Genomic DNA, 57,671 nt, shown 5'->3' on the forward strand with positions numbered 1-57,671 from the left:
CTTTTATGAAGAATTCTTCATAAAAGCCACATGCCCGGTTCGGTGATCCAGGGCCGGTGAACGCGGGTATGGCCCAGCCGCCACGCGGCCTTGACCTGGGCGATCGCGCGGCGGGTGGAGCGTTCGGAACCCGTGTAGCCCAGGGCGAGGAGCTTTTCGTGCGCCTTATCAGCGCGGATCCGGCCCTTGGAGGTTTCGATCCATTCCTCGATCTTGGGCAGGAACGCGTCGGTGACTCGGCCCCGGGCGGCGGGTGCCCCGATCGGTCGGCCGGCGTCGCGGGCCTGGACGTGTTTGGCAACGGTGTGGTGCGAGCAGCCCGTGAGCTCCGCGGTGGCGCGCAACGATCCGGTCAGATCGTAGGCAGCAAGAATTTCCATGATTTCTCCGTCAGACTTCATACAGGGCCTCTTCCTGGTTTGCTTGGTGCGCTTAGACACCGTCATCAAACCCCAGGGAGAGGCCCCCACCGCTTAAAGGCGCGGTCGGTTTAGTAAGGAAGTGGGCAGATCTCGTGGCCACCGGCGGGCAGTTCTACTGGCCGCCAGCGGGCAATTTCGTGGCCGCCTATGGGCAGTTTTTCATGGCCGCTAACAGCCGCTATCGCCGAGCTGAAAAGCAGGCCGGCAACCGGACGAGCGCCACCCTCATGAAAACCCCGGGCTAGTAACGCCGTAGTAACGGTCCGCGGACTACCTTACTCGAAACAAATCAGGTGACTCCGACGGCCGATGATCCTGACAATTTCCGAAGCATGCCCGCCTCTAACTGCAGTAGGAATTGTTATGACCCAATATCTTCCCATCATCTATGTGAGAGGATTTGCTGGCGGCGCTACAGGGATCGACCGAGCCGTTGACGATCCCTTTTATGGCTTCAACGAGGGCTCAACGCACATCCGGCTGGGTGCACACGGAGACCCCCGTTTTCACCAGTTCGAATCGCCGCTGCTGCGTCTCATGCTCGACCATAAGTACGAACTTAGGGTAGACGGCAACCAGGGATCCGTGCTCCGCAACGCCGTTAAAAATGAGCTCTCGCCCAAGACGATTTGGGTGTATCGCTTTTACGACCGTAGTGCCTCCACCTTCGACCCCACAGCAGCCACACCCGAACGCAGTGCCGCCGTACACGAGGAATCGCCCGGGCCTTTCAAGATCGAGTCTGCCGCCGAGGGGCTGATCAAATACATAGACGCGGTGCTGGACAAGACGAAAGATGCCGACCAAGTCTATCTCGTGGCCCATTCTATGGGAGGGCTGGTCTGCAGGTCAGCTATTCAGCGGTTCATGTATGACCCGCACCGAACTCCAACGCTGGAACAAATTGAGGAAGGCGAGGGCGCTGCACCCGACCCCTCAGACAGAGGTGGGTTCTGGCGGAATCTTTTGCCTTGGCGTTCACGAACAAAACCACGGCAGAGTGGCGAAGAGGGAACTCGTGGACAGAAACTTGCTTCTAGACCTGATCGCCGAAAGGAAGTGCCATCCGGTAAGGTGCCACCACCGTTTCCGGTTTCGAAAGTTGTTACCTATGGAACCCCTCACGGCGGGATCGACATCGACCTCGGAGGACCAATAGGGGACTGGATTATCGAGACGTTTGGTCCGAATGGGTCGGACATCTTCAAAGAGCGCCGCATGCGTGAATACCTCTGCCCCAAGGGGCAAGAGAACTTTGAGCCAAAGAAAGGATGGGACTCGCGTGTACCCTATTTCAGCGCTCTACCCGCCGAAAGGTTCCTGTCCCTGGTAGGCACAAATCCTGGCGACTACGAAGCAGCATTAGGTTGGTCGTCTCGTGCCGTGGGCGTCAAGAGCGACGGGCTCGTCCAGATCCGCAATGCGTACGTAAAAGGTTCGAACCGGGCCTACATCCACCGCTCCCATTCAGGGCGTTACGGCTTGGTCAACTCGGAGGAGGGCTACCAAAACCTTCAACGCTTCCTTTTCGGCAACCTCAAGGTCGCTCTTAACCTTTCAGATCTCGACCTAGATACAAGAGATGACACTATCTGGCAGGCAGACGTCGCACTCGCCATCCGTGAAGTTCCTGTACTTATGCACTACCAATCCACTCGGACTCACTGCCCGGTCATCTTGAACGAGGAAAACCGTGATGCGCCCCTACGCCCAGTGCCGTTAGTGACCGCTTTTTTGATGCCCAAAGAGGCTTTTGAAGGGCCTAGAAGATACACGCTGGACCTGCGCGTTTATGCTCTCCGGGAAAGCAAGGGATTCATCATTTTTGGTTCACACCTCGAGCAGGTCGCCGACTGGCAGGACACGCTGGTAATGGATGTTTACGCGAATGAGGACGGCAGCATCGGCAAGGCGCTATATCAATGGAACTCGGAGCTTCCCGGAGCGATAGCCAGAAAAGAAGTTCTAGACAAACAATTGTCTTGGCAGCCAGCCCGAGACGATATACCGGAGGCGCCCAGTTGGGTTGCTCGCATCGAATTGCCCCAGATGGCTCGGGCAGTTCTAGGACCCGAAGCGAACATCGGAGTTGGCATCGCACAGTGGCGCTAGAGGAACATCCCTATCTTAGGCTAGCCGCCTTTCGCGGGGGACTAGTGCTGACCTAATTAGGTCCCAAGCTGAGCTGTTCGCCCTCTGCAAAGGAACGCGCAGCGGAGGCCCTGTCTTCCTGCGGCCTTGGCGGCCCGCCGCGAGACGCTTCGAATCAGGAGAGACAAGTTGGAGAGCTGCTTCACGAGAAATTAGCGGAAAAGTAGGTGCAGGATGACTTCAGAGACGCGACAAGACCCAACTTGGTGCCCGGACGGCTGGGAGCGGCACACCTACGCTCACGGGAACCACTTCCACGCGTTCTACGTGATTGCCCCCGAACGACAGAGAGTGGCTTCGCCCAGCGTGATGTTACTGCACGAATTCCCCGGAATCTTGATGGATCTCACTCAGTTGGCCAACACGCTAGCTCAGGACTTTCGAGTCGTCGTTCCATCGATCTTCGGACGCGACGGTGATGCAAAACCCGTCGATTCCATCAAACAAATATGCGTGCGCCGCGAGGTGCACCTACTGGCCCTGCACAAGGTCAGTGCATCAGTACGTTGGCTGCGAGATTTCGCCGACGAGCACGTAGCGCGTGGGCGCAAGGAATCCTACGGCGTGATTGGCATGTGCTTCACCGGCAACTTCGCGCTCGCACTTGCCGTTGATCCCCGGGTGACAGCGGCGGTTGTAGCTCAACCGAGCATCCCCCTGTGGCCTAGCTCCCTGGGTCTTTCTCCACAAGACCGCCACGCCCTGCAGACGCGCACTGACCTACTTGTACGGGGCTACAGGTTCCGTCGTGATTGCTTGTCGCCTGCCGCAAAGCTGAAGGCCGCAGAGGGGCTACTGGGCCCGGAAAGGATGCAGGTGTTTCCCCTGGGCGGACGAAATGAGCGAAAGCACTCAACGCTAACCAGGAACCGCGACGAGAACGCGGTTGAGGGCGTGAGGTTATTCCTAACGGAGCGCCTCTTCGGTCAGGAACCTTCGGCGTAAAGGCCCTTGCGAGCTGAGATGTCATTTTCATACGTGGGCTGTAGGCGTCGGACACTCCAGTGGCCGCCCTGATTCCTCGTAGATTGATGTCGCATATTCATCTGCACACTCGCGCCCAGAAGCAATGTCTGGTGGGGGGGGGCGAAAAAGCATTTTACTGAGGCGTGTAGAACTTTTGTTACTGCCGTGCGCGCTGCTTGTCAGGTAGCAGCATCGGACAGTTGGCGCTGCGAACTCATAGCCATTACCAGGGATCGGCTTCCTTCACAGCAAGCAAGTATGCCCCAGTGCTTATTGAGTCACCTCGAGCCACCTAGGAGGAAGTGTTCACGCCCGCCTCAACCCCAGCTTGCCTGGCCGTTCCCAAGCCGTTGCCCATTTGAAAGAGAGACTCGAAGGCAATGAATCCAATGAGCGACGCGAAGCAATCGCTAGGTGCCTGAGGGGCCATGCGATACCCGAGGATGACCTTGCGAGCTGGTGGTGGAGCCAATTTGACATGAGCCCGGAATGGTTCGAGTCAGCTTCGATCCTTGGAGTCTTCGGCGCACTTGGTGACGAGCAGGTTAGCCAACTGCGCTCCCTGATCAGCAAAGTTGACCAGGATGTTGAGTGGTTCACAGACCTTCTTGCCCGAGGACGATACGACGGCGGAGATTTGGAGATACTCAAGGCGGCAAGGAGGGAACTCAACGACGGGACCGCAGGCAGCACCAGATCTGACCCGGGCAGAACTGACTTAGCGATCCTGATCGAATGCGCCGAAATTGCGGCAGCTGGGACAGTCCTCCGTACGTCTCAAGCTGACGACATGCTTTCTCGAGGGCGTGCGGCTCGACTCGACATTGACTCTTCCAGCTCGCGCATTCTGAGAGCTACGTTGACATTCCCTGACAACTTCGATTCGTCGTCGCCCGCCGACTGGCAAGAGCGGCTTCTTAAGTTGGCCGAGGTTTGGGGTGACGGCTATGTCTTACGTCGCGCCGTGTCGGCAATCCCGGAGAGCATTGACAGCGCGGCGATTGTATCCATGGGACGCAACACGAACAGAGACCTGTCCGAAGCGGTTGCAACAGAGGCCGCATACCGGGCAAACCGTGGGAACTCTGAATGGTGGCGGACCCATTTGGAGTCGATCAAAGAACCTTGCGATCGCATGATTGCGATCTTGGCCCTTTTCGAGCGTTCGCACGCCAAGGTGTTCATTGAGCTCTCGGACATCATCGACGGAGTGGTCGGCACACTGCGCCGAAACGCTACAGAAGTGTTGAACACACCCTTCGCACGGACGCGCTTACTCGCAGGGTGCGCCCACTCGCCCTCCAGGATTGCTCTGCGAACAAGGCAAATAGACTTTTCCGGGAGGGCACTCTGGCTCGTGAGAATCGTCGGCTCCGACGCAACCAAGAAGCGAGTCGGGCCGGAACTCGAAATGAAACTCGGTGACTTGCTTCGGTCAGGGGTCACCGACGGCCGTGAGGCCGTTGGCGCCACGTATACCAAGAGAAAGCTGAAACTGGCTGCGTTCAAGCACGCCCGTCGAGCCCTCCCGCCAGGCAGCTGGGCCAGCGATGCCATCCTCGCAAACATGACCGTCCCGCTTGCAAAAGAGATACTTTTCGAGCCTGAGAACTGGCCGATCGACATCGTGCAGATTGCATCAGAACGGATGCTCGCCGAACGAACCAGGCAACTGAAAACGCTGGACGAAGTCTCTTCGACATATCGCTGGTTCGACGAGGAGAAGTAGGCTCTAGTCGCCGAAGTTGGCGTTGTTCGGCGACCCCCTCCGTCGACTTCGACCCTTTCAGGCACACCTCCACCGCTTGTGTGAGTTGCACCCATTACTTCGCGGCGACAGTAGTGACAATCTTCAAGCCAAGCGTGCCGATCTAACTCACCATCTAATTCCAGCCAGGCTCGGGGCACGCTGGACATCCACGATTGTTTAACTGAGCTAAGGGTTGGGGGCGATCTTTGCCGCTGTCACTGGTCGTGCCTATTCATCGCGGAGCGAGAGGGGTTCACGATCGAGGACAACCCAGTAACCCGGTTGCGGCCATTCCGCATATCCATCTAGGGAGTCGCGCTTGCCGCCTCCGATCGGCCAGATTCAGCGCGACATTGCGGAGCCAGCGACTCCATCGCAGTGCCGGAGATCGCCAACACATGAGCATGTGGTGGCGAGGGCGATATCGGCGTGCTGGCACGGATCTGAAGCTCGCTTTTCGCTCGTTTACGAGCACATCTCATATGGCGATCGGCTTAACCGTCACGGATCCGACACAAACCGCCAAGCAATTGAGGCGTGAACTAGTTTGAGGTCATTGGATTGAACCCTTAACAGATGTGAAGAGGATGCGATAGGTGGAATTCGACGTACAGAACACTGAAGGGATACCAGCGCGGCACGAGGATCCTGGTGATCTATCCGACGTTGTCACCAACCTGGCGCGAGTCACGGCCAAAGGCCGGCAGAAATTGGCCAACGATCCATTGACCAAGGCATTCCTGGCTTCTGCCCTGAAACTAACTGAAGAACTCTTCTTGGGAACCCCCAACGACGCTGAAGAGGTCCGCCCCACGATGTCGTACCTGTCGCGTCCCAAGGTTCTGGCGCAGACTCTCGTAGACTCCCCAGACCTGATACCGACCCCTGGTAAATTCCGGGACCGATGGACGGCGCATCAGCATTTTCTTGCCGACTTCATCTCCTACGCGCTGACCGCCCGCCATTGGAGCCTCCATATCGCCCTGTCCCGGAGCGCCGAGGAGATGTTGAGCTCAGCAGAAGAATTCTCAGGTTCTGTGCATCGAATTGCATACGAAGACCTGAAACTCGTTCTTGAGCTCCCTGCCTACAGATTCCAACTTCTTGCCGTCGCCTCCGCCGGCGCAGACTCGGTTGCATCTGAAGCGTTGTCGAGAATGTATGCGACGCTTTCCGAGGCTTGGACGGCTCTCTACACGCAGATCTTCAAGGTACACGGTGTGAAATTCCGGCCCGGCGTTACCATGGAAACCTTCAACATCATCCTGCAATCCACCGCCGAAGGTCTCGGCATGCGCCTGCTCGCCGGCGTCGATGAACCCATCCTCGACCACGAAACAAAATCGACGATTCTGGGGACAGCAGCCCTGGGCCTCTACCTAGGTTTCGTTGATCCCGGAGACGGGCTGACTGTGGAGGAAGCAGCACAAAAACGCATTCTCGAATAGGCGCTTACAATCACCTCCCAAACAGGAGGACTGCATGCGGCACTCCCAACAAAGTGCCCATGAACAGGCCACTAGATCGGAGCTCGGCACCCTGATCAAATAGCAGTACTCGCACTCATTGGTCAGAAGGAGCCATTCGTGAAACACAAGTTATCCTCTACAGCTTCGGCAGTCGCCGTCGCCATAACACTAGCTTTCGCCGGTGTTGTGTCCGCTGGACCGGCGAATGCAGCGGGAGCAACTGTATCCGTGAGATTTGGAGACTGGCGATGCGCTGCCACAGGCGGAGGCTCTGTAGTAGCAGTCCAAATGGGGTCGCAGTATGGCTATGCCCCTTATACCCGAGGACGCACAATCAACATCGGCGCAAGGGTTAACGCCGGGAACCATTTGACGGGAGTAATTTGGTGCAAGCGTCCGTGGTGGAGGCTTGGCGTTGTAACTCCCGTTTACAACATCTCTCAAGGTGTTTGGGTCTCCTACCGTGGTCAACATTTCAACGTCTGAAAAGCACCAGATCGGGTCGCCTAAGCGGTTGTGAGGGGTGCAGGATTCCTTGGAATCCGGCACCCCTCACTGCTGAGTGAGTTGTAACGCAGCCCTCCATTCCCAGAACTGCACTGTTTGACCCAGGCTCTGGATGGCGACCACGATGCGGGCATAGATTATTTGATGCACCGACCAGGCACGTCTTATCAAATCTGGTAGTTGCCCGGAACGTCCCCGCCCCCGCCCACCGTGGCCTGCCCTGGCCCCTTCCCTACGTCTGTCAGCCGGCACGGAAGCACAGGGCCGAGATGATGCGCTGGCCGCTGTCACCCAGCGGAATTGTCTCATGCGGAAGCAGCCCGCCGAGCAGGACAATGCTTTGGCCGGCCCGCGCCTTGACTAGCGCCGTGCCGTGTTGGGGGGACCGCCGCACTTGGTGCAGCGTCCCGCCGAAAGCGCCCAGGTGCACGAGCAGCCCGCCGGCGGGATCGTCGGGACTCGTGTCGTCACGCAGCACCGTAATCAGGGTCACGTCGCAGCTGTCGATGTCCAGATGCAGGCCCAGGTAGTCGCCGGGTGCCACGTAGAAGCTGTAGCTGCCCCGGGTCCCCGTGGGGGTGACTGGCACGCCGCATTGCTGGGAGAGGAAGGCGTGCAGCCAGTCCGATGCGTAGAGGGCGTCCTGTTCCGGGCTTCCTCCGGCGGTGTTCAGCGCCCTGGGCGGGGAGCCGCCCCGTCCGGGTGCGTTGTCGCCGGTGAGCACGATCTGTCGGGATGAGCTGCCGTAGGCCTTCAGTGCCTCGCGGAGCAGTTGTGTGCAGATGGCGTTGTCGGGCAGGCCCTCAAAGACGGCGACCCCGCCGGCCCGTCCAAGAGGGCCGGCGGCCAGCCGCCGGGTCCCCGCGGTCCGCATGGTGGCGGTGGCAGGCAGGTACATGGTCAACCGCCGTCGGCCAGGAGTTCCGCGGGCGGCTCGAAGGTCACTGCGGCGATGAGGCCCTGCAGCTGCCGGGGCAGCCGCGCCGTCGGCAGTTCCAGCCCGGTAGATCCGCTGCCGCTTCTGGCGACCCAGCCGCCGCGGTCCGTGCGCATAATCTCTGTTCCGAAGAATTCGTTGAACAGGCGGGGGCTGCCCTCGATCGACATGCTGATGCCGATGACCGGGCCCACTCTGAAGCCTGCGGTCTGCAGGATCTCGGTCACGATGGCGGCTTCGGCGGGGTCGGGTGCATATTCCGGTAAGGTCTGCGCCGTCAGCGGCGTATCTCCGGTGACTTTCCGTCCTGACCGTGCAGTGAGCAGGACCAAGGCGACGGTGGTTTCGCCACGCGTTCCCATATCTCAAATTTCCGGCGGTTCGGGACAGCTGATGATAATCCGTTCGACCTCTTCAATGTCGTCAGCGCTCATCGGCGCCCCCGCGGGGTACTGTTCGGTCCCTTCCTGCGCGCCGGTGATGGGTCCGGCCGGGGGCCGGAACGGGAGTACCGGGATGACCGGCGGGCGGAACGGCAGTACCGGGATGACTGGCGGGCGGAATGGCAGTACTGGGATGACCGGACGGAACGGGACTATAGGCGGGATCGGCAGCACCGGCGGGACCGGCACCACCGTGCAGCGGAGCTTGGCTATGAGCACCGCTTTGTGCGCGTCCACCAGCCCGTTGCCGGTGGCCAAGTCGGGGCCGACGGTGGCGGGGTTCCCGAAGTTGGGGTGGTTGGTGCCGGTTGTCACGTCGCGGGCCGTCTGCATGAGAATGCTGCGGATCTCCGCTGACGTCAGCCGGGGACAGGCCTGTTTCATCAGGGCACAGACACCGGCAATCTGCGGTGCCGCGGCAGATGTTCCGCTGAAGGTCGCCCAGCCGTCGTCCCGGGCGGTCTCGTCCCCGTTCGGATGGGTACCCCCGGACAAGTTGGTGTCGAGGACGCAGCCTGCAGGTACGGGCAGCATGATCAGCTTTGCTCCCGGCCGCATGCCGACCAGTCCAGAAGCATCCGGAACCCGCCGACCCGGATAAACATTGGACATGAACCCGCTTGTGTAGTCCGACGCGCGCAGGGCACCGTCCTGGGCAATGTCGACGCCTCCTACGGAGATGACGTCCGGATGCTGCCCCGGGAATCCCCAGCCGCCGTTGCCAGCTGAAAACACCACGGTGATGCCGGCGGTGACGGCGGCGGCAACAGCGGCTGCCAATGCCTGATTGGCGGCGCTGAGCGGGCCGGACTGGACACTGGAACCCCAGCTGTTCGTGATGATGTCCGGGCCTAGGGCCGCGGCTGCATTGAAGGCTGCTGTGACGTTCACCAGGGCCCCGGACGCTGTGGCGGTCTTGACGGGTTTGAGCAGGATATCCGGGGCCGTGGAGAAGATATTGGCCGATTCCCCGGTGCCGTGTCCGTTCTCGTCGACGGCAGGGTCTGCGGTGCCCGGTCCCAGGACCACGGGATCGACGCGGTATCCGCGGTCGGTGAAGAAGGGATGGGACTGCCATCCGGTGTCGACCATGGCCACGGTGACCCTGCGGCCGGTGATGCCCGCCCGGTGCGCGCGTTCCGCGTTCAGGCCCAGCGACACATCGGCCGGCACATCCAGGTGCCAGTACGCCTTGGTGGGCGGGTAGGCGGTCGCGGCGTGCGGATAGACCGGTTCCTCGATCGCGATGCCTTCGAGCAGGCCGGCAAAACGTGAGCCGTCGGCGGTGATCAAGCCCGGGATATCGGTGTCTGTTGAGTCGATGTAGGTCGCTTCCTCCTCGACTCCGCCCGGCTTGACGGTTAGCTTCTCTTGGGTGATCAGATGGGTGGCGAATATTTCTTCGTAGAGCTCCCTGGGCCCGGCGATGTTGATGGTCAGTTGTGAGGCCTGCAGGACGTCGAAGCCGGCATCGGCCAGGAGGTTGACGCATCGCTCGACGAGATCCACCGGCGACAGAAAGTTCTCCAGATTATCAGGCGTCGGGATCAGCCCCGGGGTGAACAGTGAGATGCCGCCCTGCGAGAGCGGCGAAGCGTTGGCAAAGATGCGCTCGGGAAAGGCAGCGGAGCCGTCCGCCGCCGGCGCGGGGGACTGCCCGGACGTGCGCCCGCCCTTGGGGGTATCTTTTTTGCTGGGCTGGTCCTTGGCCATGATGTCTCCTTAAGCAGGGTACTTTTTGCCGCAATTAAGAACCGTTAAGCCAGGCAGCAATGCGCTCCTGGTTTCCGGCGTAGTAGTGACAGAGCGTCCAGTCCGGCAGGAACCGCTTGGACGCGGCGAACTCGCCGTTCTGTGCAACGTCGTGCGGGTGGAAATCTCTGGTCCGCAGCCCCGGAATTGCACCGAGTGCCAGCCAGAGGGCTACCTCTTCCAGAATCCACGGGTTGGTAGAGGGAAACGGCAGGGCGCCAGCCAGATCGGCGGCCGAGGCAAGATGCACGGCGGACTCGCTTCCTTCAAGCTGCCCGTATCCGCCGGCACCGGCAGGGGCCGGACGCAGCGAGACCGAGAGCAGAAGACGCCAGGCAAAGTCCATGAACACCCGCTCAAGGGGCACGAAGTCCGCCCAGACATTGTTGTTCAGCAGCACCACCCCGGAATTGAACGGGGGGACGAAGGCAACATTCGTCATATCGGCCAGGCCCCGCAGCAGCGGCTCGTCGAGGAATTCTCGGTTCTCTCCGTAGGGGCTGCGGGTGGAATGCACTTCCTCGCGGGCCACGAGGTCGGCATCGGCATAGGTATCAAACAGTGCGGATACGTCCTTGAAGAACACGGTGTCACAGTCGCAGTACAGCAGCTGCCGGGCGCCGGTGCCGCTAAAGGCGCTGAAATTGAGGAATTTGTGCAGGACGGGGTACTTAGCCAGGACCGGCCACCCCCGCGGGCACAGTTCAGCCAGCCGCTGCTCGTAGGAGCCCTGCGGCTGCACCATAACGTCATGGCTGTGACATATCCATGCCAGTTCCGGGGACATCTCGCCATACAGGAAGAGGACGACAGCAACGTCCGGGTTCTTCCAGCGCAGGGTGCCAAGGCTGCGCCGCAGCTGGGTAAGCAGCGGCTGCCGCTCCGCCCCGGCCGGGAGCGACACCGAGTAGTGAATAAATCTTCCGTCATCGATCATGAAGCAGATCCCGTCTTTCCGCGGGCCGTTTCGTGCACCGTCCGGACTTGTGCCCGCAAAACCGGTAGATGACTAGTACGGTAGGGTCCCGGCGTTACAGGAGCGTTACCACCATGGGCGAGCTAACAGTTTCCCGAACGGTTTGACGCCGCTTCCTTTGCGGGAAGGACGGCCTTTGGCACGGGCAAAGGGCCGTTGGGCACGCGCCACTCCCGTCGGCCTTCTACGCTGTTGCCGCCCATGAAATCCTCAGTCCAAACCGGGGACGCGGCAGGGGCGGCGACGTCCTCGGTCCAGCTTTCAGCGGCTCGCCTCAGCGATGGGGTGCCGGGCAACACCGTCGGGGTCTCTTCGGTTATTGGTTTGCTTGGTCGCTACCAATTCAAAGAGGCCCTGGCCTCTTTCCTGCCGCACCACGCCGCACTGCAAACGGACGCAACTGCGGCGCCAGCCTCAGACCGCCCTAACCACGCTCATCTGCGAAGGGCCGCTATATCCTCCTTTACGACCCCCCACGGTTCGGCGGTGTGGGAGGGCGAGTCCCGCATCGTCACCTACATCCGGGCCCAAAAGGATGCGGGGATGGGAAACGACTCCATGCTGGGTTCTGTTGCCTGGACGTGGCTCGTGGATGCCCTGGAAAACCATGCAGCGCGGTACCGCGCTGCCGGCGGCACGGCAACCAGAATTCTCTCACAGAGGCATCTTCTGCCTATGTTTCTAGAAACCAAGGGCTCCGGCGGGGAGTCGGGACTTCTATGGACCGGCCACCGGCCGTGGCTTACAGAATTAGTGGAGAAGGCGGGCAGAGGACTCAACCCGCACGTATAGACAGGTGCGGTCCTGACACGGCCTGTTTCACTCGTCTCTGCCTCCCAAAACTCGACCCTTAGCGCGCAGTAAAACCTTCTCCTCGGCAGGAAGCCCGGGCTCCGCCCGGGAACCTTCAACGTGACAGGCTCTAAGCAAGAATCTCTCATCTAACGAGAGAAAACGCCTCGGAATACGGATACGCCATCGCCACGCGCAGCAACTGTCCATCGGAGGTGTAGCCGTCTGCGCACAGGGCCAGGATGGACACGACCCAGAAGAACAGGGCCGACGGCGTCCGCATAGGGCTATCGTCCATGACTACCCGAGCATGTTCCGCCATGATGCTGCTCCTGAGTTCGGTTCCTACTTGACCCTCATCACGCTAATCCGCGAGTCTGGGAACCCCGTGAGAAGCAGCCGTGCATCCAGGACATGTTCGGAACATCGGCTCGGGGGAGGGAGCTACCGGCCTCCAGGAAATCCTTCACAAGGGTCGGCGAGGTACCTAACCGCCAGGTACCCGCGTCAAGAAGGCGCCAGTCAACCCCTTCGAAGCTGATCGTGAAACGCCGATAACCCGATATCACTTCAAGCTCTGTCGTCGAGATGAAACCGACCCACCGTGGCCCCTAGGAGCGGCTCCGCCTGGGTTAAAGGTTTTTCTAGTGTCTTTGTCCCAAGCTGGGGGCATTCGGCAGTCACTGACGGCCGCTTCCCGGAGGGAGTGCTGAACAAACGCTGTTTGACCACTGATCCTCGCATGAGGTGAGTGGGTTCAACCTAACGTCAACGGATGGTTCCGGCTGAAAAATTCGCACAAGGAGCCGGCACGCGGGGGTGTACTTCCCAATGGGCGAAAGCAGTCAGGGCAGTGGGTGACGCCGCGATGAACACGTTCCATGGCACGCACCCCGCCGGGACCCGGCACCGGAGGCTGAGCTGGCACGCTACGCGCACGGCGCGCTTCCTTGCCGCTCTCACCGTCGTGGTCATCGCCACAACCAGCAACTCTGCAGCAGCGCCCGCACCGTCCCCCGCCGCCTCACAATCGGCACCACCAGCGACAGCGCCATCAGCCATCAGCAGCCCCACAATACAGTTATCTGCTCCGGCCCCGGCAGCAACGTCCCCCAGCAAAAAAACATCATCGAGCGCTGCACCGACGAAAAAGGCAGCCCCCACCGCCCCGGCCGCCCCGAATCGAACAGTTTCGCCATCGGCCCCGTCGGCGACGAAAAAGGCAGCCTGGCCCACCCCGCCGCCTGCGCCCAGGATTCCTGCGCAAGCGGCTCCCATCCTGCCGGCCCACGAGACAGACATCGACGTCGAACTGGAGGGGCAGATCAACGGCATCATCGGGGCAAACAGCCAGTACCAGCTGGGGGTGGCCCTGATCTACACCGCAGACGGCGCCGTCCACCAGTACGGGGTCCGAGAAAAATTCGTGGCAGCCAGCACAGGAAAGATACTGGCCGCGGTCGCGTACTACCACTTTGCCGAAACTGGCCAGCTATCCCTGACAGCCCCACTTGGCCGCTGGACCGCTGCGTTCCAGATCCAGCAAATGATCCAGCAAAGCAACAACGATTCCTGGGCACTGATTGTTCGAGCCATCGGATACCAGCGGATCCATGATTACGCAGCATCGATCGGGATTGCCTACAACAGAACTTATAACACCCTTTCCCCGGCAGAAACGGCCAGGACACTGGCCCTCCTCTACAACGGAAAGCTGATCAACGGCGCTCATACCGCCCAATTGCTCTCCTACATGCAGCACACCAACTACGAGACGCTGATTCCCACCGCTGTCCCGCCCGGCATTACTGTGTTCCATAAGTACGGGCTGCTCAACGGGAACCTGCACGACGCGAGCATCCTGGTCCAGGGCGGTCACGCGTACGTTTTCGTGGTGTACACCCTAGGCGCGGGCCTGGTCGACATACCCGCACGCACTGTGATCATCCATCAACTTACCCGCGCGGTTGTGTCCGGCCTCTTCTGAACTAGCTTGTGACGACGCACTTTGCGACGCCATGCTGGAGTTGCGCTGAGGTGCCCGCTAATCCGGCCTGCCGGGCTTACTACGACCGGAAACGCAGCGAAGGCAGACGTCATAACCGAGCCTTGGTAGCCCTCGCCCGAAGACGCTGCGACACCCTCTTAGCGATGCCCAGAGACGGAACCGTTTACAGCACGAAAACACGCCGCGGCTGACGAGAAAAAGAGCCTCACACCGCAAATGCTTCTTCTAACACCCCCCAATTGGGCTGGCAGCAGGACTGATGCCGATGGACCATTAGACGACAGTCTGTTCTGAACGTCTCGGGGACACACTGTCCACGATGTCTTGAGACAGAAGTGTCAATTAAGTCATGAGACTCCACAGCCACCTCCCACTAAACGCTCCCTCAGGTATGAGGAAGCAAACGCACGAATTCGCAAGCCCACAGAACTGCGGCAGACTCTGGCCACTGCGGAACTGTTGCCCTTCCAGTCGCCGATGCCACCCTCCATCCACTCTCCCGCTTGAAGGGTTCTCCGTCGACTCACTCTTTCTCGAACGCGCTCAAGCCGTGATCGTCTGGAACGGCCACCTGGGAGAGTGCACCATACAAGGAGCTATTGGGGTGATTTCAATGCTCCGTGAGGATCTCCACCAGCGTTTCCAGGTCCGCCCGACTAGTCCGGGAATAGGCCTTCTGAACGAGCGGATCGGCAACCTTTCCGAAAATACCGCCTAGGCCTGAGTCCGCTTCTACCCGGGCGGTAAAGCGGGTTCCATCCCCTTCCGGTTCTCATTTAGGTCGATGGTCGCTGCTGCGGCCTGTTCAGCAATCCTGCTTACGGGCTGTGGGGGCCCGCCGCCGCAGCCACCGGCGACGGTTGAAACATCTGCGCCAGCCAAGGATCGGAAGACCATTCCGGACGTCGCGGATAAACCGTTCAGCGAGGCTCGTGACCTGGTGGCGGCGTCAGGAATCGACTATGAGGCGGTGGGCAGTGACGGCGTGAAGTTCACCGATAGACCGCCTGCCACGGCTGCGGAAGGCTCAGCGGCAGGTGAAAGCCGCTAATTCGCTTGGAGCCCAGTTATTCCACGTGCGCCTGTCATAAAATGTTGGCTCTGATTCGCAATCCTGCTGTTTGGGGCGAATCCTTTTGACAAAGTTTATGACAAGCTTGTTCTAATGCCTGTAGGATTCGTGATAGCCCGGTCATGCGCATTCTGTGGATTTGGGCCTGTCTCGTATTGGGCTCAGCCAGTACGAATAGCCACAGAGGAATGGCCGATGTCTCGGGATGAGTTTTCTGTTTCACCGGATGCCGGCGCAGAACATACGGGCGCTGGGGCCCCGGACACGTCGGCAGGGGATGAGCACCACACGGCTCTGCGCCAGCAAGTGGTGGAGATAATCGACGCTGTCCTGGCCGATACGGATCCCGGCGGCGAATGGGCCAGGACGCAGCTCCGGGATCTTATCCAGGCCCGGCCCGATGATCCGGAGGGCGCCCTGCTGGAGCACCTGATCGCAACCAGGAACCGTTGGGCATCAGCTCCTGACAGCGTGCTCCCCCCGGGTCTGGGCGCCCTGCACCCGGGATCCCCGGTCAAGCCCCGGCCCGTGCCGGTGCCTTTTAGCGTGGGCGTCAGGAAACGCATCACGGCCGTTTTGCGGGACAAGCTGCTGCTGACAGCTTTCCAGCCCATCAATAAGCTTCCGGACGGGAACGTGATCGGTGTCGAGGCGCTGACAAGGTTTGTCTATCATGACGGTGCCAGCGCAGATGTCTGGTTCCGTGAAGCCGCGGCAGCGGGCCTGGGAACGGACCTGGAAATCGCTGCCTTGCGCTGCGCCCTGACGGCGGCACGGGAAGTTCCCCGGAACCGGTTCGTCGCCTTTAACCTCACTCCGGCAACATGCCGTGACCCCCGCGTACGGGAAACGCTGGGCGGGGCGCAGCTGGACCCTGACAGGATCGTCGTTGAAATCACGGGCGACCCCGGGACGGCGGAAGGTCTGTCCTGGGCGGATGCGCTGGCACCGTTGCGGGGGCGCGGTTTGCGGCTGGCTTTCAGCGCTTCTGGAGCAGGCTTCGTTTCCATGGACCAGATCACACGGCTGCGCCCGGACATCCTCAAACTGGATCGACATCTGATCGAAGGCATTCAGGACTCCAAGGGACAACAGACCCGCGCGGCGTCCATCGTTGAGCTCGCCCGCCAGATCGGCGCCGACGTGATTGCCGAAGGAATCGAAACACGCGCCGAACTTACTGCAATCAACGCACTGGGCGTGACCGCAGGGCAGGGGTACCTGCTCGGCCGTCCCTCGGTCCAGCCTCTGGACTGGTCAGCCTGGACCATCCAGGAGCAGATGGAATCTCCAACTGCAGACGAACACAGCCCCCTTCGGTAGGGTCCTCAGCCGCGGGATGGGCAGCGCCGCCAGGCATCCTGATATATTTCGAGTCAGTGCCGGGCCGCAACGCATCGCCGACAAGACCGCTCGCCTGCCGCAGGCAGTCGGCGCTGGAGGCTATCCGCGTCGAGTGCTCTCCGATCAGGTCGGGCATAGCCTGAGGGAGAGATTTCAATCGCTATCTGGACTGTGGCCAGGGGCTCACCCAAACATCAATCCCGTTTCGCCGAATCGGATAGGCAAAGAACCCTGGAGCGGTGATGACACGGATGGTTCCTTCCGCCATCGCCGGTCGCACGCGGCCATTTGTGCGGGGTTCCTTAGTGCTCGCCGGCACGGCGGCGGCCCGCTCGTTTCCCGGAAAGCGGACGGGTCACCTGCCGAAGCCATAGATCATTGAGGGTCGTAACGACGACGGTAGAAGGGATAATACGCCAGCAGAATCAAGGGACAGGAAACGCCACCAAGAGAGTTAGATGCCGGCGTGGTTAGTCGATTTTGAGCACCCAGTCTTTGTGCTCGGCGGGAGAGGCCCCGATAAACGCAACCGCGGCCCGGTCCTGTTCTGTGGCGGCCCGATTGAACCCGGGCACTGCGGTTCCGCGAGGTTCTCTGTAGCAGAGCCACATTTCCTTGAGGTCGGCTGAAGTTAGTCCAAGGGCCCATACAAATTCCGAAAAACCCGCTGCAAACTTCGAGTTATCAATGTGCGTTCCGCTGCCCGGGGACGTCGCCGGGCTCTAAGAGATCTGCGGCGTCGACGGGCCGGCGTCTTGGGTCAGGTCTGGTCATCGAAATGGGGCGCCTGTGCCTGGACTTGGCGGGCCCGGTTCATGCACCGTCGGGAGAGCTGGCAGGGCGGTCCCGGCCGGCGGTCCGGTACAGGTCTCAGGCCCATTCGAATTCGGCTGCCGCATCGCGGTAGCGGGCCTCATCGAACAGGCGCCTGCCGATCTGGTGGCGGACGAGCGCTTCGGTGGTCGGCGTACGGGCAAGACGCAGGGGCTTCTTCATGCAACCTGGCCGCATGGTGCCATCGGTAGCGGCGCTGATAGGTCTGGGCAAGAACGAGCAGTGGCCTGAGCCGGTCCCGGGACGCTGCCAGCAGTGCCAATCCTTCGGTGAGGGATTCTTCCTCCCTGCCCAGCAGGGAAAGGATCCACACCCATTCCAGTGCCGTGCAGTCCCCGAGCCGTGCCTCCATGGCATCCCGGTCCAGGACGACATCACGCAGGGTTGCCGGAATCCATCATCCAGATATCCCTGGTCCCTGCCCCAGACAACTTATCGTCTTTCCTCGCTCTGACATTGGGGGCTCCGGGACCGCAGAGACCGCGCCCTCTTTTCCGATAAGACGGGCCAGGAGCGGGCTGGACAAGTACCAGCATAGGCCCGTCCCCTGCAACGGCACCGCAGGTGAGATGCCGACTCAGGCGGTGCCTATTGCAAAAACGAAGCCGGAAAGTGGGGCCTTCCCAAGGGGCATCCAGCCTCAATGTGTATGCTCAAGAGGCCGGTGCTTCTGGGCGAAGGGATGAGATGACGCGGGTTGCTCTGGACGGGATCAAAAGCACTGTTGAGCTGTGCGAGGACGTCGTGATTCTGCGGTGGACTCCGGGCGTGACCATCGAGGGGCGGGATGCCGCGGCCGCTGTCACAGCCGTAAGGACACTCTCCAGTGGAAGCCGCTATCCGCTGCTGGTCGATATGGCGGGGACGGCATGGGTGACCGCGAAAGCCCGAAGGCTTTTTGCGGCCGCAAACGTAGCGCCCAGGATAGCCCTGCTTGGAGAGTCCCCGGTTGACCGGGTAATGGCGACCTTTTTCCTCGGGCGTGTCCGTTCGCCTTGCCCCGCCCGTTTCTTCACCTCCACTGAGGAGGCCATGCGCTGGCTCAATAGTCCCGAGCAGGCTGCTCCAGCGGCGGGAACAACGGCTTCTGGCGATGACAGGGCAGGGTGACGGTGGTACCGCCAGCGTTTGAAGACCAGCCACCTGACGTGGTGGACGCCAACAACATCCTCTCCTCGCTGCTCGACAGGCTTGAGCCTGTGCTGGCGGGTGGGCGTTCAGGCTGAGGTGCCAAGCCGCTTTCTGTGGTGGAAGCGGACCTCACCATGGAACCGAGGCGCGATACCGGGGGCCGGTTTCAGGGCAGTCGGTACCGCCGCTGGGCAGCCGGCATATCAAGCTAGCGGCCTGCCCGCCAGTCTGCAGGGCATGGGCTGCCCGTCCCCAAGGCTGCTCTTAGTGCGTTACCTGATATTTTTCCAGGATGTCTGCGCGGATCTTGCCGCGGGCATTGACCGGCAATCCCTGCTCTTCGGCCCAGGCACGGACCTGCGCCGTGGATGGCGTTTTCCTTGCGCGAGTGGAACGTTCTTTGATCCGCGACGAGGAAACTTTCCGCCCGGCCTCAATGTAGGGGCTGAACGCTGACCGCAAATCACTCGCATGTTTGTCAGTCAGGTCAATCTCGTAAACCGTGCCGTCCAGGGCGAACCTGACTGTTTCGTCGGCAGCCGAGCCATCAAGGTCGTCTTCCAAAATTGTAATTCTTCTAATTGCCATTCCAAAAGGCTAACAGCGTCCATTGGCGGAATTGTCCCGTTACAAAGGTTCCGCTGCAGCGCCAGTCGAAGCTTCATTCCCGAGGATTCTCCCGCTCCTGCCGCGACCGCTCGGCCAGATTAATCGCTGGCATATCAACCGAAAGGTAACCTTCCCAGCCTGCGACTTCTTCGCTGCATTTATCGCACTGCCATTGCACTATCCGGTCATTCGTCATAACTATTTCCCCAGTGGATGCTTTGAATCACACATTACCTCCGGAGTCGGAAGAACGTAATGAACAGCGTGCCTTGCCTGCAGAGGATTACTGCTGTGCCCTTGACCCTCCACCTGACGAGACGGCTCATGCCAGATTGCGAGGTTGATGTCGTCGGACAGCGAGGCCGAGACTCGGGCGCTGCCGTGAATCCCCACAGGCGTGCGCTGTACCTTGGTTCTGAATCTCCTCCAATAGGAAACCGCAGCAATTGTCTGGGCGGGCGATGGCTCAGGGACCACTCCCCCCGGCCCCTGCACCATCGCCGTCGTCCTGCACCCCAATTTGATAGGGCGGCGTGCCGGGCAACCCCCCAACGCATTGATGCCCGGCGCCTAGATCCAGTAAAATAGCCGCAGGTTTACCAGAACATGCGTAGCGAGTACTCGTTTTTTATAGCTTCTGACACTTAGTGCCAGCCGAGCGGATGGCTTCAAGCGCCTAAAGGTGGGCGCTGGGAATCCGCGTATGGCGGGAAATCTGTGCGGTGGGACAGTTTCCGCCTATTGAATGCCCTCATCGTAGGAAGCGCCAGTGGCAGGATGGGACTGTGGCCACTGCAAGACCTGATGCTGTTCCGAATCCGGAGTGGGTGCAGATGTACCGGGCTGGTCTTTCCTACGGACGGATCGCCGAGCTGGCCGGCACCCACCTTCCACGGTGGGTTACCACGTCAGGGTGGCCAAAACTGTCGATCCAGGGCTCCGCTCTGCACATGAAACGACACCGCCACCAAAAACGACCCGGGTGACGTACCAAGGTTTGGACCGAATGAAACAACTGATCACGGCCGTGCAGGAGACGGGCCGGTAACCTTCGCAGTCGGCCAGTGACTTATCCGAGCAGACCTTGGCGGCCTGACTCAAGCGGCGCCGAAGTGAAGCTCATGCAGGGACCCTCGGCCCTGCCTACCGGGAGGGACTCAGCGTCCTTCCAGGCTGGGAAGGAACCCCCGGACCGTCATCTTCCAAGCCAAATGGCAGGACAGGCTGAGAGCCCTGGTCGCCTACCGGGCCGCAGGTAATGACTGGCCGCTGCACGAGGGAACAACCGGCGAAGAACATGGACTCGGCGTTTGGCTGCATCGCCAGCGATTTGAGCTGCGTCGTGGCGAGCTCAATCCACGGAAGTCTGCGGCGCTGGATGCTGCCGTGCCGGGGTGGCTGACGGGCAGGAAGCGCGGATCGCTGGCGAACGAGGCCCGATGGCAGGGCCGTCTGGCAGCCCTCGCCTCAAACCTGGGAGCCCGACGGGACTGGCCGCGGTACAAGGCCGAAGCCGGCAGCGAAGAGCATCAGCTCGGCGTCTGGCTCCAGGTTCAGCGGAACACGCAACGCCAGGGAAAGCTCACTCCTACGAGGGCGGAGGCGCTCAACGCCGCGGTACCCGGATGGCAAACCGGCAGGCGGCAAGGGCAGAAAGCAAACGTTCACTAGCATTCATCAGAGAAATTGCAACGGATCAATGTCCAACCGCAGGTCACTACCTTGCCCCCAGTGGGCACAACCCGTTCTAGGGTTTGGGCTTCCTGCCGCGTGTTCTTCCGGTCCTCCATACGGGGGCAGCGGCATCCAGGGCGTCTGCTTTGGCGGGGTCGAGTTCGCCCCGGCGCTGCCTGAACCGCTGGGTGTGCAGCCAGACGCCGAGCTCATGCTCCTGGCCTGTGATGCTGGCCTTGTGGCGCGGCCAGTCCTGTCCCGAGGCCCGGTAGGCGGCCAGCGCGGCGAGCAGTTCCTGCCATCGTGCCTCATCTGTCACGGCCCGGGGTGTGCCCTGCCAGTCCGGCAACGCCGCCAGGGCCTGACGGTAGGCCGGTGCGAGCGTTCCGTCAGCGGTTTCGCGGCGGCGCCGCTGAAGCCACTCAGCAAGGGTTCGCTCTGCTGCGTCGACTGAGCGTCTGGCTGGGTACCCGCCGGTCTCCTGCACAAACGCCATGAGCTGCTGCAGACGTTCCCGCCCCCGCCCCGTGACCTCGGGTTTCCGTGCCGCTGTCTGATGCTCGCTTTGCAGGCCTGGGTCCTGTGTGCGCGCGAGTCCGAGGTGGTAGCCCACGGTCGCCGGCGCGGCGCCGGTGAGGTCTGCGATCTGCCCCCGGGTCAGGCCCTTCCGGTACATGAGCACCCACTCCGGGTAAGGGGCGCTGCGCCCTGGAGTACCTGTCACGGGTCCATCCTGCCAAAGGCCCCGCCGGATCCGGAATCTTCGAGTGTCCGCTGCACTCAGGTACGCCTGGCCGCTATGTCGTCCGCCGGCTGTCCGTGTCCGGGAATTCACGGAGTGTGGCCGCTACGGCTCTGACCGCCGCGGGGTCTTCCGTCCAAGGCCGGCCTGTCCGCGTACAGGCTTGGAAGCTGGACACTTTCGAATGCTTGGCTGCCTCAATAAGTTCGTCCCAAGCACACCGCAGATCCTCCAGGAGTTCCGGTGACAAAGGCTCATCCTGGGCTACCGCAGCCACAGGAGTAGTCACCGAAGGAACCGCGCCCGCAGCTTTTCGCTGAAGGAGATTTCTGAGACCCATTTCTGTTGTCCCTTCTGACGACGGGGAGCGCATGGCCACGCTTCATGAGCTGACCAACCGCCTGGAACATCTGGAAAAAGCGCACTTTCAGCTTGGTCCACGAGTCCAGCACACGGGTGGTCGCCGTCGGCCAGAGGACATCGGCGACTTTCAGTAGTATGAACCCCGGCTTGCTTCGCGGCGCCTGCATGACCTCAGGGGTCTGCTTCTTGTGATGTCTGGTTATGAGTATCGTTCCTTTCCAGTGTGATACAGGAAGCCACGCCAGAAAAGTAAGTGGAGCTATCAGATGGCGCATCCAGCGTCTCCGCCTGAACTTTCGACGCCGGCGGCGACTGCCGGGAGGAAGTTGCTCTCCCGGGTGTGGAGCCAGGACCGGATTCGCCAACGAGTGAGTATGTGATGCTCGCAGCAGTTTGCCGTGATCATGCGGGATTCGCAGGTGCATTTGCGAGGCCTTCATCACGCTTTTACATATGCCTCGGGGGTATGCCTTTAACCATGTATATGAGATGGGGCCAGCAGGCTAAGCCATCTCACCGGGGTCGCTGGCGAAACTTCTCAGGTGGGTACTGCAATGCTGAACATGTGTGCTGATCGCAAAAACCCCGGTCTGATGCGGTTCTTTGCTACCCGCCTCTGTGAAAAAAACTTGGCAGCCATTTGTGCAGCCGGATACGCCCGCGGCGCCCCCGCGCCCGGTTCAGTTCCCGGCAGCGAAGAACCCGTTGCCAACCAGTCTCAGCGTCGTCACTAGGAGAGCCATCAGCATGAAAGCAACGCCGAACCAGCGAAGCCAGCGGGGGTTCGCGAAAGGGGTGGTTGAGTAGTCGAGGCCCCACATCCTGAGCTTCTCCATCATGGCCGCATAGACGACGGCCGATCCCCGGAAGTTCGTCGCCAGAATAAGACCGAACAGGGCGGCAACGAGACCTATTCCTGTCGAGGCCCACGACATCACAACTTCTTGTTCAGATTCCGTGAAGACGATCGTGCCGGCGAGCATGGCGATGCCGAAGATGGCGGCCGCGGCCAGATAGACCACCATGATGGCTTTCTGGGGCTGGGGCAGAGCCTTGACGAGCTTCCAAGCGTCCATGTCTCCCCCTGGCCATTCAGAGCCAGAGGCTCGCTGGAGCCAAACGTAGTCCGCTTGCGTCCGAGCCACAACGGTGACGAGCGTAATCTGTCCAGTAGTACCCCCCTTGCCTGGAAACCGTATTCTTCGACTGGATCGAGGACTACGAGAGGTTCCTGTCCGATCCCGGAATCCCTGCGATCGCCCGTGAGCTCGACCTCCGAGAGCCGCCGTTGAAGGCTGACCCCGTGGCACTGTATGACTCCTGACGCTGTCGCAGCCCAGCGGGATTCATGCTGCATGTCAAGGTGGTTTCCCGGTCAGGAGCTGACCCTTGCCTGGGCGGGAAAGTCTGGTTGGGCCCGAAACCCGGCACCAAAGGCAGCATCCGGCTGGCCAGGATGCCATGGCTTCATCAAGATGCCCGCCAAGGCGGGCATCTTGACATGATCCCCGGGCGGGTCTTGAGCGATTCCGCGGACGCTGGGATGGAGCATTGATCGGCTGGAGAGCGGATTCATCGTGCGTCTTCTCGGCGGAGCGCTGTTGTTCGTAGGCGGGATGCCCTATGCGTTCAGGGAGCTCGAGAGTATGGTTTCGATATGGCAGGCCAAAGTTATTCTCCAACCGCCGTTGAGATTCTGGTCGCGGGGGCCCACGCTGAGGTGTTTCGGGACTTGGCACCGGCCGCGTCGACCGAACTGGCGGTGAGCCCATCACGTGAGGTTCGGGGTGCGTCCGACCTATTCTTCGATCCTCAGCAAATTGTGGATGTCGTCCAAGGTGTGACCGCGGTAATCACGGGTATTGGAGGCGCGGCTCAAGTTGTAGAATGGGCTCTCGCCAAGCTTGGCGAGGGCCAAGGCGACGTGGTTATTAAGTCCGGCACGACGAGCGTGACTATAAGATCCGGAGATGACCCAGGGACTGTCCGCCAGTTGTTGGAGTCGGCTCTACGCATGCTCTGAAATTATGTTCCTCTTTAGTTCAGATGCCGTCGGACGGTTGGACATCACACATTTGGGAATGTGGCTCAACTTTGATTCAGCGCGCCGCGCCGAGGAGCCTGCACTGACTCACCTCTTTGCAGCGACAGCAAATTATAGTGTCGGCGACGAACATCGCGACTATCTTGATGCGCTTACGGACCCAGAAGATCGTGTATCCGCCATAGCCCTCTTTACCGCTGTGGCTCACGAAAGTAGACACTTTCATGATTTGCTGCTGACACCCTATGGCGCCATTTTGATGGGCCATCATGTTCGGGCTGCTATGGCGATCCTCTCGTCCGTGGGTAGTTTGACATCCAAACCCGCGATAATTGTCCCGCTGACCGAGTGGCGCTCGCTGCAGCCCGTGCTGCGGCTGTTGGCGCCGGACCTCGGATTGCCCACTCCGAAGATCGAGGTACTCACTGAAGTCTTGGACGAAGTAGGCCGGGACATGAAGGCCCTCGACGGTGGCATCCTTCATCCTGAAGTCCCGGTTACAGCGACTCAAATCTTGGAGTCCAGCGCGATCTGGGTCCAGATCGGCCATGCCGGTCGGCTGATCAATGGGGGACATCAAGAGCTAGTTGACGTTTTAAAGCGCGGACCTGCATACGACCGGTATTTTGGAGCCATAGAGTACATAGATCAACGATTAGGTTCGTTACCTAGTGCTGCTTCTCAATACATATTCTTGGCAGCGCTGTGCGGGGATGTTTTCAGCACGAACCCGAAGGCGTTGCGCTCACCCGTCGATGTCCTCTTCGTCCTCGTGCAGTGGATCGCTGACCATGAAAATTTCCCCAGGCCTAGACCGACTTCGAACACCGACGTTTCCGCCGAATTCGACCTCATCTATAATCTGGTCAATGAATTCTTCGAAAGAACGCTGGGTCAAGACGTGGCTGAGCGGATGGCTGCTGCCATGGACCAGAACGCCTTCAACATCGAAAACTGGGAAGGACGCATTGCAAATGTTGGACATGAAGGATGGGCCGAGCAACGTATTCATCAAACCCTTGACCTGTACCGAAACTTTTCTTGGGTTGCGGGCGGCATGGTCGCAAATTTCACGATGGATCCTAGTTGGTACTTCGCAGACCGTTATCTAGACGTGCTGGCGCACCTTCCGCGCCCCGCTACTTATCTTTGGTCTAACTACGGCTTTTCTGCCACGCATGAGATGTATACGGATTATCACATCCAGCAAGAGCTCATCGTTCCACACCAGCAGGGCCTGAGAGAGAACCCTAAGCTCAAGCAGACGATGTCGGAGCTTGCAGCAGGGTCACTAAATGACGGCAATGCGTTGCGTCTTCCGATTGTCATATCCCCGAAAATCTCCGGACGATTACCGGAGGAAGAGATAGGGGGTTTTGCCTTTGCGATAGAGGATATGGACACGGCTCTATGGCTAGCTTACTTCGACAACGTCGTGCCTTTAATGAGACTGCTTATCGACGGCAACGATTCGCTACCGGCTCAGGTGGCATCGCAAGCTGTCCAACTACTGGGTCTCCATGGCGTTAGGGTCTACTCTCACGGGGGCTTGCTTATGACCGGCCTGCCACCCCGTTTCAGCGCGTCCTGGTAGACCATGGCACCGTCTCACGGGACGTGAAAGCCGGCTGAAGCGCGAAAACAAGCCGCTCAATCCCGCCGCGATCCAGCGACAGGTTCAGGCCCTCTGCGCAGAGCTGCTAGCCCTGACAACCGCCAAACATGCTCCAAGAATCCAGCCGGCCATCCGGGCAAAATCAAATGATTCCACGAAACAATCCAGGCGGGCACCTTGACATGATTCCTCGGGCCCCGCCGCCCCGGCTCGTGTCATTTGGAGATGTGTTCCCGGCGTAGGCCCCCGTAGCCGCCGTTGTTGTCTCAATGGGCAGCCGACCAAGACTCCGCCCTAAGCATGAACGGACTGCACTCGCTTCTGCGGTCATGATGGTCTCCTCTCCCCAGGACCCTCGCGGGCCCTGCCGCAAGTGTGCTCTGCCGCGGTTGCATAGGGGTTTCAGCAAAGTGAAGTCTTCATGCCTTCAGACCCGGGTCCGCAGCCTTTGCCGCGCGAGGTGGTAGCGCACCGTCGACGGCGGGGCGCCAGTCAGTTCAGTGATCTTCTTGCTGGACAGGCCTCCCCGGTACAGGAGAACCCTATTGGGGTGAGGAGCAGCGCCGGACCGCCTCCTAGCCACGGGGCTATCCTGCCACCGGGACTATTTCGAAATCGACGATCCTGGCCCCAGCGTTTCTCACGCTGCCGCCGGCTCCGGATCAGGCAGATCAGGGACCGCCGAAACGGGGCACTTCAGCACAAGCAGCATCTCCAAATCCAGGAGCTGACGGGTTCCCGTTCTGGTATCGAGGATCCAGAAGAGCTCCAACGCCGGAACGACGGCCAGCACCCGCCCACGGTGCAAGACCCGCCCACCACGGCGTGCCTCAATCTGGTCTCCGACCGCCAAGTCGGAACACACTCGCACTTCTGCCACTGCGGCCATGACCTGCTCCCTCCAAACCGCTACCTGCTTTTGGTTACTGGTCCGTTTGGGCGATAGATCTCGGGTCCTGCTGTCACCGACCTCCCCAAGCAGCGATGGCTCGTTCGACGTAAGCGAGACGTTGGCGCGTATGTCGGTTTCCGGGTTGAGGAGACATTGCAGACCGATGCCTTCCATCATCGCGGTGAACAGCCGTACTTCGATTTCGATCTGTGTTGGGGGAGGGGAGCGACGTCTCTGGCGTCGACGGCTCACAACCCGTTCTAGGGTTTGGGCTTCCTGCCGCGTGTTCTTCCGGTCCGCCACCCCGGGGCGGCAGCGTCCAGAGCCTTTGCCGGCCCTAGGGGTGCCAGCATGGGCGTTGTAGGCACGCTGCCGGAAGGCGCCGTCATTGCCGCGGAGGTAAATGTTGAAACGCTCTTATGCGGGAGATCGCGGCGGGGCTCCACTGAAGCCGCCACTTGGGACCGCCAAATTAGACCGATCGGCATGTGTTGTAGCTCGGCGGAGGCGTCCTTATTTGGACGAGAAGCCCGCGATGCACTCGTATTTGAGAAGAACTATGGTTGGGGGTCCATTGGACCTTATGGAACTAGCGTCCATGTACCAGTTGCCCCCGTTCTCGTGACCATCTTCGCATTGGATGGCGATGTCACCCGCCATGGCCTGTCCTCGGGGAGTCTTACTTCAAAGATACGTGCAACTCCATCCTCAGCCGTGTAGCTGAAGTAGGGAATGAACTGACAGTCGCAATTGTCGGTGACGATCTGAATTTTCCACACGCTTTCTCTGTCTTGCTCGTTCAAGGTGTGGGGCAAGGGCAGCGGTTCTATCTCACGTCCTGCCTGATCTAGACCTTTGATGGATGTGGTCAGTCCGGTATCAAGATTGACCCGAAATGTCGCTGGCACTTCGGCCCCGCATCCGCCAGACAGGTTGGGAACGTATCCTTGAAGGGGCGGGGATGTTGTCTCTGCCTTGGCTCCGATCGAATTGACAGTCAGCCGATGATTGTTCTGCACTTGCACTGTAAGTTCGATGTAATTGCCACTGTTGAGCACGGCTCCGTTATTCAAAGCCCATGTAGTCGTATCGAATTGCGGAGCATAAGGATGTTCAGTCGGCCATGCTGGCGTTACCCACCCCTTGTTCCCACTGCAAAAATGATCCGGCTGAACTCGGACGGTAACGGAAGCGAAGTCATTTCCTACAGCCAGAGGTTCCGGTGGCCAGCCCGGGTCGGCTTGGGCGGTAACGGTTGATGGGGTGCCGGCGACGGGCGGGGTGGTGGCTTGGCTCGCAGCCGCCGACGGTCTCGCGATTGGCGTCACCATGTCGCTCGTGGGAGAAGGGCTTGGAGGATTAAGGACCTGAGGGAACAATGCATTTAGGCCGATAAGAATGCCGACGATTCCTCCGACCACTGTAACTTTCTCCCCAGCCCGTTTCCAATCGACGCGACGTTGAATTGGTTGTTGGGCAGATGAATCATCAGCATTCATAGTGTAGATAGTGCGACCACCCGGAGTAAAAGGAAAGACATAGGCGGCCTCACTGTTTTTCCTCGGGGGCGCTTGGGGTAACGTCCACTCACGACCAATGGGACCGACTGGGTCCTTGGATTGGCAATCGGCTGTGCTGACTCACCGCCTTGATGACGACGTTCGAACGCCTATCTGGGCTCCCAAGGCATGCCCAAAACCCGAAGACGACATGATGCTCGCGCCCGAAACAGGCCGGACTTAGCAGTACGACGTCGTCACCGGAGACTACGCGTACCATCCTGGCATTGGGGTGCCGACACTGCGTCAACCGAAGGGCTCGCTCCGCAGGGACGACATGAGCCCAACCCTGGCATCTTCATCGTTGAGCCGTCTGCGGCCTCTGCTGCAATGTCCCAGGGTGACTGGACGAGGATCACGACGTATCCGACTTGTTCTTGAACGGCGGCGAAGGGTATTCCAGGTATAGACGGCTGGTGTCGGTACTCCCGGGGACCCGGACCGCCAGTCCCTCACCTTCGTTCAATGTGGACCGGGCGTTCCCGACAGGGCCGTGCCTATAGGCGGCGTCGGCTGCGAGGCTGTGGTCCGCGAGGTCGCAGGGCGTGAAGCTTCCTGCGCGCCGCCGCACACATCAGGTCCAGCAAAACCACCCAGCCGGTCCATGGTGGGAAGGGCCGACACGCGCGTCCTCCCCTTGGTGTGGGCCGGTGGGACATTCGATCCGCTCAGCCCCTCTCTCGTGGGCATGGCCGTATTGTGGCTGGTTGGATCCTTTCCCTGGTTGGGTGGCCCGTCGCCAAGGCCGCACTGGACGCCTCCGGCCTGTTAACAGGACTCCAACCATCAGGCGAACACGCTGACGTGCAGGGCTACCCCGACATCGCAAAAGAGTGATTCCTGTGCTTTGGAAATGGACATTTCCTGACTCAATTCGAGTGGTGCAACGTTCCGAAAAGTTCCGGGCAAGGCAAGCCAAGGATTTGGTCAAGATGAGCCCGCGTTTTTCGGTTTCGGTCACGGCTAGTCCTCCGAAGGTGCGTCCTTCCCAAGCTGTGCGTCCTGCGTCGGCGCGTTGACTGGCTCCCGCCGACGCCTGGTCCTGGTGACTTGGTCGACTGTGACGGAGGTGAAATAGAAGGCGACCACCACCCCTGTGATGGATGTGAAGCTGGTCAAAAGCTGCGACGTGATCGTATTCGACGGGCCCCCGCTGCTGGCGAAGAACACAGCCCACGCAACCAGGACCAGGTACATCAACACAACGGACGCGGCGATCGCGTCCCTCATTGCTTTGGCTCCGGGTTCCCCTTGGACGGTCCTCTCGTAAGACCAGATTCCGTAGAACGTGAACACCACTAAGGATCCCAGACCCAGTACGTAGCCAAGGTCCGCGAATTCGTTTTTGAGATTATTCCAGGACCAGAGCTCGATAAACGGAGCACCGATTACCACCAAGGCAATAGGCAAGAGAACCCGCAACCACACGCGTTGCCTCTTTGGGTGACCTTGAACTCCTTTTGCTGCCATGTCCGTCCTCCGCTCGGGGCCGAACACAATCCACTTGCAGGGCAAAGCCGCCCGGCGTGCCGACGTGTTCGTGCCCCGAGTGTGGATGTTGCGAATTTCCCTTGTCAAGTGGCTGGCGTCGCCAGACCCTTATCGTGCCGCTGCACCCTCGCTGTGCGGCACAAAGCGGACGAACATTCCCCTGAATCCAGACGTATTGATTCCCGCGCGACGTTCTCATCCCGGATCAGTGCGTTTGCCTCAGGGAAGTACACCGCGGCGCAACCCTTCGGCGCCGGTAGGTAGGGCACCAGCCGCAAGTTGCCCGCCTGCCGGTCCTGGCCGCTGAACGTGCTGTCAGTTGGCACGCTGTGTTGACAGCTAGGTTGAGACCGGCCACCTGCGGCTGCAGGGCCTTTATACGGCGGCCATGGCAAGATTCGTCAGTTAGCTGTCTTTTGGCCAGCCACATTGGGAATCCATAAACGCCGGGAGTTTTCGCACCTACTGCAACCCCATGCATTTGACGCCCAGAATGGACGTTCTGTCCCGTGAGGCGGGGGGGCGCTTGATGTTGCATTGGGCCTGAGCATCCTCTCTGTCGGCGTTTTTCGGCACCTACTAGCCGCCATCGCCCATGCCGGTGGCTGCGATATCAAACTTTTCGTCCTCCAGCACGGAGTAGTCTTGCGAGCGTTGCTCCACGGCGCAGATAAGGTCGGAGTCCTCGTCGATGCCGATGACTAATTCATCCAGCACCAGCGGCGTAGCCGCCGCCAAATAAGCCCTTGGGTGGTGAAGTATTTGCGACGGCCGGTATTGCGGTCAATCGTGATTGTCGCGACAGTCCAAGCTCTCACGACTGCAGGGCGGTCCGCCCAGTACAGTCGCGTACATCGCTCGGAGTAAGCGGTCCTTCACCCGGACTCGCAATGACGGCCTGCACTTCTGCACTTTTCAGGAGCTCTGCTGTTGATTTAGGCGCCTCTTGGGAGTCGATATAATCTGGGTGGGCACGGAGGTCATCCGCAAGCAACGGCCACCGGATCTCTACCACGGTCCAGAGGGCAAGCGAGCGGGTCGGGACGGTGATCCCTTCTAACGTGCGCAGAGACCGCAGCACAGTGTACGTGTTCACGAATAATCTGATGCTGCGTGGATTCGGTTCCAGAAATTTGCCGTAGGGGACGAGGTCATGGCGAATGCTCTCCTGGATCGGAACTTCATTGTACTTAACCGCGACCGTTCCACGTACTTCCATCCGCTGAACCGCATTGCGGATCTGGTCCGCTCCTTTGGCAGCCTTGGCTAGCTCTTGTTCGTTTGTCGCCTGTCGCACCTCATCCTTGACCTGTTCCACCAACCGTTTTTGCTCTGCTGCTAACGACTCGCTACTTCGTGGCTGCGTAAGCAGTGACTCATAGAAGGCTTGCTTGGTCTCTTCGGTGATCGAAGGCAGGCGTACTTGGAGTTGGAAGATCTTCTCGAGGAACTGATAGCCGAGCGGCCGACCTGGCACCTCAGTGATGCGGACAGAGCTGTAGTGGTTCTCGTAACTGGACCGGATCCACTGTCCATCTGCCGCGATGAATGCGTAGGGTCCGTGTGCGCGCTCTTTTGACGAAGAATCGTGCAGTGATTGGTGGGCATCGCGAACAAGGGTCTGGACCGTCCCGAGGAACTCGACGATATATTCCGGATCGCAGCGGTCAAGGTCATCGATCAGGAACACCACTGATTTCTTTGTGCGCTTCAGAGTCCTTGCGAAGAGACGTCGGACCTCCCACATAGGGTTCGCCGTCGTTGAAACGAAGCCCTTCGCTGAGCGGTGCGAGTCGGGTAGCAGAAAACGGTATGCCGCTGTTATGCCTGCCAGACTAAGAACAAGCAGGGAAACTATCTTACTCACCGCGTCGGCAATCTTACCGCCCGTCTGGAAGTCGAAATTTGCCAAAAGGGCTAGCCCAACCACGCCCGTGATGAGGACGAGGATGGCGAAAACAAAAGGAAACAGCCTGGTCCGAATGACGTGGATCCGGCTAAGCACCTTGGCACTGTAGCGGTGGGCAGCGTCATCCTCGACCGCTTGGCGGAGTGCACTGTGCAGCGTCCACCATTGGACACCCACCTTCTGCTCACGCCAGGCGTTTATTTCTATAACCAGGAAGTCGCACCTGTCTCTAATAGTTTCAACTTCCAGTTCCTTCTTGAGGAGACGGAACAAAGTGCTTTTTCCCGATCCCCAGGGGCCATCGACGTGAATTAGGAATGACTCGCTCATTTCTCTTAGGGCTCTGAGCTTTGTAGCCAACACCTGTGCTAAGTACGTCCGGCCCAGCAGATCCGTTTCAGCGGGTTCATCAGAGGTCCAGTCGGTTCGCTCGGACGACGTCGTATGGCGGGGGAGAACCGCAACGCTCCGACGCCATGAGTTTAGGAGCCCGTCGACTGTTAGGTCCTCCGACAACGAATCGTCAAGCTCGGCAAGGCCGAGCACGGTCAATTCGCCGGTAATCACCTTATGACGGCTTTCGGCTACTGCCCGGATGTCATACAAGCCGCGAACGCGCTCCAGCCATTTTTGGACGGTTGCTGTCGGACCAGCCGAGACATGCAGTGATGTAGACCCGAACATTCCGTTGGCGTACTCAGGGTGGTCTTGCTGGATCGCCGCCGCAATCATGGCTGGTGTTACGGTGGCACCCGCTCCAAGTCGGTCTCGTGCCTGACGCACAGTGCGCGAGTAATAGTTTTCGAGTGTATCGGGTTCGGGTGCCTCTTTCCCTGACTGGGGCGGTGCCTCTTTCTCAGATTGCGCAGGAGCGTGTGCGCCCATCCGCATCAGGGCCGCAAATGCAGTTGGATAGTCAATCCCCAGATCCGCAAGCCGCTTGGAAAGCCGGCCTCTGGTGGTCCTCTGCTGCGCCGAGGTCATAATCGCCATTGCCAGATCCGCTATTCCAAATTCGGCATCCGATGGAACGGACTCCAAGTATTCGCGTACTGCTTCCACAAGCTCCGGTTCAGGGAGTGCGTCGCCGAGTTCGTCAGGAGCCTTAGTGCCGGTTAGTTTAAGCAGCGCCGCGAGCTCAGAACGGGTTACACCTGCTTCGGTGAGGGCTTCTTCGAGCATGGAATCGATGCTCATGAGTGCCCACAGGACTGTCGTCCGGGTGATCCCCTTTCGGTTGCTAGCCCCAACACGCCGACGTTCTCTTTGAGCAGCCGCTGCCAGTCGGGTGGCGTCTGAGATTTGAGATGCAGGCCGGTGATTTGATTGCATGACCAGTTCCGCAAGGAACACTGGACCGGGCGCATGAGTCTTACTGCTCTTCTCCACAGTACGGTTCACCTAGCTCTCGGGTTTCTTGGTAACTCTCCCAAGTGATCGTTACTGTGTCGTTACTCTGTCACCGTACAAGCTCGGATTTGTGAGAACCGGCGCTTAGCGGCCTTATGAGGTGTGAAGAACCGCAGGCCCGGCAGTCGAAGCTGAAGCACTTGGACAGCTGCGATGAGATTGGTGAACCGGTTGTTATGCCGCTACTTCTCCACGCTCAATGGATTGCTCGTGGCCGCGGACCCATGGGCCGCTGATAGGAACTTGATTACGCAACAAAGAGAATTGCAGAATTAATGCGATGGAGCCCGGGTCGATTCTCCCAGAGATTGAGCTCGACGCCGGTGGCAACGAGTATTAGAATCACGGACTTTTGGAGGATGTAGTGCAGGCAACGCCCCAGCCGCGCCCTTTGGATCATTATGCCCGATACCTCCCCATTCAGTCGCTGTCGTACCTCCCGGCCGGCGGCTGGCACGATCGCCTCTGGCGCTTCGTCGCTGATTTTCGCGCACAGATTGATTGCAGAAGCCTTGCGTGCCTGGGCAGGCTTGGCGTGGTCGCGGCCGGCGTGGATGGAGCCCCCGAATCTCTACCGTTCGGAAGCCTTGCTGGCACGGAAGTGCCAATCTCAGCGTGCAGGCAACATGGGAGCACCGGATTAGAAATTCCGGAAGTGGAAGGTAAGCCCCGCCAAGCCGAACAGACCGACCGGTCCCTACCGCTGCCACACGTGCAGCAGCAGCTACTGACTGCCCGTTGGAGCTCCTTCCAGGATCACTCAAGCACCCGGCCGCCTCTGACACAGCGGAATAACGGAATACAATCCAACGCCCTCAACCAAAGGAGACACCCATCATGTTCCCTAAATACGATGCGCAACAGACTGGCAGCTTCCTCACCGCTGCCCTGATCGCCGCAATCCTAGTTAGTTTCGCCTTCGTGTCATTGGCAGCACACTGACCGCAAAGCCTGCTCATGCACTGTAGCGGCACCAATCCTCTACGGGCAGCTGGCGGAACATCGACCCGAACACCAATTCGGTCACCCGAGTGATTTTCGATTGGGGCTGCGCGGATCATGCATCGCTCACGTTTGACGGTAGCTGCGTCTATCCCGGGGGGCTCCATACGGGTGTTTGTGTGCCATCCAACTTGCTGTGACTGGGGGACTCGGACGACCTACGCGGACAAAGGTGGATGGGAACGTCCCCGCTACAACCACAGTTGGGCGACAAAAAAATGTATGGATCAGCCCTACAGTTCCACTGCCGGACTTACCTATACGTGTGAGTCCACACAGACTTCACGCCGGCCGCCAGGACTACACCACCGACGTACGAATGCTGAAGTAGATCCCTTCGGCTGACCAAGAGGCACACCTTCAGCCGGTCCCGCCCAGGATCCGAATGGATCGTGGTGTGGGTGCCTGGATGCTGGCAGCCGCAGTCCCGCTGGTGACGGCCTCCTGCGGTTACCTGTACTCTCGGCCAGGACGTTGGCGGCGGTCGGTGCTTGATTTTGGAGTCGGTCCTCCGGATCTATTGGGATGTCCATTCCACGCAGTTCGCGGAGATCCTCACGTAGTTGGGGATACTGGTTCATCGCCGGGATGGGTTCACTCCTGCCGCGATCCGGCCCGGCCTCAGGGCGGAGATAGTGCGACCTTGACAGTGCTCTCTCCCTGCGGGAACTTGATACGCAGGACCGAATCCCGCGTGTCCGCCGGAACGGTGAAACTGACATTTCCGGACTTGCTTGAATCGCCTGCGACGACGTCATTGAGGCCGGAATCGGGGGATACGCTGATGCCGCCGGCATTCAGCCTGAACGTGGAGTCCCAGAAGTTTATGTCGTACCTGCCGTGGTTGGTGCATCTGACGGAAAAAATCAGGGCGATCTTCCCGGCAACGTCTGGCCGGACGTGCGCGTCGAGAATTTCGTATTCGACGTCGGCGGACCGGTACTTACGCTCGGTTGGCAGTGATACCGCCCACCCTGTACCGTTACCCGGCGCCGGGTTACTGGACGCTGACGCAGGCTGCGTCCGGCTGCTGGGCTGGTCGGTTCCGGCGTCGGTAGGTGGGCTGGAGGCGGTGGGCTTGCCGGCGTCGAATACTCCGAGTTGGCCCAGGCCGAGCAAAAGCCCGGTTACTGCGGTGATCACCGCCGCCGTGGCTGTCAGAAGACCGGGCAGCGTGACCCACCAATTGGTGGGTTTTTCGTCTGCCATATCGGTTCCTCCTTGGGGCCAGTACCGAAGTCGCGCTTAGTGATACCCCAATCCTCCAGCCGACAGGTCCCCACGCGCCAGACACACTTCCGCTCAGGCACAGGCTTATTTTGTCTGGTCATGATGGGGTGTAAGCCCTCATCGCTTTTCGTCCTACGTCTTGCGGAAAGTTAGAAACGCTCTCCACGCGTGGTTCGCTTCTTATCGCTATGGTCCGCAATTAGTCTTTTCGCGAACGACGCAGGACTTCGTTGCGAAGAGAGTACAGAAGTGCCGACGCTGCGGACAGTCCGCTCATCAGGTAGCAAACAAGTCAATCCCACGATGGATAACTCCCAGATCCGGACCTGTTCGCCGGCGATAGCTCAAATAGATACCTGGGGGAGGGAAAGTGGTAACGCCACAGTAATGCTTGCTGTTCTACGGTTATGCCTGCTCCCTGTGTCCTTTCGCGGTGCCTGGAGCGACTGGAAGCAACGAATGGGAAGGTGTGCTGTGAAACTGGAATCACTTCCTGACGAGGTGCTGGCCTCCCTTGAGGTCCGGGATGCGTGGCGGAAGCAGGTAGGCAGCAGCGGCTCAGGCCTGGAGTTTCTCGTCTCGGATCTGGCCCGCTGGGTACCCGGATCTGTGGTGCGGGTGGCTTTCTTGGACGGGGACACCGCCCTCCACGCGGACGTGGCGAGGGCTACTGAGCAGGTTGCCGATGCTTGCAACCTGGACTTTGATTTCGGGGTTAGCCCCTCAGGGGAGTACCGGCGCTGGCACGAGGACGATACCGGGTTGGCGGCCGAGGTCCGGGTCGGGTTCGACATGGACGGTTATTTTTCCTTGGTCGGCACCGACAGCACTGACCCTACCGTGGGATCCCCCGGGGACCCGGTGGGAGGCCGGCCATACCAGCGCAGTCTGAATCTGGGCGGTTTCGTGACGGATCGGCCCGAGGACTGGGAGGGTACCGTGAGGCATGAGTTCCTGCATGCCTTGGCGTTCCATCATTCGCATCAGAACATGCGCGGGGCCTGTGAGCAGGAGTTCCGCTGGGATGATGATCCCGGATATGTACCCACGAGGAATCCGCGCGGGGTCTTTATCCCCGACGCCGCTGGGCGACGTCCGGGAATTTACACCTTCCTGGCGGGTCCGCCGAATAACTGGCCGCGCCGCAAGGTCGATCATAATTTGCGCACCGTGGAGGACCCAGGCATCGTTGCCGGCCCGTTCGATACCGATTCGGTCATGCTCTATGGCTTTCCGTCCTTCTTCTACAAGTCCGATCCGAGCACCTGCGCGCCGACGGGCAACGGCATCGACCTCTCGGCTGGGGACCGGAGGGGACTGGCGCTGCTTTACCCGCATACCGCGGGGCCGGTGGCAGACCTGCAGGAACGGGCCGGCGCCGCCCTGCAGGTGCTGGAACGCGCCGGATCCACTCCGGAATCGGCCGAGACTATGGACGGGGAGTACCGGGACCGCGCTCTCGAACTGCTGCGGGGGCTTTCCGGAGCCGGCTCCTGACCGGCATCGTGCCGGGGCGGCCTGGGAGTCGATGGGTAGCAGCCCCGGAAGGGTATACGTTCACGCTGCTGTTCTCTCGGAACGTCGCTACCGGTGAGGAAATTGAAGCAGGCGTGAAGGCGAGACGTACACACCGCGACTTAAGCATGATCGAGAAAGGACCAATGCGATGACCACCAGGAAGGGTTCATCAGATGAGCTGAGGCCCGCCGATGAGAAAGCGCTGAAATCGCTGCGGCAGTTCATCAGGACACGGGGTGCCGAGTATCTGAAGGATCCGAACATTTCGTCCATCGGCGTGGGTTACAAGGTCACCGAAGGCAAACCGACCCGGGAAATCGCCCTGCAGTTCACCGTCGATCAGAAGGTGGCCCCGGAAGCGCTGGAATCACTGGATACCGTGCCGATCCCGGAGACGATTGTGGTGGACGGTGTTCCGGTTCCCACTGATGTGATCGAGCGCAGCTATGAGCCCGCATTCCGCATCGTGGCAGAAGCCGAACCGCCCCAGGCCAAGGTCAGGGTCGATCCGGTGCTGCCCGGGGTCAGCGTCGCCCATAACAAGGGCAGTGCAGGCACCATAGGTTGCATCGTCTACGACAAAACCGATGGCACACCCCTGGTGCTGAGCAACTGGCACGTCCTGCATGGGTCCGGCGGCAGACTCGGGGACACCGTCGTGCAGCCGGGCCCGCACGATGACAACCGGGTCGAACGCAACCACCTCGGAATATTGAAGCGCTCTCACCTTGGGCCCGCGGGCGACTGCGCCGTAGCCAGCATTGAAGGCCGTGGCATCGTCCCGGAAATTCTCGGTATCGGCACCGCCCCTCAGGAGCTGGGTGAACCGGAAATCGGGGACAAGGTCCTCAAGAGCGGCCGCACCACGGGCCTCACTCACGGAGTGGTGCGCCGGATCGACGTGCTCGCCAAACTGCACTACGGCGCCGAAGGTGAACATGCCATCGGCGGCTTCGAAATCGGACCCGACCCGCAGAACCTGCCCGAGGATGGGGAAATCAGCCGGGGCGGGGATTCCGGTGCGGCTTGGATCTTCAAAAACGCAAACGGCAAACCCGGGACTGTACTCGCCGGACTGCACTTCGCAGGCGAAACCGGCGCCAGCACCGACGAGCACGCCCTGGCATGCCTTCCCGAATCCGTGTTCGAGAAACTTGAGATCACACTGCTGCCCCCCAACCCGGAATCCGTCACCGATGCCGCCGGCAACGGCTATGCCCCCGGCTTCCTGAGCACGCGTCTGGACCCGCCGACCCTGGATCCTTCCCTCAAGGAGGACGCGGTGCTGCTGGAGGGTTCGGAAATCATTCCCTACACCCACTTCTCGGTGGCAATGAGCCGGTCCCGCCGGTTGGCCCGATGGGTGGCCTGGAACATCGACGGCGCCGCACTGAAGAAAATTAGCCGCAAAGGGATCAACTTCTCCAAGGAGCGCAGGATTCCGGCAGAGTTCCAGTGCGGCGATGAACTCTATAGCGGCAACCGGCTGGACCGCGGCCATGTTGCCCGCCGCGCGGACCTGCTCTGGGGCGACCGGGCAGAAGCCGAACGTGCCAACAAGGACTCCTTCTTCTTCACCAATATCACTCCTCAGATTGAGGACTTCAACCAGAGTAGCCAGAACGGAGTGTGGGGGCGGATTGAGGACGCGGTGTTCTCCGACGTAGACGTGGAGGACCTGAAGGTCAGTGTTTTCGGTGGTCCGGTTTTCCTCGACGATGACCGCCTGTACCGCGATGTCCCGCTTCCCCGGGAATATTGGAAAGTACTCGCCTTCACCGATCAGGGTGAGCTGAAGTGCAGGGCCTTCCTCCTGACCCAGAACCTGAATCAGCTTGAGGCGCTGGAACTGGACGAATTCCGGGTCTTCCAGGTCACCGTCAGTGAAGTCGAGGAACGTACCCGGTTGCGGTTCCCCGACGAGCTGCGCGCTGCCGATAACTTCACCGCACCTGAGTCCCTGGAGGCCAGAAGACCTCTGGACAGTCCCGCCAACATCCGCTGGTAGCATCCGAAGCCTGCACGCACGGTCTTGGAAGGCTGAGTCCTGCCCAACCCGGGCTCTCCCAGCCGGCTCCAAGGTGAGCGGATTGTAAGGTACGCCATTCATGGCGAGGCCATCAGGTGGTATGAAGCAGGGTGTGCGCGAGCTGAACCTATATAAAATCCCTAGCAGATACCGTCCTTCGGCGTAAGGATCATGCCGCGGGCGTGGCCGCCGTCAGGATCTGCGGCCAGATCTCCGGAGACGCTAAGTCCTTGTAATCCCCACGGCGTCGGGACCGGGCGGATGACCGCGATACGTATCAGCATTAAAAGTCTGAAACTTCGTTTTGGGCCAGGCCGACTGCCGATGGACAATGGCATCTTTCATTGCTCCGAGAAACTTCCAGATGACGTGGATCATTGACATCTCTCATGAAAGTCCGGATCCTCGTTCCTAGATCTATCCCAGATCTCCTAAACCGCTGGATTTGGGGGTGACCATGGGCAACGGTGGCTATGGTGCGTTTCAGCTGAACCTGTTTCAGTCTTGGCAGCTTCTTTGGGGCGTCGATGTCGTGCATGTCGCAGCACGCCAACAACGGTTGATTACGGCGCTGGCTGTGAACGGTCCGCGCCCCCGGGGTTATCTGGTCGGGTTACTTTGGCCGGAGCATTCCGAGTCGAGAGCCATGGAAAGCCTACGGGTTAGCGTTCATCTCGTCACCAGGCAGGTGCCAGGTCTGCTAATCAATGGCGGGGCTGTGCTTTCGCTCAGCGATCTGGTGGACGTTGACCTGCATCGTCTCCGGTCGCAAATTCGGTACCTGAGCCAAGTCGGGCTCAATGGAAATGCTGCTTCGTGCCTTTACGATTTACGTCATGCAGAACTTCTCCCGGGCTGGTACGAAGACTGGGTGATTTTTGAGCAGACCCGGCTCAGGCAGGACCGTTTGCACGCGTTGCTCTTCATAGCCCGGGAGTCACTGCTGCGCGGCGACTATGAGGTTGCATTGGAAGCTTCTGAGGCTGCACTGGAACTTGAACCGCTCTACGAACGAGCTGTTGGACTGCTAATTCAGGCTGAACGGCAGCAGGGCAACAACGCCTCAGCACTTCGAGCCTTCGAGAAGTATGAAGCGCAGCTGAAGGGGGATATGGGAATCGCTCCATCGGACGCAATCCGAGGACTTGTTGCAGATATTCGGTGACAGTGGAACTGGACCGAATGATAGACGCCTCTCCAGGGCCGCCGAGCCGGGGTTTGGGGCCAGAGGCATAAGCGAGTGCCCATCGGTCATGATGGGGAAGGCTTGGGGAGTGGCGGGGACAGGATTCCGGGCAATCGTGCTTCTAGACCTCGTCTGGGGAGCCAGGCTGTGAAATGAGCCACTGACGCACGATGCTCAAGACCTCAGCCGGATCGGCAGTGGCGACCGTGTCGGGCTCGGCGCCCGGACCCCTGCTAAAGATTAGCCTGGCGCGGAATCCGGGCACCTGATCCGGCTCGAACCACGTACGGATGACTAGCGTGCCCATGGACGGCATCGTCGAATCCGGCTCGGCCGGACCGGAACCGGAGGCTTCTGACGGACGATCATCGCTTGTCATGGCTTTGCACCTTACTCTCACTCCCTGATCCCTTGGGGAAGATTGCGGACTCTCCAACGCTCGGGCCTCGCATTGGTTGTCCGCAGTCTGTGACTTGGGGCGTTCTGGCAAGGAAGGCTCGAGAACCGGCAGAAGCCGGCTGCCTTGATCCTGCGGTACACGTATCAGGAATACGCGAACGTTTTGCAAAGGGTTTGCTCAAGATTCCCCGCAGCGAAAATGAGTTGCCGATACTGACGCATTGTTTTGTCGAACGCTTCGCATTGATTGCCCACGCCAATGTTGCGGCCTGTGGCAAAAGGGAGTCCGTCATTGACGGCAGCCGTCGAGCAAGGACTCGCTCACCGAAAGCACCGCAACAGGGTCGTGGCCGACCGCAATGGGAAGGCAAAAAATGGCCGCCACGTCGGTATAGCACCGGAAGTCTAGCTATCGGAAGTACTCTGCACAAAAGCCTGGTGCTTGCCTGAGGCCCTCGGGGGATTCTAACTCTGAAGGCATACGCTTTAAATGTCATCATTATCGCCCCGACGTTCGATCCATATGACAAAAGTAGTCATATAATTGTCGAATGCGCAAATGATTCGATCCTCAAGATTTATCAGTGCATTTTGAGATGGATCTGAAGTCTTGGGCGGGAGGCCGTGAGCCTCCTTGAATTCGCTCTCATGGTCTCTGTTTCTCATGATCTCTGGTACGTCCGAGGTTCGGACACTGAGAGCAGAGGAGGGTATCCGAGTGGGGGCGTGCGAGGGAGATGAGTGCCTGGTTGCGGTGTCTACCTCCGGCCGGTGTTCGATCGTGGTACGTCCACCGGTGGTGGTGCAGAGCCGCGAACGTGGAGAGGAACAAGGTGCCTTTGAGTTTTCTTGTTCCCGCTGCAGGTTTGTCGCCCGGGTGGAGGTGGCGGAGCGGCTGGTGACGGTGTGCTGCGGGCGTGGGAAGCCATGTTGCTGCGCTGTCGGAGTGTTTACTGGTCACTTCGGTGGGGTTGTTCGCGCATATCCGGATGTGGATGCGGGGCATCGAAGGCAGGACCTTTGTGCAGGGGGTTATGGCCTCGCCTTGCTTGCGTCACTCCTCCAAAGAGGCTTTTTGGTTACATCGAGGTCCGGCGCCCATCGGGTCGTTCCCCGGGCATCAGTCCTTGGCTCTGTTCATCGCCATCAGTTGAAGGCGGTCTTTCACCGGGCATCAACCCCTCGGCCGGCTTCTCGCCTGGCATCTGGGTCTGCCCTTCCCCTGGCATCCCGGTGCCGGCTCCTGCCTCGGGGGGAGCCTCCTCAAACCCGGCGCTGCCGGCACCTGTCGCCTGGCCGGACCTGGACGTAATCTTCGCTGAGAGCTGGGGAGGCGCATCGGGGGGAATCGAGGACTGGGCTACCTTGCGGACACCTGGGTCGCTGTCGTCAACGAGGTCCATGAGAACCACGGCTGCTGAGTCAGTTGGAAGATTGTTGGCGGCCGCTGCGGCTGCTACCCGGATGCTCGCCGTTTCGCTGTGTGCTGCAGCCTCCACAACATCATGTCCCTGGTCGCCCTCGAGGAGACTGGCGGCGAAGGTGGCTTTTGCGGCCAGCATAGGGTCGTCGCCCTGAACCAGTGTCCGCAGGTGCGGGAGGGACTCGGGACCCAAAGCAGCGGCTTTGTCGTAATTCGGTTCATCAGGTTCAAGGACTTCGAGGACGGCTCCCATCGATACGCTCATGATTCGCTCCTATAGGTTCTGGGTGAAGGCGCTGTTGGTCATTGTTGTCACTTCAGTATTGATCAGGTCCGGCGGGGGATTGGTGATGTTACCGGTGCCGTTCCCCGTCATTAGCCTGTTGTTGTCATTCACGTGACGCAGGTCCAGGACATGCCCCACCTCGTGGCCGAGGGTCCATTGGGTGGCGCCTTGAGCCACTACCGCGCTTGGTCGGCCCGCGGGGAAGGCGGCACAACCGTTGAACGGGGGTACGGTTGACCGGACGAAGTACACGACGACGTCGTTGGTGCCCGCATTGTTGCGGTTGGCGAAGAGCTGGTTCTGCTCGGCAGTCGTTTCCCCGAGGACGCAGCGCCCGACGTCGACGTCATTGAGGGTGGGCAGATTCAGGTTTTCGGTGGACGCCAGTTCGACGCCAATCCCGGCCGTGGCATAGACCTCGCGCATCCGCTGTACAGCGGTGTTCACCGCAACCGTCGGCGCTGTAAGGACCTTTGCATGGAGCCGCACCGTCTGGCGTAGCGACCACCACCGGTGCCACATTGCGCTATCGGTCCCCGCGCCAAAAATGTCTATCCGGTTTGGGCCCCAGGATACGGCCCCGGGTTCGCTCGTGAGGACGCCGCCCAGGGATTCCCAACCAGACCAGCCGTTCTGGAACCACTTATGCCAGAGCGCGGAGTCGGTGCCGACGGCGAAAACATCCAGGCGCCCGGAGGCCCAACTGGATACGGTCGGCGCGGATGTGAGGACGCCGCCCAGGGATTCCCAACCGGACCAGCCGTTCTGGAACCATTTATGCCAGAGCGCGGAATCGGTGCCGACAACGAAGACGTCGATCCGCCCGTTGCCCCAGGATACTGCGGATGGTGCGGATGTGAGGACGCCGCCCAGGGATTCCCAGCCGGACCAGCCGTTCTGGAACCATTTATGCCAGAGCGCGGAATCGGTGCCACGCACAAAAACGTCAAGGCGGCCCGCTGCCCAGCTGGAAACCGACGGCGCGGATGTGAGGACGCCGCCCAGGGATTCCCAGCCGGACCAGCCGTTCTGGAACCATTTATGCCAGAGCGCGGAATCGGTGCCGCGTGCGAAGACGTCAATCCGGCCGTTGCTCCAGGAAACCGCGCCGGGAGAACTCGTCAGCACTCCGCCCAGGGATTCCCAGCCGGACCACCCGTTCTGGAACCACTTGTGCCATAAAGCTGCGTCCGTCCCGCGGACGAATGCGTCCAAGCGGCCGGATGCCCACGACGACACGCTGGGCCCCGTCGTCAAGACGCCGCCAAGGCTCTCCCAACCAAACCAAGTCATCAAACGTCTCCTTGAGTGTGAGCCGTCCAGCGGGCGGCTAATTCCGTTGCGCCAAGAAATCTCTGACGCTGCCACGGCTACCAAGTTAAGTAGAGCTGCAGCAGCGTTACTGCCGCGTTATTGCCAAAAGCCTCAGATTTCAGGCATGGCAGTCCAAAGCGGTAACACGGCAGTAACGGTGGCGTGGTGTAGTCGCCCTACGCGCGTTCCTCCAGTCCGTTTGGAGCGGTGCGCTTACTTCTTGGAGAGGGCGATGAAATGGGCTACCCCGGTGACGACGGCAGGCTCCCAGTAATCTATGTTCGAGGCTTTGCTGGTGGGGGCTCCGCCATCAACCGGGCGGTGGACGATCCGTTCTATGGCTTCAGCCAAGGGTCCGTCCATGCCCGTGCCGACAGCGGTGGCATGGCCAAGTTCCATCAATTTGAATCCCCAATGTTGCGTTTGATCACCGACCATAAGTACGAAGTCCCCGTCCATGGCGACCAATGGACCTTCCTTCTGAATGCTGAGGCAGGCGAAGTCAACCCGGCGTCAGTATGGATCCACCGCTTCTACGATGACTCTGCAGCCACCTTTTCGAAGGAACCGGAAAGGTTCTCCTTTGAGCGGGCAGCCAGAGACCTGTTCAAGCTGATCAAGCTTGTGCTGGAAAAGTCCGGTGCGCCCAGGGTCTTTCTCGTAGCGCACTCCATGGGAGGGCTGATCTGCCGCTCACTCCTCCAGCGCGTCATTCCCGAGGATCTGGCCGGCAAGGACGGCCAGATCGACCCTGCCGCGGGAACCAAGTATGTCGCTAGGGTATTTACCTACGCGACACCGCATGGGGGGATTAATTTCGCAGTTGGTTTTGGCGTCCTGGAGCGCATCCGCGACGCCACAGGATTCCAAGGGGCGGATATCTTCGGCCCCGACCGCATGTATGAATACCTCACCCCTGCAGCACTAAGGCGCGAAAGGACGCGCGCTGACTTTGTAGCGACCGAGATGCCGGCAGACGGATTCCCCGTGGATGAACTGTTCTGCCTTGTCGGCACCAACCCCGAGGACTATGACGTGGCCCTCGGTGTTTCCTCGAAAGCGGTGGGTGCGCGCAGTGACGGGCTTGTGCAACTCGAAAATGCTGCCGTCAAGGATGCGCCTCTCGCTGTAGTTCATCGCAGCCACAGCGGGCGATATGGCATAGTCAATTCAGAAGAGGGATACCAGAACCTGCAGCGGTTTCTCTTCGGTGACCTGAAGATCGAGGTTGAGCTCGTCGGCTTCACCGTAGGCCGCAATGCCCCAGGTGACGTCGAGTTTCAATTGGACGTGGGTCTGGCGATCCGCGGCCTACCCGTGCTGGTCCACGAACAGAGTGCCGCTCACCACTGCCCTGTCCAGATTGAGCACTGGAAGGAGGGTAACCCGATTGATTCCCCCGTGCCGCTGCTCACCACTTTCCTGTCCTCCCGAGCGCCCCGTCCGCGGATTAACGGCAAAGTAGTGCCTAGACTGCGTCATGCGCTCAAACTGCGGCTGATGTCCATAAGGGAAAAGCAGGGCAGGTTCTTTTTTGACGATCATATGGAACAAACTGAGGACTGGCAGGACGCTCTTCTGGTTGACATCGAACCTCCGTCCGGTGCCAGGGGGCTGCCCAAGGCCTGGGCAGCCTGGACCAGCACCATTCCCACTGCCATCAGGGACTGGAATCCGGACGACCAAGATTCTCTCACGGACACGGAGGTCACCGCCAACTTCTGGCGCGGACACATTGCTGTCCCTGAATTCTCCAAAGAATTGCTTGGACTCAACGCCGGCATTCGGCTCACAGTTACCCCTAGATCCCTTTCTTTCTGACGGTAAAGTCCCAGGAAGCTTCGTCCGGCGGGATGGGGCCCCGGACTGGCCTTACAGGAAGACGATGTTTGATGTCCCGGCGACGATTTTCTCAGCCAAGTTTGTCACCCGGAATTCCCTACGGCAGGAAGTCGACTTACGCACCCGAGCGTATCGGCGCGGGCAGCAGTCTTGGTAGTTCTCCGTTCCTTGCGGATGCCGCATCACACGACTGGCCCAGGTAATCGATCAGGCAAGCATCCCGGATCGGCTCGTCGAGGGTTAAAAGCGAGGGAGACGCCGTGCGAGCGGCGTCAGGGCGCAGCAAAAACTAATGGCGGCCGGAGCAGCTATCGGCACCGTCTGCTCTTCCTCAGTGAAGGACTCATCTAGGGGTCATGAAACTTTCGGGAGGTGGGGGAGCGGGGCGCCACGGGGCGGTCGCCACGCATTAGAGGATTTCCGGTGCACGTGACGAGTCATCGACCCTAAGTGCGTCGGCGGAGCCCGTCATGAACGGGCGAGAATGCGGATCTCCAGGGGGCGCAGTTGCAGGGCCACTGATGTCAAGCCATTGGCGGCTGCCACCTGTCCCGGTGCCCCCGATGTTTCCTTGTTCGTGAACAGATCGTCGAAGGCGCTTCCGTCTGGGTTCAGCGCGCGGTCGACGAGGATCCGTCCGATCCAGCCGTCCGCCGCATTGGTATTGGCTGCCACCACGACTTCGACATCGTTGAGGATCCGCGAGAAAGATACGACGCCGCCCGCGAAATCCGAGATGCCGAAGTCCCTGCCGTTGCCTGACACCGGCCGGAAGTACTGCCGGCCGTACCGCAGCGCCGGCTCGTGCAGACGAACCTGCGACAGGCGCTGGATAGTCTTATAGAAGGTATGACCGGGATCAAAGGCTCCGGGTCTTCCCCAGAGTGCCTCACGCACGGCTTCCATGGCCTGGCCGGTACCGCTGAGCCCTTGCTCCGTGCCGTAGTAGAGGCAGGGGATGCCCTGCAGCGCAAACAGGCAACCGACGGCCAGGGTGAGTTGATCGTCGAATTTGTGTGGATCACGGGGATCACTGAAGTACAGGCGCTGGTACTGGTCGTGGTTGTCCAGGAAGGTCACGAAGAACCGGCTGGCCTCCCCATGGGAACTCAGGATTCCCCGCTGCACCATTTTGCGGTGGTCATAAAGCCCAGCCAGATCAGACGGCGGCCGCATACCCTTCGCCACCGCGGGCAGGGCGAAGAAAAGCGGGAAATCCAGTGCGGCATCGACGCCGATGAGGTCGGAGGAGTCTGTGATGGCATTGCGGCCGATGTAGCCAGCGATTTTCTCCTCGTTATCGTAGATTTCGCCGAAGGTGAAGAAGTTCCGCTTGCCGATACTCAGCGCATATTCCCTGATGGCGTTGCCGAAAACGCGCGCGAATTCCGGTTCGATGTGCTTAAGCGTGTCGATCCGGAAGCCGTCCGCGTCAAACCTGGCGATCAGGTACTGATGGGCCCGGATGAGCACGTTGCGCAGAAACTCCGAGCGCTCGGTGGCCAGTTCCTTGAGGGATGCGAAGTCCCCGGACCCGTCTTGACCCATCCTTCCCTGCCGGCGGAAGAAGTCGTTGTCCTGCAATTCCCGCGGCCACACCAGCGCGGCGGGAGGGGCGTCCGGGATCCCGGCCGCATCCGTCCAGTCCGCCCGGCCTCGTCCGTTTTCGTCCCGCCATTGCACCGGGTACGGAAAGCCGCGGAAGGGTGCCTCCGAGGTCCCGTCACCGTCAGCGCCGTGATATTCGAAGACGTCACCTACGTGGTTGACGACGACGTCGAAAATGACATACATGCCGCGGGCATGGGCAGCGTCGATCAGGTCGACGAGTTCCCTCTCTACGATGCCGGGGTCATCCCGGGCGGCGTCGGGGTCCGAGGCCAACCGCGGATCGATTCGCAGAAAGTCCTGGATCCCGTAGCCGTGGTAGGTCGGCCGGTAGAGGCAGTTCATCTGGACGGGGGATATCCAGATGGCCCCGACTCCCAGTTCCTGCAGATAGTCCAGCTTTTCTCGGACCCCGTTCAGCGTGCCGCCTTGGAAGTCCGCCATGGTGTCGTCCCAGGCGCGGCGTGGCGGGGCTTGGGGGTTGTTGAAGCGGTCGACCATCAGCTGGTAGATCCAGACGTCCCGCCAGTCCTGCGGCGACGGGAACGGCACCGGGATGGTGCGCGGTTCACCGGAGACGATGACGTTGCGCTGTTCCGTCCCGCGTGACAGCCGAAATGCTTCATCGACGTCGGGACCGAAAACGGATGCCGTCATGAGATTTCCTTCCCTGCTGGGGCTTGTGCGTTGTATCCGTCTTCGGACAGGCTAGGGGCAGAACGCCGGCTATTCCGCGCCGGATCGGATCAGTTTCAGGGCGACGCTGCCGCCCATGCCGAGTGCGTAGGCCTGCTGGATCACCTGCTCTGCCAGCGGTTCCACATAGCGGGCGTTCTGGAGCGGGCCGGCGTCGACTGCGTCAAATCCCGTCTCCCGGACCAGTTTGATCACCACTGCCTTGGCAGCCGCATCGTCGGCGCAGCAGAAGACCGTGGGGCTTTCCGACGGGGTTGCGGGTTCGCCGGCGTGAAGGACCGGGGCCAGCACCGTGTTGAATGCTTTGACCACCTTGGCTCCGGGAACCAGTTCGGCGACCTGTTCCGCCGCCGACGTTTCGTGTCCGATGGTCAGGGTTAGGAAGTCCGGAGTCAGCGGGTTGGTGACGTCGACCAGGATCTTGTCCTCCAGTGGTCCGGCCACCTGCAGCGCCTCGGCGGCGGCATCATAGGGCGTGGCCAAGATGACGATGTCGCGGTCCTGTGCGATGCGGTCCAGTGACGTGCTGCTGGCCTGCTCTCCGATGGACTTCGCCAGGACGCTGGCCTTTTCCGGGTCCCGCCCGGTGAAGCAGACGGCATGGCCCTTTGCGGCGAGAAGCCTGCCGATCCCGCTGCCCATGTTGCCGGTACCGATAATTCCGATGTTCATGCTGTTCTCTCTCTTTGCTCTGGAAGTGGCTGTTGCGGGGGTTTCACTGTGTTGGTTGTAGCCGCTTAGTCGTAGCCGCCGAACATGAATAGATGTAGGTCTTCGTCGGTGGGGTTCATGAGTCCGTGAATGTTGCCGCCCTTGAGCATCGCGAAGTGTCCCGGCCTGAGTGTTCGTACTTCGAGGCAACGTTCGCGTTGGGGCATCTTGGCCCAGTCGCCAACGACCATGAAGCCCTGTCCCCGCATCATGAGGAAGACCTCCTGGTTGTCCCGGTGCCGGTGCAGTCCGATCCCGCTGCGGCCCTTGAGGATATGCAGGTCCATGTAGTCCACGGCCATGAATTCCTCGCGTTCGTTTGTGTGGTTTTTGGTGCCGTGCGCGTTGAAATTCCAGGTTTCCAGCGACCGGCCCAGTTCGCCGCTGCCGGCATAACGGCCATAGTTGGACAGCAGATTCCGGTATTCGAGGAAACTGACCCCGCCGTGGGGGTTGCCGCTCACTCCGGTGCCCAGGTAGTTGTCCCAGCCCCGAAGGAGCATGTTGAACTCATAGTGATAGTTGGCTCCGCCCTGGGAGTCCCAGTTCTGTTCCGCCGGATCAGACCAGGCGGTCTCGATGTGCAGCGGCAGGATCGGATGCATTGTGCAGTCCGGGGCAACGTGGACCATGTGCAGCTCGTCCTTGCCGTCCCGCTCGAAATCCGCCAGTTGCCCGCGCACCAGGTCCGGGCGCTGTTGCAGTTCGCCGCGGTCCAGGGCGGCCAGGCCCCGTTCGTCCAGCTGTGAGCGCAGGTCGGTCTCCTGATACCCCCACAGCTCCACTTCGTAGCGGTCGCTGCGCATGTTGTACGGGACGTCGATGGGCTGCAGGCCGCCGCCGGTGCCGACCTTGATCCAGAGCTTGATTCGGTCACCCAGCGTGAAGCCGGCTGACTGCGCCAGCTGCGAATCCGGTCCTCCCCGGTAGGAGAGGCGCAGGAAGGGCGCTGACCAGCCGTCGCCGCTGGCCCAGCCGCGGACCAGGACCGTGTCGGTGCTGCGGAACTCGTGGAGGTTCTGCTTCTGGAAGTCCGTCTTGGAATCCTGCTGGGCGGGATCTGTGACGCCGTGGTCCGGCGGGCTGGCACTATAGAGGTCGAGGTAGTCGATTGGGAACAGGTACTGGGTGTGTTCCATTCGGTAGTATTCACGTTCGGCCGCGAGCTGCACCCTTTCCATCAGGTGCAGCAGCTTCACCAGGGGGTTGTCCCGGTTGTAGTCCGGCAAGGAATCCGGACCAACGTGAAATGTGCTGTCGGTGGGGACAATGAACATGGACGGCTCCTCGAAGCGGGTCAGACGCTGTGGTAAAGGAAAGCGACGAACTTGAGCGGGACATCGGCGTCGTTGCGGATGCCATGAATGCCTCCGCTCTTGGTGAAGATGATGCTGCCGGGACGGACCGGGAGCTCGCGGCATTTTTTGAGGCCCAGGCCGTAGATGTTGCGTTCCACCAGCGGTAGGTGGGCGGTGCCAGGGTCATCGTCTTCGCCCATATAGGCGGTGCCCGTTCCCTCGAAGATGAAGTAGAGCTCTTCGGAGCCGATGTGGCGGTGCGTGCCTTCCACGGTGCGGGGCGGGATTGTCACCTCGTGGAAGAAGACCACGGAGGATCCGAACTCCCGCTGCAGCAGCCACCGCATCTCGATGACGTTGCCGTCCTTGTTGTCCTTGTTGTCCGGGTCCATCATTGCGTTGAGGTACCGGACGGGCTTTACATCATCGCGGTGCAGGTACCAGCCGCGCCGGAAGTCGATCAGATAGTTTTTGTCCTCCACCGTGTTCAGTGCTGAACTGGGATTGTCGGTCCTGGGTTCCTGGTGGGAGGAGAGGAAGTTGTTGTCCCATTGCGGGTCGGAGATTCGGAACCCCGACGGCAGGTCCTTGTCATTCTCCCGGAAGGCCAGCTCCAGCTGCCGCAGCGCCTTGATGTCCTTCAGCGCCGGGACAAAGTCCCTGATGCGCGTGATGGGTGCATCCCTCCCCATCTGATCCAGGACCGAGAGATCGTGCGTCACTCCGGCCGGAGGTTCCAGTGTTTCCCAGAATTCCACTTGATAGGCGTCCGTCCAGTGACACATGTGCAGTTTGGCCGCGGCGTCCGCTTCAAGGGCCGGGTCATCCGGGAGCAGGCGCACGTATGCTATAATCTCGTTTTGCCCCAGCCGGCCCTGCTGGCGTGACTGCTCCACCAGCCTGCCCGAACGATATTCAAGACGCAGGAAGTTGGTCAGGAAGAGTCCATCCAAGTAGACGTCGCCCTTCATAGCCGTGATGTCCAGCTTGTTGCGCACTTCGCGCACGTTGTAGCGGTAGCGCGGGCTTCGCGTCGCATTCAGGTAGGCGGCGTGGTAGATCCGGTCCGGATAGAACACCACCTTGAAGATGCTGTTTTCCGGATCGGTGAATATCTCATTGAATTGTGGATCCACGATGACCCCTTTCGGATCACAGCCGCCCCAGTAGTACTTCCGCTACTCGGAAGGCGTTGGCTTCGATGGTATTGGTCGGGTTCGCACTGCCGGAGGTGGGCATGCAGGAGCCGTCGGTGACGTAGAGGTTGTCAAATTCCCATGCTCGGCAGTCCGGGTCGAGCACGGAGTCCTGCCGGTCGGTCCCAAACCGGGCGCCGCCCAAGATGTGGTTGGCAATCCGGGCCAGTGCGTTCTCGGCCTTGTAAACGCCGCCCTGACCTTCAACGGGCCAGTTTTTGCCCACGGGATCTCCGCCGTAGCGCAGCACCTTGGCGCATTGTTCGGCCAGCACATCCATCAGGTACCGATCGTGGCGGTGCCAGTCTTTGACGATGTAAGCGGTCGGCCTGCCCCATTTGTCTGTGACGTTGGGATGGAGTTCAATGCGATTGCTCTTGAGCGGTACCTGATTGGCCATGAAACTGACGGACAGGCGGTTGCCGAAATTGTCATCCAGCCACTGAACCAGGTTCTCCCCGGTGAGGCTCGAATCCTCCACAAAGAGTTTCCAGATGGTATCTATGTCGTGGCTGCCGTGCGTGCGGGCCATCGAGATCGGCAGTGCCTGGTCCGATGTGTTGTTGTAGATCGCCCCGCCGGCCCATAATCCGTGGTCCCGAATGAACTCCTCTGTCGCGCAGCCGTCGAAGGCCCAGTCGCTGTCCAGCGAGATGGATTTGTCAAAGCGCCGGGGCATAACGGTCTCCGCCCCGCCGAAGCAGTGGGTCAGGAAGTACTTGCCCAGCAGGTCGTTCTGGTTGATTCGGCGGTCGAATTCGGCGCTTCCCCTGGCGGAGATCTGCAGTAGCCGGACTGACTCGATCGCGGAGCAGGCGACGATTACAACCATGCCCTCGACCGTCCGTGGTATGCCGGCGGGATCGCGGTAGTGCACCTTGCCGACCTTGCCGTTGCTGCACTCCAGGTCGGTTACCGTGCAGTTGGGGCGCAGCTCGAAGTTGGGAAGGTCCTGCAGCGGGTACAACAGGGAGACCCAGGTGCTCGATTTCAAGCCCAAGGGGTCTCCATAGCGGTTGACGAAACCGCTCGTGGGCGTGTCCGCCTTGCGGCCACTGGGCGCGTGGTCTTCGGTGATAACGGCCAGCGGTGTCCTGTAGGGTCGGACCGCACCCAGTTCAGTACCCAGGATTTCCATCCCGACCCGGGCGTATTCGCTGATGGGATTTGGTTCCCCAGGCCTTTGATAGGCGACCCGGCTGAAGGCCTTCTGCTGGTTGTCCGCTGTGCCGCTGACACCGATTAGCTCTTCGGTCAGGCAGTAGTACGGCTCCAGGTCCTCGTAGCTGATGGGCCAGTCGCGGGCTTCTCGCTGGACGTCACCGGAGGGATCTTCGCGGATATCCGTGCGCCCCTCATTGAAGGTCTTTAGCCTGAAGTCCTCCGGGGTAAATCGTAGTGAGACTGCACCGTAAATTTGTGTTCCTCCACCCACGACCTGGGCCGTGTAGCCCTCCAGGGTGGCGTAGTCCCGGCCGTCTGCGCCCCGGTATACATGCGGTTCGTCGTTCAGGTCTGGCTCCACATGGCTGGAATAGTAGGATGCACCCTGGTTCGTCACGCCGGGGATCGAAATTCGCTTTTCCGCGCCGGTGGCGAACAGTTCATCCCGTTTGAAGTCTCCCAAGCCCCCCGCTGCCTGGTACTGCGCCAGGAGTTTCGGCCCCTTTTCCAGCATCAGCACCGACTTTCCCGCCTTGGCCAGCATGTAGGCCACGGGGGATCCTCCGGCGCCGCTGCCGATGATCACTGCGTCAAATTGAGTCTGCACTGAATCTCTCCTTAGCCCCGGTAGCCGGTGCTGCGGCCCAGCGGGGATTCTATTGCCAGGGGCCAATCGAACAGCGTGGTGCCATCGTCGTCGGTGTATCGTTCGGAGAGGTAAGCCCAGGCACTGGCCGCCGAATTGCCGCCGTACTTCGGGTGCGAGAAGGCGCCCGTAAAGGTGTGCCGCCGCAATATCTGAAGGAAGAACCGCGGGCTGCTGTATTTGCTGTAGTCCCAGCCGTCCACGCTGTTCCCGGCCATCTGCTCATAGAGGTCGACATACATTTCCCGCGGCATGGTGGTTGGCTCAACATGCGGGTTGCGTTTACGCAGTACCTGGTCGATCAGGTTAAGGCAGATCCTGTAGTCGGTCAGCCGGTGGATCTCTTCGCGCGAGACCAGGTTGTCAATGAAATTCACGACACCCACGGAATTATCCAGCCGGTACGCGTGGGCAAAGGCCGTGTCCCGCTGCCGGCGGTCCAGGTTGAAGTAGTGGCGTTGCAGAAAGTTCCGGGCCTCCTTCGTTCTGAAGGGCAGAATGTGGTCTGTCAGGCGGAAAAGCAGGTCATATTCCCACCGCTCGAAGCTGATGGGCTGGGTGCACATTTGCGTGAAGAAGCGCGACCACTCCCGACCGTTGTCCAGCAGAGCGCGCTGTGGATTGATGGGATCCAGGACCGGCACTCCGTCCAGCACAAATTTGTAGAGGTGCACTTGGCCCTTGGGCACCACCACGCTCAGCGCCCGGTAGCCGGTGTCCTCCCCCAGGAATGTCACCGGCCGCAGCGGCAACGGTTCGTGGAGAGTGGCAAAGGTTCCGATGACCGCAGTTGCCTGTGCAGGCGCCGCGCGCCCGTCATGGACGAAGGTGACAAGATTGAATCCATAGTTGGTTGCATACTCGTCCCTGCCATTGTAGGAACCGTAGGCGTCAATGATCGGAAAGCGCCATGCCTCGGTAATCTGGCCCCGTTGCCGGGCCAGGTATTTCGTACAGTGATTCAGGATGTATTGGTCATCGGTTTCGATGATTGACACGGACATTCTCTACTCCGTCCAGGGGCGCCATGATGAAGAATGGCGCAATTACAAGTCCGAGCGGGCCTCAATGCAGCTGGGCACACGGTGAATGAAGTGTGGCACGGTGAATAAGTGTGGTCAGGAACCATGACGCAGACAGCTCAGCGGGATTCCGTGAATCTCCGGGGTGCCGTGGCCTTTCCTGGACGTGTCTGGCTGCAACGCTTAATTTATGATTCCCCCCGAATCAATTGGCGTTTGAAAGAATGAGTCGCGCCCTCAGCCAACAGTGTAGGGTGCAAGGGCCGATTCGGGAAGACATAGCGTTGACTCATAAAGATGCCCGCTTAGCAATATTCGAAGAATCATTTGTGAATGCCCGCGCAGCCGTGTCCATCGGGGCGGTGGGAGCCAGCCGGCACCGTGAAAGAGCCGCCCGCGCTGACCGAGACCACACCGATGGGAGTCCTGCAGCTCACCGGAATCAACCTCGCCAAACGACATCGCAGTCGGCTCTACCACGACGCCCATGAAGGACCGAGGTTGGTGGTATCGACGAACAAGCCAATTCAGCAGATAATGAAAATCCGCGTGATCCCACGATCGTTTCCACAATGGATCGGTAATCCTATGCATATCGCTAGGACGGTAGAAGTGCTTCCGGCAAAATCCGGCGATTGCTTGCTGCTGACTCGCCATCGAATGCATGATCGTCCTTGGAAAGTACTTATGGACGGTGGACCGCCCGCGACCTCGGACTTCCTCAAGTCCAGATTATTGAATTTCCCGATAGCTGACCATCACCTCGACTTAGTGGTGGTTATCACTATCGACAATGACCGCATAGGTGGAATGCTGCCGTTTGTTCAGAGCAATATCGATTTGACAATAAGGGAAGCCTGATTTAGCGGGCTGCCGCAACTGCCCGATCCTGTAGGGGCACGCGGCCTCTCCTGTATCAAGGACGGAACCGAGAGCAATGAAGTACAAACGAACCAACATTACTAACCGATGCCAGGGAGTGAAGGACCATGTCTGAACTGATGCGCGCCATCGTCCTGGACGGACCCGGGGCCCCGGACGCCATGAAAATCCGGGATCTGCCTCGCCCCGCTGCCAAAGCCGGCTGGATCCTGATCAAGGTCCATGCGTTTGGCCTCAACCGTTCGGAGCTTCACTTCCGCCGCGGCCTGGGCTCCTTCGGTACCTTCCCCCGTGTCCCTGGCATCGAGGCAACCGGGGTCGTTGCTGACACTTCCGGAGGGGAGTTCGACGCCGGGACCCAGGTCGCCGCCCTCATGGGTGGCATGGGCAGGACCTTCGACGGCGGATACGCCGAGTACGTCTCAGTGCCGGCCTCAAGCGTCATCCCGTTTACCAGCAGCCTGGACTGGGCCACTCTGGGTGCCGTTCCGGAAATGCTGCAAACCGCCTACGGCTCCCTCACAGTTGGCGTCAACGCCGCTCCCGGCAGCAGCCTGCTAATCCGGGGCGGTACGTCATCCATAGGTCTTGCTTTGACGGTACTTGCGAAGCGCCGTGGCATGACGGTGCTTGCCACCACGCGGAACCCCGCTAAGGGACAAGCGCTTCTCGACGCTGGAGCGGACCATGCCATCATTGACACGGGACAGATTGCAGAAGAAGTTCGGGCCATCATCCCTGGCGGGGTGGGCGGCGCCGTCGAACTCGTCGGCACTCCGACGTTGCCAGACACACTCCGGGCCACCGCAGTCCACGGGACGGTCTGCTTCACCGGCATGCTGTCGGACCAGTGGACGGTGCCGGACTTCTATCCCATTGATTACATCCCCAGTGGCGTCCGGCTGACCGCCTATTCAGGCGGGGCCGAGGATCTACCGCGGCCGATCCTGCAGGAATTCCTGGACGCAGTGGAAACCGGGCTCGTCGACGTTCCCATCGGCAAGGTTTACACCTTCGATGACATCGTTCAGGCCCACCAAGACATGGAACAAGGGTCCGTTGTGGGAAAGCTCGTGGTGACGGTGAATGGGCACACGGATTGAACGTCGCCGCGGCTCCAGCGGCGGCTGCCCGGTCAGCTACGACAAGAACAGGAAGGATGCGCAAAAAATTCTTAAAGCCGTTGAGGGCACGTTCGATGACGTCGGGGCCGCGATGAGCAGAGGGGGAAGAACTTCTCGTTCCGCGTGTGCACCCGCAGGCCTAAAGAGACGTCCTAGGTTGTGCACGTTTCCGCTCCTGGCCGGTGACAAAGTCTTATGGGCTACTAACTCCAAAGCTCTTCGAAACAAGTAGGCCCCCGCACTACACCGGTTGCCTGCCATGTCGGCCAGATTCAGCACGACACTGCGGAGCCGGCGACTCCATCGCAGTGCCGGAGATCGCCGACACATGAGTAGGTGGTGGCGAGGGCGATATTGGTGTCCTGGCACGGATCTGAAGCTCGTTTTGCGCTCGTTTAAGAGCGCATCACCAGGCTGATACACACTCCACCGGGAGCAGGCAAGACTATGCACGATCGGTGGGGCGGCGCACTTCGCCCGATCGCGATGACGCCGCGCCGCGGTGACCATACCCACCTCGTTCTTGAACGTTCGTCAATCAGTTCCTCTCAGGTGGTCTCTCCCGAGGGCCCTATCGTCCTCCGGTCAAGCTCGGCCCGGTCGAGTTGATCGCCGTGCCAGGGGCCGAGAACCTTGCCTGAACAGGGGAAACGCGGGCCCGGCTGACCCACCTCCTAAATCAACAATCACCGGTGGGAGGGGCTCAGCTCTGACCTGACGAAATATGAGAAGCAGGATGGGTCATAATGCCTGGTTAGAAGTATGTTTGGGCCCGTCATTCCGGGGTTATCGCACTGTCTGACCCATCTCTGGATGCAACGTTCGTCAGCTCATTTGACCCATCTCATAACAACGTTGGTGACCTCGTCGGCGGCAGCGTCGACGTAGATCGCGCTGAAAGTGAAGAGTTCGCCCGGCATGCTTCAGTCCTCTGGACCGCTCTGGTCCTAGCGCCGACGAACTCCTCAGCAATTTCCAAGAGCGAGGTCAAACACTGCCACGCAAAGCAGAAAGCCTCGCCACTCTTGATCAAGCCATCAATGATGGTTTGCAGGCCGGGCTTGCCCGCCCTATCGGGATGTTCTACGGAGATCTCCTCACGCACACTGTTCCCGGCGCCCCCTGGGATTAGTCGAGGAGGGATACCCTCGGGTTCGTATCACCAGGAAGACTGCCGTCGACCGTTGCGGTCGCGTCGATCTGCTATGCCTTGACGAGCGTGGCTGCATGGAACTGGACCGCGGGCAGTTTGCCCGCCGCCGCAACCTTGCCCGCATGGTTACCGGAAAAGGCGCCTGGAGATCCTGTCTAACCGCCGAAGCCTTTCGCGGCTGTCATTTCCGCGGTGGTGCTTGCTTCCGGCATTTCATCGGACCGCGTCACGGATATCCGGTAACTGTCCACTATTCCCAATAGTGAAATGGCGTGGAATACTCCTCCCATCGGCAGTGACGAATCCCACTATCGGCAGTTGAAAAGGTCCCGGGGGGCGACCGTTTTCAACTACTTCGATGCCTCCAGCGCAGTTCACCAAGCGACTCGTGGATAGGGATCAACATGCTAACTACACCCAAACACCCGGCTGACCAGGTTTACGACAAGATGCTGGAAATTTTCGGCACCAGCGGAAATCAAATATTCACGATGGAGTGGCCGGCCCGGGTGCTCGACGAAACCACCTACGCCTATGACGTGTCTAGCGTCTATTCAGGTCTCACCAAGCCCCAGCCAGTCACGGAAGCCGAGTTCCGACTCTCGAACGGTCTCTTGGATGTATCCCCGATCGTGGCGGGTCCCAACGGCAAACAGCTTTCAATCAGCTACGAAACCGCCCTGAACCGATTCACCCCGGGTTACCCCGAGGCCCAGGTGCAGTACCAGACGGACAAGGAAACTCTCAGGGCATGGCTGCTGGAGGAAGTCAGCGGCGAATATCTCGACGACTCCAAGTCGATGCAGCCGATGAAGGGCTCACGCATCGAAATCTACACAATTCTCAATCAACGCTATTTGGACGCCGTCTCCGCCTGGGATGAATGCAAGACGGCAAGGATGGAGGCAGCGCAGGTTGCCGGCGATGGTGCCCTCGACGAGTACGCGCGATGGCTCGCGGAGACGGCGCCGGCCGTTGAAGCCGGGCTTGAGGCGAAATTTGCGGACCTTCTCGTCAAGGGCTATTACCATGAAATACGTTCGGCCCTGGCGACCCTGGATGTGGAGTCGGTCGGGGAAT

Annotated in this window: 43 protein-coding genes and 4 pseudogenes (1 of these 47 running past the window's edge); 20 read left to right on the top strand and 27 right to left on the bottom strand. The window is 60.3% G+C overall.

Annotation, left to right across the window (positions count from 1 at the left end; translation table 11 throughout):
• Positions 1 to 23 precede the first annotated feature (23 nt).
• A pseudogene (locus tag AC6CH3_RS15200) lies at positions 24 to 401 on the bottom strand (IS21 family transposase); the annotation flags it as partial.
• A 113-nt stretch (positions 402 to 514) separates the two neighbouring features.
• Between AC6CH3_RS15200 and AC6CH3_RS15205 the strand changes: the two are divergent.
• The 5 genes from AC6CH3_RS15205 (at position 515) to AC6CH3_RS15225 (ending at position 6,737) form a co-directional block, all read left to right on the top strand.
• Positions 515 to 667, top strand: a complete 153-nt coding sequence (locus AC6CH3_RS15205; RefSeq protein WP_498133209.1) for a hypothetical protein — start codon at positions 515 to 517, stop codon at positions 665 to 667.
• A 118-nt stretch (positions 668 to 785) separates the two neighbouring features.
• Positions 786 to 2,534, top strand: a complete 1,749-nt coding sequence (locus AC6CH3_RS15210) for an esterase/lipase family protein (protein ID WP_498133210.1) — start codon at positions 786 to 788, stop codon at positions 2,532 to 2,534.
• Between the two features lie 213 nt (positions 2,535 to 2,747).
• Positions 2,748 to 3,518: a dienelactone hydrolase family protein gene (locus AC6CH3_RS15215; RefSeq protein ID WP_498133211.1), complete on the top strand. Its 771-nt coding sequence runs from the start codon at positions 2,748 to 2,750 to the stop codon at positions 3,516 to 3,518.
• Between the two features lie 499 nt (positions 3,519 to 4,017).
• A complete protein-coding gene (locus tag AC6CH3_RS15220) occupies positions 4,018 to 5,268 on the top strand; it encodes a hypothetical protein (RefSeq protein WP_498133212.1) in 1,251 nt (416 codons plus the stop codon).
• Positions 5,269 to 5,885: 617 nt separating this feature from the next.
• Entirely contained in the window at positions 5,886 to 6,737 is an 852-nt protein-coding gene (locus AC6CH3_RS15225; RefSeq protein ID WP_498133213.1) for a hypothetical protein, read from the top strand.
• A 769-nt stretch (positions 6,738 to 7,506) separates the two neighbouring features.
• Here the strand turns inward: AC6CH3_RS15225 and AC6CH3_RS15230 are convergent.
• Genes AC6CH3_RS15230 through AC6CH3_RS15245 form a run of 4 tightly spaced genes read right to left on the bottom strand, consistent with a single transcriptional unit; the run spans position 7,507 to position 11,334 of the window.
• Positions 7,507 to 8,163 carry a hypothetical protein gene (locus tag AC6CH3_RS15230; protein WP_498133214.1) on the bottom strand — a complete coding sequence of 219 codons (657 nt, stop codon included), beginning with the start codon at positions 8,161 to 8,163 and terminating at the stop codon, positions 7,507 to 7,509.
• A 2-nt stretch (positions 8,164 to 8,165) separates the two neighbouring features.
• Entirely contained in the window at positions 8,166 to 8,564 is a 399-nt protein-coding gene (locus AC6CH3_RS15235; protein ID WP_498133215.1) for a hypothetical protein, read from the bottom strand.
• 3 nt (positions 8,565 to 8,567) lie between these two features.
• On the bottom strand, positions 8,568 to 10,358 hold the full coding sequence (locus tag AC6CH3_RS15240; RefSeq protein ID WP_498133216.1) for a S8 family serine peptidase: 1,791 nt from the start codon (positions 10,356 to 10,358) through the stop codon (positions 8,568 to 8,570).
• A gap of 34 nt (positions 10,359 to 10,392) precedes the next feature.
• Positions 10,393 to 11,334, bottom strand: coding sequence for a hypothetical protein (locus tag AC6CH3_RS15245; protein WP_498133217.1), 942 nt, complete (start codon positions 11,332 to 11,334; stop codon positions 10,393 to 10,395).
• Positions 11,335 to 11,574: 240 nt separating this feature from the next.
• Here AC6CH3_RS15245 and AC6CH3_RS15250 point away from each other — a divergent pair, with 240 nt between their 5' ends.
• The gene (locus AC6CH3_RS15250) at positions 11,575 to 12,165 is read left to right on the top strand and encodes a DUF3000 family protein (protein WP_498133218.1); all 591 of its coding nucleotides are present in this window, start codon (positions 11,575 to 11,577) and stop codon (positions 12,163 to 12,165) included.
• Between the two features lie 145 nt (positions 12,166 to 12,310).
• Here the strand turns inward: AC6CH3_RS15250 and AC6CH3_RS15255 are convergent, their stop codons facing one another.
• Entirely contained in the window at positions 12,311 to 12,487 is a 177-nt protein-coding gene (locus AC6CH3_RS15255; protein ID WP_498133219.1) for a hypothetical protein, read from the bottom strand.
• A gap of 531 nt (positions 12,488 to 13,018) precedes the next feature.
• Here AC6CH3_RS15255 and AC6CH3_RS15260 point away from each other — a divergent pair.
• The 3 genes and pseudogenes from AC6CH3_RS15260 to AC6CH3_RS15270 all read left to right on the top strand — a co-directional run bounded on the left by AC6CH3_RS15260 (position 13,019) and on the right by AC6CH3_RS15270 (position 16,568).
• Positions 13,019 to 14,152, top strand: a complete 1,134-nt coding sequence (locus tag AC6CH3_RS15260) for a serine hydrolase (RefSeq protein WP_498133220.1) — start codon at positions 13,019 to 13,021, stop codon at positions 14,150 to 14,152.
• Between the two features lie 59 nt (positions 14,153 to 14,211).
• Positions 14,212 to 14,364, top strand: a pseudogene (locus tag AC6CH3_RS15265) (IS110 family transposase); the annotation flags it as partial.
• A gap of 1,076 nt (positions 14,365 to 15,440) precedes the next feature.
• A complete protein-coding gene (locus AC6CH3_RS15270) occupies positions 15,441 to 16,568 on the top strand; it encodes an EAL domain-containing protein (RefSeq protein WP_498133221.1) in 1,128 nt (375 codons plus the stop codon).
• Between the two features lie 891 nt (positions 16,569 to 17,459).
• On the opposite strand, the gene AC6CH3_RS15275 is transcribed toward AC6CH3_RS15270, so the two are convergent.
• Positions 17,460 to 17,585, bottom strand: coding sequence for a hypothetical protein (locus AC6CH3_RS15275; protein WP_498133222.1), 126 nt, complete (start codon positions 17,583 to 17,585; stop codon positions 17,460 to 17,462).
• A gap of 525 nt (positions 17,586 to 18,110) precedes the next feature.
• On the opposite strand from AC6CH3_RS15275, the gene AC6CH3_RS15280 reads away from it, so the two are divergent.
• On the top strand, positions 18,111 to 18,533 hold the full coding sequence (locus AC6CH3_RS15280) for a DUF7793 family protein (protein WP_498133223.1): 423 nt from the start codon (positions 18,111 to 18,113) through the stop codon (positions 18,531 to 18,533).
• A gap of 285 nt (positions 18,534 to 18,818) precedes the next feature.
• Here the strand turns inward: AC6CH3_RS15280 and AC6CH3_RS15285 are convergent, their stop codons facing one another.
• Entirely contained in the window at positions 18,819 to 19,142 is a 324-nt protein-coding gene (locus tag AC6CH3_RS15285) for a histone-like nucleoid-structuring protein Lsr2 (protein WP_498133224.1), read from the bottom strand.
• A gap of 1,218 nt (positions 19,143 to 20,360) precedes the next feature.
• Between AC6CH3_RS15285 and AC6CH3_RS15290 the strand changes: the two are divergent.
• Positions 20,361 to 20,549, top strand: a pseudogene (locus AC6CH3_RS15290) (helicase associated domain-containing protein); the annotation flags it as partial.
• Positions 20,550 to 20,834 (top strand): helicase associated domain-containing protein, encoded by a 285-nt coding sequence (locus tag AC6CH3_RS15295; protein ID WP_498133225.1) that lies wholly within the window; start codon positions 20,550 to 20,552, stop codon positions 20,832 to 20,834.
• A gap of 76 nt (positions 20,835 to 20,910) precedes the next feature.
• Here AC6CH3_RS15295 and AC6CH3_RS15300 read toward each other — a convergent pair whose 3' ends face one another.
• Positions 20,911 to 21,561 (bottom strand): Helicase associated domain protein, encoded by a 651-nt coding sequence (locus tag AC6CH3_RS15300; RefSeq protein ID WP_498133226.1) that lies wholly within the window; start codon positions 21,559 to 21,561, stop codon positions 20,911 to 20,913.
• A 1,061-nt stretch (positions 21,562 to 22,622) separates the two neighbouring features.
• Entirely contained in the window at positions 22,623 to 23,018 is a 396-nt protein-coding gene (locus AC6CH3_RS15305; protein ID WP_498133227.1) for a hypothetical protein, read from the bottom strand.
• 894 nt (positions 23,019 to 23,912) lie between these two features.
• Between AC6CH3_RS15305 and AC6CH3_RS15310 the strand changes: the two genes are divergently transcribed.
• Entirely contained in the window at positions 23,913 to 25,580 is a 1,668-nt protein-coding gene (locus AC6CH3_RS15310) for a hypothetical protein (protein ID WP_498133228.1), read from the top strand.
• Positions 25,581 to 27,074: 1,494 nt separating this feature from the next.
• Here the strand turns inward: AC6CH3_RS15310 and AC6CH3_RS15315 are convergent.
• The 5 genes from AC6CH3_RS15315 to AC6CH3_RS15335 form a co-directional block, all read right to left on the bottom strand.
• Positions 27,075 to 27,992 (bottom strand): hypothetical protein, encoded by a 918-nt coding sequence (locus AC6CH3_RS15315; protein ID WP_498133229.1) that lies wholly within the window; start codon positions 27,990 to 27,992, stop codon positions 27,075 to 27,077.
• A 1,023-nt stretch (positions 27,993 to 29,015) separates the two neighbouring features.
• The gene (locus tag AC6CH3_RS15320; protein ID WP_498133230.1) at positions 29,016 to 29,450 is read right to left on the bottom strand and encodes a hypothetical protein; all 435 of its coding nucleotides are present in this window, start codon (positions 29,448 to 29,450) and stop codon (positions 29,016 to 29,018) included.
• 672 nt (positions 29,451 to 30,122) lie between these two features.
• Positions 30,123 to 30,260, bottom strand: coding sequence for a hypothetical protein (locus AC6CH3_RS15325; RefSeq protein WP_498133231.1), 138 nt, complete (start codon positions 30,258 to 30,260; stop codon positions 30,123 to 30,125).
• Positions 30,261 to 30,357: 97 nt separating this feature from the next.
• A complete protein-coding gene (locus tag AC6CH3_RS15330) occupies positions 30,358 to 32,649 on the bottom strand; it encodes a KAP family P-loop NTPase fold protein (RefSeq protein ID WP_498133232.1) in 2,292 nt (763 codons plus the stop codon).
• A gap of 1,836 nt (positions 32,650 to 34,485) precedes the next feature.
• Positions 34,486 to 35,073 carry a hypothetical protein gene (locus AC6CH3_RS15335; RefSeq protein WP_498133233.1) on the bottom strand — a complete coding sequence of 196 codons (588 nt, stop codon included), beginning with the start codon at positions 35,071 to 35,073 and terminating at the stop codon, positions 34,486 to 34,488.
• Between the two features lie 495 nt (positions 35,074 to 35,568).
• Here AC6CH3_RS15335 and AC6CH3_RS15340 point away from each other — a divergent pair, with 495 nt between their 5' ends.
• On the top strand, positions 35,569 to 36,591 hold the full coding sequence (locus AC6CH3_RS15340) for a zinc metalloprotease (protein ID WP_498133234.1): 1,023 nt from the start codon (positions 35,569 to 35,571) through the stop codon (positions 36,589 to 36,591).
• Between the two features lie 169 nt (positions 36,592 to 36,760).
• Positions 36,761 to 38,620 (top strand): DNA/RNA non-specific endonuclease, encoded by a 1,860-nt coding sequence (locus tag AC6CH3_RS15345; RefSeq protein ID WP_498133235.1) that lies wholly within the window; start codon positions 36,761 to 36,763, stop codon positions 38,618 to 38,620.
• A gap of 161 nt (positions 38,621 to 38,781) precedes the next feature.
• Here AC6CH3_RS15345 and AC6CH3_RS15350 read toward each other — a convergent pair whose 3' ends face one another.
• Positions 38,782 to 38,925, bottom strand: coding sequence for a hypothetical protein (locus AC6CH3_RS15350; protein ID WP_498133236.1), 144 nt, complete (start codon positions 38,923 to 38,925; stop codon positions 38,782 to 38,784).
• Between the two features lie 173 nt (positions 38,926 to 39,098).
• Here AC6CH3_RS15350 and AC6CH3_RS15355 point away from each other — a divergent pair, with 173 nt between their 5' ends.
• A complete protein-coding gene (locus AC6CH3_RS15355) occupies positions 39,099 to 39,806 on the top strand; it encodes an AfsR/SARP family transcriptional regulator (RefSeq protein WP_498133313.1) in 708 nt (235 codons plus the stop codon).
• A 142-nt stretch (positions 39,807 to 39,948) separates the two neighbouring features.
• On the opposite strand, the gene AC6CH3_RS15360 is transcribed toward AC6CH3_RS15355, so the two are convergent.
• The 5 genes and pseudogenes from AC6CH3_RS15360 to AC6CH3_RS15380 form a co-directional block, all read right to left on the bottom strand.
• Complete coding sequence (locus AC6CH3_RS15360; RefSeq protein ID WP_498133237.1) at positions 39,949 to 40,206, bottom strand: hypothetical protein; 258 nt, start codon at positions 40,204 to 40,206, stop codon at positions 39,949 to 39,951.
• A 1,099-nt stretch (positions 40,207 to 41,305) separates the two neighbouring features.
• Complete coding sequence (locus AC6CH3_RS15365) at positions 41,306 to 41,914, bottom strand: HEAT repeat domain-containing protein (protein WP_498133238.1); 609 nt, start codon at positions 41,912 to 41,914, stop codon at positions 41,306 to 41,308.
• 9 nt (positions 41,915 to 41,923) lie between these two features.
• Complete coding sequence (locus AC6CH3_RS15370; protein ID WP_498133314.1) at positions 41,924 to 42,874, bottom strand: PLL family lectin; 951 nt, start codon at positions 42,872 to 42,874, stop codon at positions 41,924 to 41,926.
• Positions 42,851 to 43,324 (bottom strand): annotated as a pseudogene (locus tag AC6CH3_RS15375) (DUF8189 domain-containing protein); the annotation flags it as partial. The pseudogene AC6CH3_RS15375 and the gene AC6CH3_RS15370, both read right to left, overlap by 24 nt.
• Before the next feature lie 138 nt (positions 43,325 to 43,462).
• The gene (locus AC6CH3_RS15380) at positions 43,463 to 43,648 is read right to left on the bottom strand and encodes a hypothetical protein (protein ID WP_498133239.1); all 186 of its coding nucleotides are present in this window, start codon (positions 43,646 to 43,648) and stop codon (positions 43,463 to 43,465) included.
• Between AC6CH3_RS15380 and AC6CH3_RS15385 the strand changes: the two genes are divergently transcribed.
• Entirely contained in the window at positions 43,634 to 45,070 is a 1,437-nt protein-coding gene (locus AC6CH3_RS15385) for an esterase/lipase family protein (protein WP_498133240.1), read from the top strand. The genes AC6CH3_RS15380 and AC6CH3_RS15385 overlap by 15 nt on opposite strands.
• A 489-nt stretch (positions 45,071 to 45,559) precedes the next feature.
• On the opposite strand, the gene AC6CH3_RS15390 is transcribed toward AC6CH3_RS15385, so the two are convergent.
• The 6 genes from AC6CH3_RS15390 to AC6CH3_RS15415 all read right to left on the bottom strand — a co-directional run bounded on the left by AC6CH3_RS15390 (position 45,560) and on the right by AC6CH3_RS15415 (position 53,408).
• Positions 45,560 to 47,356: an alpha-amylase family glycosyl hydrolase gene (locus AC6CH3_RS15390; protein ID WP_498133241.1), complete on the bottom strand. Its 1,797-nt coding sequence runs from the start codon at positions 47,354 to 47,356 to the stop codon at positions 45,560 to 45,562.
• 69 nt (positions 47,357 to 47,425) lie between these two features.
• Positions 47,426 to 48,157: an NADPH-dependent F420 reductase gene (locus AC6CH3_RS15395; RefSeq protein WP_498133315.1), complete on the bottom strand. Its 732-nt coding sequence runs from the start codon at positions 48,155 to 48,157 to the stop codon at positions 47,426 to 47,428.
• Positions 48,133 to 49,383 carry a cupin domain-containing protein gene (locus AC6CH3_RS15400; RefSeq protein ID WP_498133242.1) on the bottom strand — a complete coding sequence of 417 codons (1,251 nt, stop codon included), beginning with the start codon at positions 49,381 to 49,383 and terminating at the stop codon, positions 48,133 to 48,135. Before AC6CH3_RS15400 ends, AC6CH3_RS15395 begins: the two co-directional genes overlap by 25 nt.
• A 20-nt stretch (positions 49,384 to 49,403) precedes the next feature.
• A complete protein-coding gene (locus AC6CH3_RS15405; RefSeq protein WP_498133243.1) occupies positions 49,404 to 50,540 on the bottom strand; it encodes a cupin domain-containing protein in 1,137 nt (378 codons plus the stop codon).
• 16 nt (positions 50,541 to 50,556) lie between these two features.
• Positions 50,557 to 52,371, bottom strand: coding sequence for a GMC oxidoreductase (locus AC6CH3_RS15410; RefSeq protein ID WP_498133244.1), 1,815 nt, complete (start codon positions 52,369 to 52,371; stop codon positions 50,557 to 50,559).
• Positions 52,372 to 52,382: 11 nt separating this feature from the next.
• Positions 52,383 to 53,408, bottom strand: a complete 1,026-nt coding sequence (locus tag AC6CH3_RS15415) for a gluconate 2-dehydrogenase subunit 3 family protein (protein WP_498133245.1) — start codon at positions 53,406 to 53,408, stop codon at positions 52,383 to 52,385.
• A gap of 405 nt (positions 53,409 to 53,813) precedes the next feature.
• Here AC6CH3_RS15415 and AC6CH3_RS15420 point away from each other — a divergent pair, with 405 nt between their 5' ends.
• The 3 genes from AC6CH3_RS15420 to AC6CH3_RS15430 form a co-directional block, all read left to right on the top strand.
• Complete coding sequence (locus tag AC6CH3_RS15420; RefSeq protein WP_498133246.1) at positions 53,814 to 54,293, top strand: hypothetical protein; 480 nt, start codon at positions 53,814 to 53,816, stop codon at positions 54,291 to 54,293.
• Positions 54,294 to 54,421: 128 nt separating this feature from the next.
• Positions 54,422 to 55,417, top strand: a complete 996-nt coding sequence (locus AC6CH3_RS15425; protein WP_498133247.1) for a zinc-binding alcohol dehydrogenase family protein — start codon at positions 54,422 to 54,424, stop codon at positions 55,415 to 55,417.
• Between the two features lie 1,623 nt (positions 55,418 to 57,040).
• Positions 57,041 to 57,671 carry the 5' portion of a hypothetical protein gene (locus tag AC6CH3_RS15430; protein ID WP_498133248.1) on the top strand. 1,754 nt of this gene lie beyond the right edge of the window, so only the first 631 of its 2,385 coding nucleotides appear in the window; it begins with the start codon at positions 57,041 to 57,043; its stop codon lies beyond the right edge, outside the window.

This window comes from Arthrobacter sp. GQ119 (assembly GCF_059759125.1).

Bases quoted from the DNA above. Each gene is read 5' to 3' on its own strand.
- AC6CH3_RS15210 (WP_498133210.1), top strand. From the start codon at position 786: ATGACCCAATATCTTCCCATCATCTATGTGAGAGGATTTGCTGGCGGC.
- AC6CH3_RS15215 (WP_498133211.1), top strand. From the start codon at position 2,748: ATGACTTCAGAGACGCGACAAGACCCAACTTGGTGCCCGGACGGCTGG.
- AC6CH3_RS15220 (WP_498133212.1), top strand. From the start codon at position 4,018: ATGAGCCCGGAATGGTTCGAGTCAGCTTCGATCCTTGGAGTCTTCGGC.
- AC6CH3_RS15230 (WP_498133214.1), bottom strand. From the start codon at position 8,163: ATGTACCTGCCTGCCACCGCCACCATGCGGACCGCGGGGACCCGGCGG.
- AC6CH3_RS15235 (WP_498133215.1), bottom strand. From the start codon at position 8,564: ATGGGAACGCGTGGCGAAACCACCGTCGCCTTGGTCCTGCTCACTGCA.
- AC6CH3_RS15240 (WP_498133216.1), bottom strand. From the start codon at position 10,358: ATGGCCAAGGACCAGCCCAGCAAAAAAGATACCCCCAAGGGCGGGCGC.
- AC6CH3_RS15245 (WP_498133217.1), bottom strand. From the start codon at position 11,334: ATGATCGATGACGGAAGATTTATTCACTACTCGGTGTCGCTCCCGGCC.
- AC6CH3_RS15250 (WP_498133218.1), top strand. From the start codon at position 11,575: ATGAAATCCTCAGTCCAAACCGGGGACGCGGCAGGGGCGGCGACGTCC.
- AC6CH3_RS15255 (WP_498133219.1), bottom strand. From the start codon at position 12,487: ATGGCGGAACATGCTCGGGTAGTCATGGACGATAGCCCTATGCGGACG.
- AC6CH3_RS15270 (WP_498133221.1), top strand. From the start codon at position 15,441: ATGTCTCGGGATGAGTTTTCTGTTTCACCGGATGCCGGCGCAGAACAT.
- AC6CH3_RS15275 (WP_498133222.1), bottom strand. From the start codon at position 17,585: ATGAAGAAGCCCCTGCGTCTTGCCCGTACGCCGACCACCGAAGCGCTC.
- AC6CH3_RS15280 (WP_498133223.1), top strand. From the start codon at position 18,111: ATGACGCGGGTTGCTCTGGACGGGATCAAAAGCACTGTTGAGCTGTGC.
- AC6CH3_RS15285 (WP_498133224.1), bottom strand. From the start codon at position 19,142: ATGGCAATTAGAAGAATTACAATTTTGGAAGACGACCTTGATGGCTCG.
- AC6CH3_RS15305 (WP_498133227.1), bottom strand. From the start codon at position 23,018: ATGGACGCTTGGAAGCTCGTCAAGGCTCTGCCCCAGCCCCAGAAAGCC.
- AC6CH3_RS15310 (WP_498133228.1), top strand. From the start codon at position 23,913: ATGACCCAGGGACTGTCCGCCAGTTGTTGGAGTCGGCTCTACGCATGC.
- AC6CH3_RS15315 (WP_498133229.1), bottom strand. From the start codon at position 27,992: ATGAATGCTGATGATTCATCTGCCCAACAACCAATTCAACGTCGCGTC.
- AC6CH3_RS15330 (WP_498133232.1), bottom strand. From the start codon at position 32,649: ATGAGCATCGATTCCATGCTCGAAGAAGCCCTCACCGAAGCAGGTGTA.
- AC6CH3_RS15335 (WP_498133233.1), bottom strand. From the start codon at position 35,073: ATGGCAGACGAAAAACCCACCAATTGGTGGGTCACGCTGCCCGGTCTT.
- AC6CH3_RS15345 (WP_498133235.1), top strand. From the start codon at position 36,761: ATGACCACCAGGAAGGGTTCATCAGATGAGCTGAGGCCCGCCGATGAG.
- AC6CH3_RS15350 (WP_498133236.1), bottom strand. From the start codon at position 38,925: ATGCTGATACGTATCGCGGTCATCCGCCCGGTCCCGACGCCGTGGGGA.
- AC6CH3_RS15355 (WP_498133313.1), top strand. From the start codon at position 39,099: ATGGGCAACGGTGGCTATGGTGCGTTTCAGCTGAACCTGTTTCAGTCT.
- AC6CH3_RS15360 (WP_498133237.1), bottom strand. From the start codon at position 40,206: ATGACAAGCGATGATCGTCCGTCAGAAGCCTCCGGTTCCGGTCCGGCC.
- AC6CH3_RS15365 (WP_498133238.1), bottom strand. From the start codon at position 41,914: ATGAGCGTATCGATGGGAGCCGTCCTCGAAGTCCTTGAACCTGATGAA.
- AC6CH3_RS15385 (WP_498133240.1), top strand. From the start codon at position 43,634: ATGGCCAAGTTCCATCAATTTGAATCCCCAATGTTGCGTTTGATCACC.
- AC6CH3_RS15380 (WP_498133239.1), bottom strand. From the start codon at position 43,648: ATGGAACTTGGCCATGCCACCGCTGTCGGCACGGGCATGGACGGACCC.
- AC6CH3_RS15390 (WP_498133241.1), bottom strand. From the start codon at position 47,356: ATGACGGCATCCGTTTTCGGTCCCGACGTCGATGAAGCATTTCGGCTG.
- AC6CH3_RS15400 (WP_498133242.1), bottom strand. From the start codon at position 49,383: ATGTTCATTGTCCCCACCGACAGCACATTTCACGTTGGTCCGGATTCC.
- AC6CH3_RS15425 (WP_498133247.1), top strand. From the start codon at position 54,422: ATGTCTGAACTGATGCGCGCCATCGTCCTGGACGGACCCGGGGCCCCG.